Source organism: Teichococcus vastitatis (assembly GCF_003604215.1).
Lineage (GTDB): Bacteria > Pseudomonadota > Alphaproteobacteria > Acetobacterales > Acetobacteraceae > Pseudoroseomonas > Pseudoroseomonas vastitatis.
Genome location: NZ_QXGS01000013.1, coordinates 1 through 57029, shown reverse-complemented (window position 1 = coordinate 57029; position 57029 = coordinate 1). Strand labels below are relative to the sequence as shown.

Annotated in this window: 50 protein-coding genes, 1 tRNA gene and 1 pseudogene (1 of these 52 running past the window's edge); 34 read left to right on the top strand and 18 right to left on the bottom strand. The window is 68.8% G+C overall.

What is annotated here, in order from left to right; translation table 11 throughout:
- The 3 genes from D2K64_RS15330 to D2K64_RS15320 all read left to right on the top strand — a co-directional run.
- A protein-coding gene (locus D2K64_RS15330; protein WP_120009256.1) for a YceD family protein crosses the window boundary here: on the top strand, positions 1-105 show its 3' portion. The gene continues 426 nt to the left of window position 1, outside the view; the window shows 105 of its 531 coding nt (coding positions 427-531); its start codon lies beyond the left edge, outside the window; it ends in the stop codon at positions 103-105.
- Positions 106-678: 573 nt separating this feature from the next.
- Positions 679-1209 carry a YcbK family protein gene (locus tag D2K64_RS15325; RefSeq protein ID WP_238384219.1) on the top strand — a complete coding sequence of 177 codons (531 nt, stop codon included), beginning with the start codon at positions 679-681 and terminating at the stop codon, positions 1207-1209.
- 135 nt (positions 1210-1344) lie between these two features.
- The gene (locus D2K64_RS15320) at positions 1345-1725 is read left to right on the top strand and encodes a MarR family winged helix-turn-helix transcriptional regulator (protein WP_157985872.1); all 381 of its coding nucleotides are present in this window, start codon (positions 1345-1347) and stop codon (positions 1723-1725) included.
- A 34-nt stretch (positions 1726-1759) separates the two neighbouring features.
- Here the strand turns inward: D2K64_RS15320 and D2K64_RS15315 are convergent, their stop codons facing one another.
- Together D2K64_RS15315 and sugE are read right to left on the bottom strand one after the other, a co-directional pair.
- A complete protein-coding gene (locus D2K64_RS15315; RefSeq protein WP_120009253.1) occupies positions 1760-3046 on the bottom strand; it encodes a M20 family metallo-hydrolase in 1287 nt (428 codons plus the stop codon).
- 84 nt (positions 3047-3130) lie between these two features.
- Entirely contained in the window at positions 3131-3445 is a 315-nt protein-coding gene (gene sugE / locus D2K64_RS15310; RefSeq protein ID WP_120009252.1) for a quaternary ammonium compound efflux SMR transporter SugE, read from the bottom strand.
- A gap of 233 nt (positions 3446-3678) precedes the next feature.
- Here sugE and D2K64_RS15305 point away from each other — a divergent pair, with 233 nt between their 5' ends.
- Positions 3679-4731: an alpha/beta fold hydrolase gene (locus D2K64_RS15305; RefSeq protein WP_120009251.1), complete on the top strand. Its 1053-nt coding sequence runs from the start codon at positions 3679-3681 to the stop codon at positions 4729-4731.
- A gap of 60 nt (positions 4732-4791) precedes the next feature.
- Here the strand turns inward: D2K64_RS15305 and D2K64_RS15300 are convergent, their stop codons facing one another.
- The 3 genes from D2K64_RS15300 to D2K64_RS15290 form a co-directional block, all read right to left on the bottom strand.
- Complete coding sequence (locus D2K64_RS15300) at positions 4792-6174, bottom strand: aminotransferase family protein (RefSeq protein WP_120009250.1); 1383 nt, start codon at positions 6172-6174, stop codon at positions 4792-4794.
- A gap of 149 nt (positions 6175-6323) precedes the next feature.
- Positions 6324-8051 (bottom strand): IlvD/Edd family dehydratase, encoded by a 1728-nt coding sequence (locus tag D2K64_RS15295; protein WP_120009249.1) that lies wholly within the window; start codon positions 8049-8051, stop codon positions 6324-6326.
- A gap of 46 nt (positions 8052-8097) precedes the next feature.
- Positions 8098-8769, bottom strand: a complete 672-nt coding sequence (locus D2K64_RS15290; RefSeq protein WP_120009248.1) for a GntR family transcriptional regulator — start codon at positions 8767-8769, stop codon at positions 8098-8100.
- 149 nt (positions 8770-8918) lie between these two features.
- Here D2K64_RS15290 and D2K64_RS15285 point away from each other — a divergent pair, with 149 nt between their 5' ends.
- The 3 genes from D2K64_RS15285 (at position 8919) to uraH (ending at position 11765) form a co-directional block, all read left to right on the top strand.
- A complete protein-coding gene (locus D2K64_RS15285; protein WP_120009247.1) occupies positions 8919-9926 on the top strand; it encodes a Bug family tripartite tricarboxylate transporter substrate binding protein in 1008 nt (335 codons plus the stop codon).
- 70 nt (positions 9927-9996) lie between these two features.
- Positions 9997-11424: an NAD(P)-binding domain-containing protein gene (locus tag D2K64_RS15280; RefSeq protein ID WP_120009246.1), complete on the top strand. Its 1428-nt coding sequence runs from the start codon at positions 9997-9999 to the stop codon at positions 11422-11424.
- Positions 11421-11765: a hydroxyisourate hydrolase gene (uraH, locus tag D2K64_RS15275; RefSeq protein ID WP_120009245.1), complete on the top strand. Its 345-nt coding sequence runs from the start codon at positions 11421-11423 to the stop codon at positions 11763-11765. Before D2K64_RS15280 ends, uraH begins: the two co-directional genes overlap by 4 nt.
- On the opposite strand, the gene D2K64_RS15270 is transcribed toward uraH, so the two are convergent.
- The 4 genes from D2K64_RS15270 to D2K64_RS15255 all read right to left on the bottom strand — a co-directional run bounded on the left by D2K64_RS15270 (position 11750) and on the right by D2K64_RS15255 (position 16679).
- The gene (locus tag D2K64_RS15270; RefSeq protein ID WP_120009244.1) at positions 11750-12493 is read right to left on the bottom strand and encodes an SOS response-associated peptidase; all 744 of its coding nucleotides are present in this window, start codon (positions 12491-12493) and stop codon (positions 11750-11752) included. The two genes, uraH and D2K64_RS15270, sit on opposite strands and share 16 nt — an antisense overlap.
- A gap of 10 nt (positions 12494-12503) precedes the next feature.
- On the bottom strand, positions 12504-14072 hold the full coding sequence (locus D2K64_RS15265) for an ABC transporter substrate-binding protein (RefSeq protein ID WP_120009243.1): 1569 nt from the start codon (positions 14070-14072) through the stop codon (positions 12504-12506).
- A gap of 118 nt (positions 14073-14190) precedes the next feature.
- Positions 14191-15504, bottom strand: a complete 1314-nt coding sequence (locus tag D2K64_RS15260; protein WP_120009242.1) for a CapA family protein — start codon at positions 15502-15504, stop codon at positions 14191-14193.
- A complete protein-coding gene (locus D2K64_RS15255) occupies positions 15501-16679 on the bottom strand; it encodes a M20 aminoacylase family protein (RefSeq protein WP_120009241.1) in 1179 nt (392 codons plus the stop codon). Before D2K64_RS15255 ends, D2K64_RS15260 begins: the two co-directional genes overlap by 4 nt.
- A gap of 123 nt (positions 16680-16802) precedes the next feature.
- Here D2K64_RS15255 and D2K64_RS15250 point away from each other — a divergent pair, with 123 nt between their 5' ends.
- From D2K64_RS15250 to D2K64_RS15210, 9 genes are all read left to right on the top strand, one after another.
- Positions 16803-17501, top strand: a complete 699-nt coding sequence (locus D2K64_RS15250) for an extensin-like domain-containing protein (protein WP_120009240.1) — start codon at positions 16803-16805, stop codon at positions 17499-17501.
- A 160-nt stretch (positions 17502-17661) separates the two neighbouring features.
- Positions 17662-18765: an AbrB family transcriptional regulator gene (locus D2K64_RS15245; protein WP_120009282.1), complete on the top strand. Its 1104-nt coding sequence runs from the start codon at positions 17662-17664 to the stop codon at positions 18763-18765.
- Positions 18766-18865: 100 nt separating this feature from the next.
- Positions 18866-19336 (top strand): 50S ribosomal protein L13, encoded by a 471-nt coding sequence (rplM, locus tag D2K64_RS15240; protein ID WP_120009239.1) that lies wholly within the window; start codon positions 18866-18868, stop codon positions 19334-19336.
- A 5-nt stretch (positions 19337-19341) separates the two neighbouring features.
- A complete protein-coding gene (gene rpsI, locus D2K64_RS15235) occupies positions 19342-19836 on the top strand; it encodes a 30S ribosomal protein S9 (RefSeq protein WP_120009238.1) in 495 nt (164 codons plus the stop codon).
- 146 nt (positions 19837-19982) lie between these two features.
- Positions 19983-20933 (top strand): N-acetyl-gamma-glutamyl-phosphate reductase, encoded by a 951-nt coding sequence (gene argC, locus D2K64_RS15230; protein WP_120009237.1) that lies wholly within the window; start codon positions 19983-19985, stop codon positions 20931-20933.
- Positions 20934-21007: 74 nt separating this feature from the next.
- Positions 21008-21532 carry a gamma carbonic anhydrase family protein gene (locus D2K64_RS15225; protein ID WP_120009236.1) on the top strand — a complete coding sequence of 175 codons (525 nt, stop codon included), beginning with the start codon at positions 21008-21010 and terminating at the stop codon, positions 21530-21532.
- Positions 21466-22053 carry a hypothetical protein gene (locus D2K64_RS15220; protein ID WP_120009235.1) on the top strand — a complete coding sequence of 196 codons (588 nt, stop codon included), beginning with the start codon at positions 21466-21468 and terminating at the stop codon, positions 22051-22053. The genes D2K64_RS15225 and D2K64_RS15220 overlap by 67 nt, the downstream gene beginning before the upstream one ends.
- A 65-nt stretch (positions 22054-22118) precedes the next feature.
- Positions 22119-22715: a hypothetical protein gene (locus tag D2K64_RS15215; RefSeq protein ID WP_157985871.1), complete on the top strand. Its 597-nt coding sequence runs from the start codon at positions 22119-22121 to the stop codon at positions 22713-22715.
- Between the two features lie 83 nt (positions 22716-22798).
- Positions 22799-24400 (top strand): ABC transporter substrate-binding protein, encoded by a 1602-nt coding sequence (locus D2K64_RS15210; protein ID WP_120009233.1) that lies wholly within the window; start codon positions 22799-22801, stop codon positions 24398-24400.
- A 43-nt stretch (positions 24401-24443) separates the two neighbouring features.
- Here D2K64_RS15210 and pdxY read toward each other — a convergent pair whose 3' ends face one another.
- Positions 24444-25304, bottom strand: coding sequence for a pyridoxal kinase PdxY (pdxY, locus tag D2K64_RS15205; RefSeq protein WP_120009232.1), 861 nt, complete (start codon positions 25302-25304; stop codon positions 24444-24446).
- Positions 25305-25790: 486 nt separating this feature from the next.
- Between pdxY and rpmE the strand changes: the two genes are divergently transcribed.
- The 3 genes from rpmE (at position 25791) to D2K64_RS15190 (ending at position 28388) form a co-directional block, all read left to right on the top strand.
- Positions 25791-26021 (top strand): 50S ribosomal protein L31, encoded by a 231-nt coding sequence (gene rpmE / locus D2K64_RS15200; protein ID WP_120009231.1) that lies wholly within the window; start codon positions 25791-25793, stop codon positions 26019-26021.
- A gap of 214 nt (positions 26022-26235) precedes the next feature.
- A complete protein-coding gene (locus tag D2K64_RS15195) occupies positions 26236-26703 on the top strand; it encodes an Hsp20 family protein (protein WP_120009230.1) in 468 nt (155 codons plus the stop codon).
- Between the two features lie 326 nt (positions 26704-27029).
- Positions 27030-28388 (top strand): DEAD/DEAH box helicase, encoded by a 1359-nt coding sequence (locus D2K64_RS15190; protein WP_120009229.1) that lies wholly within the window; start codon positions 27030-27032, stop codon positions 28386-28388.
- 51 nt (positions 28389-28439) lie between these two features.
- Here D2K64_RS15190 and D2K64_RS15185 read toward each other — a convergent pair whose 3' ends face one another.
- Positions 28440-30218 (bottom strand): PHA/PHB synthase family protein, encoded by a 1779-nt coding sequence (locus D2K64_RS15185; RefSeq protein WP_370764954.1) that lies wholly within the window; start codon positions 30216-30218, stop codon positions 28440-28442.
- A 167-nt stretch (positions 30219-30385) separates the two neighbouring features.
- On the opposite strand from D2K64_RS15185, the gene D2K64_RS15180 reads away from it, so the two are divergent.
- From D2K64_RS15180 to D2K64_RS15155, 6 genes are all read left to right on the top strand, one after another.
- Positions 30386-30931, top strand: coding sequence for a hypothetical protein (locus tag D2K64_RS15180; RefSeq protein WP_157985870.1), 546 nt, complete (start codon positions 30386-30388; stop codon positions 30929-30931).
- A gap of 78 nt (positions 30932-31009) precedes the next feature.
- Positions 31010-32242 carry an LL-diaminopimelate aminotransferase gene (locus D2K64_RS15175; RefSeq protein WP_120009226.1) on the top strand — a complete coding sequence of 411 codons (1233 nt, stop codon included), beginning with the start codon at positions 31010-31012 and terminating at the stop codon, positions 32240-32242.
- A complete protein-coding gene (locus D2K64_RS15170) occupies positions 32239-33531 on the top strand; it encodes a homoserine dehydrogenase (protein WP_120009225.1) in 1293 nt (430 codons plus the stop codon). The genes D2K64_RS15175 and D2K64_RS15170 overlap by 4 nt, the downstream gene beginning before the upstream one ends.
- 73 nt (positions 33532-33604) lie before the next feature.
- Positions 33605-34588, top strand: a complete 984-nt coding sequence (gene glpX, locus D2K64_RS15165; RefSeq protein ID WP_120009224.1) for a class II fructose-bisphosphatase — start codon at positions 33605-33607, stop codon at positions 34586-34588.
- Positions 34578-36374, top strand: a complete 1797-nt coding sequence (recJ, locus tag D2K64_RS15160) for a single-stranded-DNA-specific exonuclease RecJ (RefSeq protein WP_120009223.1) — start codon at positions 34578-34580, stop codon at positions 36372-36374. The genes glpX and recJ overlap by 11 nt, the downstream gene beginning before the upstream one ends.
- Positions 36375-36483: 109 nt before the next feature.
- A tRNA-Glu gene (locus tag D2K64_RS15155) sits at positions 36484-36559 on the top strand.
- A 127-nt stretch (positions 36560-36686) separates the two neighbouring features.
- Here D2K64_RS15155 and D2K64_RS15150 read toward each other — a convergent pair.
- Complete coding sequence (locus D2K64_RS15150) at positions 36687-37607, bottom strand: LysR family transcriptional regulator (RefSeq protein ID WP_120009222.1); 921 nt, start codon at positions 37605-37607, stop codon at positions 36687-36689.
- Positions 37608-37726: 119 nt separating this feature from the next.
- Here D2K64_RS15150 and D2K64_RS15145 point away from each other — a divergent pair, with 119 nt between their 5' ends.
- Positions 37727-38800 (top strand): tartrate dehydrogenase, encoded by a 1074-nt coding sequence (locus D2K64_RS15145; RefSeq protein ID WP_120009221.1) that lies wholly within the window; start codon positions 37727-37729, stop codon positions 38798-38800.
- 52 nt (positions 38801-38852) lie between these two features.
- A complete protein-coding gene (locus D2K64_RS15140; protein WP_120009220.1) occupies positions 38853-39824 on the top strand; it encodes a tripartite tricarboxylate transporter substrate-binding protein in 972 nt (323 codons plus the stop codon).
- A 34-nt stretch (positions 39825-39858) separates the two neighbouring features.
- Here D2K64_RS15140 and D2K64_RS15135 read toward each other — a convergent pair whose 3' ends face one another.
- Positions 39859-40041 (bottom strand): hypothetical protein, encoded by a 183-nt coding sequence (locus D2K64_RS15135; protein ID WP_120009219.1) that lies wholly within the window; start codon positions 40039-40041, stop codon positions 39859-39861.
- A 706-nt stretch (positions 40042-40747) separates the two neighbouring features.
- On the opposite strand from D2K64_RS15135, the gene D2K64_RS15130 reads away from it, so the two are divergent.
- The 4 genes from D2K64_RS15130 (at position 40748) to D2K64_RS15115 (ending at position 46437) form a co-directional block, all read left to right on the top strand.
- Positions 40748-42271 (top strand): glycosyl hydrolase, encoded by a 1524-nt coding sequence (locus D2K64_RS15130; RefSeq protein ID WP_157985869.1) that lies wholly within the window; start codon positions 40748-40750, stop codon positions 42269-42271.
- 189 nt (positions 42272-42460) lie between these two features.
- Positions 42461-43132 (top strand): DedA family protein, encoded by a 672-nt coding sequence (locus tag D2K64_RS15125; RefSeq protein WP_120009217.1) that lies wholly within the window; start codon positions 42461-42463, stop codon positions 43130-43132.
- 101 nt (positions 43133-43233) lie between these two features.
- On the top strand, positions 43234-44037 hold the full coding sequence (locus D2K64_RS15120; protein WP_238384217.1) for a DUF2272 domain-containing protein: 804 nt from the start codon (positions 43234-43236) through the stop codon (positions 44035-44037).
- 78 nt (positions 44038-44115) lie between these two features.
- Entirely contained in the window at positions 44116-46437 is a 2322-nt protein-coding gene (locus tag D2K64_RS15115; RefSeq protein ID WP_120009216.1) for a mechanosensitive ion channel domain-containing protein, read from the top strand.
- 40 nt (positions 46438-46477) lie between these two features.
- Here the strand turns inward: D2K64_RS15115 and D2K64_RS15110 are convergent, their stop codons facing one another.
- Entirely contained in the window at positions 46478-47470 is a 993-nt protein-coding gene (locus D2K64_RS15110) for a Bug family tripartite tricarboxylate transporter substrate binding protein (protein ID WP_120009215.1), read from the bottom strand.
- A 383-nt stretch (positions 47471-47853) separates the two neighbouring features.
- Positions 47854-49116 (bottom strand): BaiN/RdsA family NAD(P)/FAD-dependent oxidoreductase, encoded by a 1263-nt coding sequence (locus tag D2K64_RS15105; RefSeq protein WP_120009214.1) that lies wholly within the window; start codon positions 49114-49116, stop codon positions 47854-47856.
- A gap of 119 nt (positions 49117-49235) precedes the next feature.
- Here D2K64_RS15105 and purU point away from each other — a divergent pair.
- A pseudogene (purU, locus tag D2K64_RS15100) lies at positions 49236-50100 on the top strand (formyltetrahydrofolate deformylase).
- A 3-nt stretch (positions 50101-50103) separates the two neighbouring features.
- Here purU and D2K64_RS15095 read toward each other — a convergent pair.
- The 3 genes from D2K64_RS15095 to D2K64_RS15085 all read right to left on the bottom strand — a co-directional run bounded on the left by D2K64_RS15095 (position 50104) and on the right by D2K64_RS15085 (position 55911).
- Positions 50104-51471 carry an NAD(P)/FAD-dependent oxidoreductase gene (locus D2K64_RS15095; RefSeq protein WP_238384216.1) on the bottom strand — a complete coding sequence of 456 codons (1368 nt, stop codon included), beginning with the start codon at positions 51469-51471 and terminating at the stop codon, positions 50104-50106.
- A gap of 99 nt (positions 51472-51570) precedes the next feature.
- Positions 51571-54726 (bottom strand): efflux RND transporter permease subunit, encoded by a 3156-nt coding sequence (locus tag D2K64_RS15090; protein WP_120009213.1) that lies wholly within the window; start codon positions 54724-54726, stop codon positions 51571-51573.
- 3 nt (positions 54727-54729) lie between these two features.
- Positions 54730-55911: an efflux RND transporter periplasmic adaptor subunit gene (locus D2K64_RS15085; RefSeq protein WP_120009212.1), complete on the bottom strand. Its 1182-nt coding sequence runs from the start codon at positions 55909-55911 to the stop codon at positions 54730-54732.
- Between the two features lie 97 nt (positions 55912-56008).
- Between D2K64_RS15085 and D2K64_RS15080 the strand changes: the two genes are divergently transcribed.
- Both D2K64_RS15080 and D2K64_RS15075 read left to right on the top strand, forming a co-directional pair.
- Positions 56009-56635 (top strand): TetR family transcriptional regulator, encoded by a 627-nt coding sequence (locus tag D2K64_RS15080; protein WP_120009211.1) that lies wholly within the window; start codon positions 56009-56011, stop codon positions 56633-56635.
- 11 nt (positions 56636-56646) lie between these two features.
- Positions 56647-56847, top strand: coding sequence for a hypothetical protein (locus D2K64_RS15075; RefSeq protein WP_120009210.1), 201 nt, complete (start codon positions 56647-56649; stop codon positions 56845-56847).
- Positions 56848-57029: the final 182 nt, after the last annotated feature.

Below are 57029 nucleotides of genomic sequence, written 5' to 3'. Positions count from 1 at the left end.
GCCAGCCTGCCGCCGGAATTGACGGAAGCGCCGGACGCAGAGCAGGAGGTGCGCCGGAACCCTTTCGCAGTGCTCAAAGGTGGAAAAGCTTCTGGCCAAGCTTAAACAATAAAAAACAAAAGCTTCGGAGGCTTTTTCAACCGGGTACTTTAACTCTGGTCGAGGGCAATCCGGCGTCCTAGGATGGCTGCGGATGAATGTGATGTGCCGCAGAACGATGCAGAACCGGTTGCTGTCCAAGGCGTCGCCGCTGGGGGCCGGTTCGGCCGGGTTTTCCGGACTGCGGCCACCGCCACGACAGGTCGGTGGGCAGTCTGGTCGCCGGCTCGGCACCGACGCCTGCGATGATGCCCTGCCGGCGATGCCGGGCAGGGAAGTGGAGGCAGCGTCGCCGAGACTTGCGCGGAGCGTGACGGTTCCCCGGAGCCCTTCCAGCCTGGCCGCACAGGATATGGCCAGGGTGCAGAACGGTTCATCAGTGCCATGTCCGCAGAGGCCTGGAGCGAGCACTGTGCGGCACCGCAACGGCCGGGTTGCCCTGATCGCGGGTGCGGCGCTGCTGGCGTGCGCCACGCCGCAACGCACGGCTTTCCGTCAAGTTCTCTTTCCCCCAACAGACCCGATCGAGTGATGTTCCGTCGATCCCACCCCGACACCTGCCCCTGCTGCGATCCTGCCATGACCGTCCGGCGCGAGATCATCACGGCTGGCCTCGGCCTGTTGGCTTGCTCCGCCGTGCCCCGTGCCGCGCGTGCCCAGCCGCCGCTGCCGCCGATGCGCAGCCTGCGGGTGCAGCGCGTCGCCACGGAGGACAGGTTCGACGGCGTGTATTTCCGCGATGGCCGCTACGACCGGGAAGCGCTGCACAAGCTGGACTGGGTGTTCCGCGACCTATCGGCGGCGGAGGTGACGCCCATGGATCCCCGCTTGTTCGACGTTCTGCACGTGGTGGCCGAAGGTCTCGGGAACACCGAATTCTATCAGATCTCCAGCGGCTACCGGACGCCGGAGCACAATGGTGCGCTGCGCACCAGTCGGGTGTCCGAGGTCAGCCTGCATATGTCGGGAATGGCCGCGGATTTCCGCCTGCCCGGGTCCAATGCCTATGGCGTCGCCCGCATGGCGGCGGAGATGCAGGTCGGTGGCGTGGGCCTCTACCGGCGCGACGGTTTCGTGCATCTCGATTGCGGGCCGCCGCGGCGCTGGTAAGCAGCGCGCGTCCAGCATCATCTTGCCCGCGGGATAGTTCGCACGGTATCTGTTCCTATGCGAAGCGAGATGGGCGGAGCGCGCGCCTCCTTCGGCCTGCGCCTGTTGCAACTGGCGCGGCTTTGGCGCCAGGCCGTGGATGCCGAAATCCAGAAGACGATTTTTCCCGACTCCGGCTGGCGCGTCCTGGTCTGGCTGAGCCGCACGGGCGAAAAGCTGCGTCAGAAGGATCTGGCCGCGATCATGGCGATTGAGGGGCCGAGCCTGGTGCGGTTGCTCGACAACCTGGACAAGGCCGGGCTGGTCCGGCGCGAGCTCGATACCGGCGACCGCCGCGCCCGCCGTCTGGTTCTGACTCCAGCTGGCCGCGAGGCGGCGCTGGCGATCGAGGCCCGGCTCACGGCGGTGGAAGCGGAGCTGCTGGCGGGCTTCAGCGACGAGGAGCTGGCGGCCTGCTCCGCGCTGCTGGGGCGGCTGGATCAACGCCTGCAGGCCCGACGCGGCGGTGCGGGCTGACGAGAGCCGCGCCGCGCGGACAAAGCGCCGCAGCCTAGCTCTGCGCCAAGTCGAGGAGCGTGGCCGCCAGTGCCCGCGTGCCCGCCGCCAGCTGCGCGGAGCTGGTGTATTCCGCCGGATGGTGGCTGATGCCGGCCCGGCTCGGCACAAAGATCATCCCGCTGGGGCAAACCGATCCGACGAACTGCGCGTCATGGAAGGCGCCGGATGCCAGGCGCCGCGCACGCAGGCCCAATGAGGCGGCAGCGCGCTCTACGGCCTCGGGCACCCTCGGGTCGAAGGTGGTGGGCAGGGCGTGGAACCGTTCCCGGACCGTGGCGCGGCAGTGGCGCACCGCCGCTTGCACCACGCCGGCGATGGCATCGCCCCGGGCCATGAGGACCGTGGCGTCCGGATGCCGCAGATCCACCGAGAACCGGGCGGTGTCGGCCACCGTGTTGGATGAGTTGGGCAGCACCTCGACCTTGCCGACGGTGAAGCGCAGCACGTCGGCCGGATCATGCGTCAGGGCGTTCAGCGCGGTGATGGCGCGCAGCATGTCCTGCACCGCATCCTGTCGCAGGCGGAGCGGCGCCGTTCCCGCATGATCGGTTTTGCCGCTGATCTCCACGGTGAACCAGCGGCTGCCCTGGATGCCGCTCACCACACCGATGTCGAGGCCCTCGGCCTCCAGCAGCGGCCCCTGCTCAATATGCGCTTCTACATAGGCGTGGGGCGCCCGCCCCGAGGGACCACCCGTCGGACCCAAGGCCCGGCGGGGCAGGTCGGCCTCGGCCGCGAGGTGCTCGTCCAGCGCCTGCCGGAAGGTGGTGCCGGCGGTGTCCGTCACCGCATCCCAGGCGCTGGGCGGCTCGATGCCGGCCCAGGCCATGCTGCCCATGCAGCCGGGGGCGAAGCGGCCGCCTTCCTCATTGGTCCAGGCCACCACCTCGATGGGGCGCCGCGTGGCGATGCCGGCGTCGCGGATCGCCTGCACCGCCTCGAAGGCCGCGAGTACGCCCCAGATGCCGTCGAAGCGGCCGCCATTCGGCTGGCTGTCCATATGGCTGCCGCTGAGCACCGGCGCGGCGGACGGGTCGGTGCCCTCGTGGCGTAGGAACAGGTTGCCAATCTCATCGATGCTGACGGTCAGGCCGACCGTCCCGGCCCAGCGGATCAACAGGCGTCGCGCCTCGCGGTCCAGCGGGCTCAGGCAGGGGCGGTTGACGCCGCGGTCCTCCGGAGACGGGCCGGGGATCGCCCCCAACTCGGCCATCTGCATCAGCCGCGACCAGTGCCGTGCCTCGTCCACGGGAAGGGCGGTCGGGGCGGGATCGGGCATGGCATGGCTTCCTGGCGGTCGGGGCAACAAGCTTCTTCCTGGCAGCCTGCCGCGCCGAAGCAAAGGGTCTTCGTGCGGCCGGCTTCAGGCCGCCAGCTTCAATCCGACGATGCCGCAGACGATCAGCCCGATGCAGGCCAGCCGTGCCGCCGTGGCTGCCTCGCCAAACAACAGGATGCCCAGCACCGCAGTGCCGAGCGTGCCGATGCCGGTCCAGACAGCATAGGCGGTGCCGAGCGGCAGGCTGCGCAGCGCCAAGCCGAGCAGGCCCAGACTGGCGATCATGCTGGCCGCCGTCAGCAGGCTCGGAACGAGGCGCGTGAAGCCGTGGGTGTATTTCAGGCCCACCGCCCAGCCAATCTCCAGCAGGCCGGCCATGAACAGAAAGATCCAGGCCATGGGAAAGGAACTCCGCGAAAGGAGGCGGGTCGTCCCGGCCAGGGTGCCTGTGCGGGGGAAGGTCGTCCTTCCGGCAGGCCGAACATAGATCGCGGCGCCGGGAGAGTGAAGGGTGCGGATGCTTGCCGTGCTTCCGGCGCGGGCAGATCGTTTCTACATCGCAACTAGACTGCAACCGGCACCGGATTTCGGGGGAGGGACCGCAGACCATCACCCGCCGCAGCCTCGCGGCCATGGCCGCCCTGTTGCCGGCCCTGCTCGCACCGGGCCTGCCACCCGCCCGCGCAACCGGCTACCCGGATCCCGGCAGGGCGAATGGATCGCCCGGGATTCCAGACCGGCCAAGTGCTGCCGAAACTGCGCCTTGCCTGCACCAGGGTGGTGAGCCAACCGGGCAGCCGGTTCTGGTGCTGCATGGCACCAACGGTTCGTCCGCCAGCGCGCTGACCGCGCCCTTCGCCAAGCCGCTGTTCGGTTCCGGCGGTTCGCTGGATGCGCGGAAGTGTTTCAACATCATTCCCGACTCGATCGGCGCTGGCCGGCCCGCCAAGCCGTCCGACGGGATGCGCGCCCGGTTCCCGGACTACAATGACGACGACATGGTGCTGGCGCAGTGCCGCTTGGTGACCGAAGGGCTCGGCATCCGTCATCTTCGGCTGGTGCTGGGCAATTCGATGGGTGGCATGCATGCGTCGCTGTGGGGCACCACCTATTCGGAAATGGCGGACGCGCTGGTGCCGATGGCGTCGCAGCTTACGGAGATGGCGAGCCGCAACGGGATGCTGCAGCGGATGATCAGCGTCGCGATGCGCAACGATCCGGATTGGAAGGGCGGCGAGTACACCACGCAGCCGCGCGCCGTGCAGATGGCCGATGCCTTCTTCGGCATCGCCATCAGTGGCGGCACCCTGGCCTTCCAGGCCGAGGCCCAGGCGCCGACGCGCGAGGCCGCCGACAGGCTGCTCGACGCCCGCCTCAAGGCGCCGCTGAACGGCGACGCCAACGATGTGATGTACCGGTGGAACGCGTTGCGCGAATACAATCCGCAGGAGCTGGAGCGCATCCGGGTGCCGGTGCTGGCGATCAACTCGGCCGCTGACGAGCGCAGCCCGCCGGAAACCGGATTGATGGAACAGGCGCTGGCCCGGATGCCGATGGCGCGCCTTCACCTGATCCCGGCCAGCAGCGAACCACGTGGTCATGGCACCACCGGCTTCACTTGGCTGTGGGCCGCCGAAATGGGGCGCTTCCTGACCGAACTGCCGGAACCGGCCGCCATTCGCTGAGGCGGCTGACGGGCGGCGGGACCTCCCGTCCGGCCCGGTCAGCCTTCCGACGGCGGCTAGTCAGCCGCAAACGGCGGTCAGGGCCTCGCCGATGGTGGCGGCGATGCGGTCGATGTCGTCCGGCGTGCTGATCAGCGCCGGGCTCAGCGTCAGAGTGTTGTTGAGCCCCGGCAGCGAACGGTTGGTGGCGCCGATGATGACGCCGAGCTCCATGCACTTCGCCACCACGGCCTGCACCTTGGCCTCGGCGAGCGGCTCTTTGCTGGCGCGGTCGGCCACCAGCTCGGCGCCGTAGAACAGGCCGCAGCCGCGCACGTCGCCGATCACCGCGTGGCGCTCCATCAGGGCCAACAGGTTGCCGCGCAGTCGCTGGCCCATCGCCTCGGTGTTCTGCAGCAGATCTTCCTCCTCGATGATCCGCATGTTCTCCAGCGCTGCGGCCGGACCGGCCAGGCAGCCGCCAAAGGTGGAGATGTCGCGGAAATAGCTCATCGTGTCGGCGGCGTTGTCCTTGAACAGGTTGAACACCGCTTCCGTGGTCACCGTGCAGGAGATCGCCGCGTAGCCGGAGGCGAGGCCCTTAGCCATGGTCACGAAGTCGGGCTGGACGCCATATTGCTGGTAGCCGAACCACTTGCCGGTTCGGCCCAGGCCGCACACCACCTCGTCGATATGCAGCAGGACGTTGTATTTGCGGCAGATTTCCTGCACGCGCGGCCAATAGCTGGCGGGAGGCGTGATGACGCCGCCGCCCGCGGTGATCGGCTCCAGGCAGAGGGCGCCCACCGTGTCCGGCCCTTCGCGCAGGATCACCTGCTCGATCGCATCGGCTGCGGCGATGCCGTAATCATCGGCTCCCGGATACTGGTTGCGATATTCCAGGCAGTGCGGCACCTCGACGAAGCCGTCCGGGAAGGGGCCGTAATCCGCGTTGCGCTGCGGCTGCCCGCAGGCGGCCAGCACGCCGATGGTGGTGCCGTGATAGTCGCGCTCGCGGAACAGGATCTTCCACTTCTTGCCGCCGTGATGGCGCGCGGCGATCTGGCGCACCATCTTGAACACCTTCTCGTTCGCTTCCGAGCCGGAGTTCGAATAATACACCCGGCTCAGCCCCGGCATCTTCTCGATCAGCTTCTTCGCGAACAACGCGCCGGGCGCGCTGCCCTTGGCGCCGGCGAAGTAGTTCAGCTTCACCAGCTGGTCGCGCACCGCATCCGCGATGGACTCGCGGCCATAGCCGACATTGACCGTCCAGACGCCGCCCGAGGTGGCGTCCAGGTATTCCTTGCCGCGCGCGTCCCAGATGCGCATGCCCTTGCCCTCGACCATCAGCTGCGGGTCGACGGTCTCGTAGGCCTTGTGCTGCGACAGGTGGTGCCAGACATGGGCGCGATCGGCCTCGATCAGCGCAGACACGTCATTGGACTTGGCAACGAAGTTCATGATGGGCCTCTCAGCGGAAGCGGTCGAACCGGGCGCGGATGCGTGGCCAGCAGGCGATGCGGGCGGCAAGGGCAGCAGGATGCCCGCCGCCCCGCGCCACGACCAGGGGGTTTTTGACCTCCCGCGTTCAGAGGCCGTGGCCGTGCCGCTCAGGCATCCGGATCGGCGCGCAGGAAGGCCAGGTCGCAACCCTCATCGGCCTGCAGCACCTGCTCGCGGTACAGCCGCGCATAGCCGCGCTTGGCCTTGGCCGAGGTGTCGGGCTGGTCGGCGCGGCGCCGCGCCAGCTCCGCTTCCTCCACCAGCAGCTCGATGGAGCGGTTCTGCACCGACAGCCGGATGCGGTCGCCGTTCCGCACCAGGGCGAGCGGCCCGCCCGAGGCGGCATCCGGCGCCACGTGCAGCACGATGGTGCCGTAGGCGGTGCCGGACATCCGCGCATCCGAGATGCGCACCATGTCCTTCACCCCCGCCCGCGCCAGCTTCCCGGGGATCGGCAGGTAGCCCGCCTCCGGCATGCCGGACGGGGAGAGCGGCCCGGCGTTCTGCAGCACCAGGAAATCCTCCGCGGTCACATCGAGATCCGGGTCGTCAATGCGGGCGGCGAGGTCCTCCAGCGAGGTGAACACCACGGCGCGGCCTTCCTTCTCGAACAGCGCCGGATCGGCGGCGGCTCGCTTCAGGATGGCGCCGCGCGGCGCCAGGGAGCCGAACAGCGCCACCAGCCCGCCCTGCGGCTGCAGCGGCTCCTCCCGCGCGCGCACCACGGCGCGATCGACATAGCCCGGCTCGGCGTCCAGCCGCTCGCCCAGCGTCTGGCCGGTGACGGTCATCACGTCGAGGTGCAGCATCGGCCGCAACTCGCGCAGCACCGCGCCGATGCCGCCGGCGGCGTAGAGGTCCTCCATGTAGAAGGGGCCGGTGGGCTTGAGGTCCACCAGAACCGGTGTCTCGTCCGACAGCACGTTGAGCCGGTTGAGGTCCACCTTGATGCCGGCGCGCCCGGCGATCGCCGTCAGGTGGATGATGGCGTTGGTGGAGCCGCCGATGGCCAGCAGCACGCGCAGCGCGTTCTCCACCGCCTTCTCGGTGACGATCTGCGACGGCCGCAGCTTCTGCGTCGCCAGCATCATCGCCGCCGTGCCCGAAGCCTCGGCCGAGCGGATGCGGTCGGCGTGGACGGCAGGGATGGCGGCGGTGCCGGGCAGCATCATGCCCAGCGCCTCGGCCAGCGAGGCCATGGTGGAGGCGGTGCCCATCACCGCGCAGGTTCCGGCGGTGGTGGCCAGGTTGCCCTCGATCTCGTCGACGGTGTCCTGGTCGATCTCGCCGGCGCGGAACTTGCCCCAGAAGCGGCGGCAATCGGTGCAGGCGCCGAGCCGCTCGCCGCGCCACCGCCCGGTGGACATCGGCCCCGTCACCACCTGGATCGCCGGCACGTCGGCCGAGATGGCGCCCATCAGCTGCGCCGGCACCGTCTTATCGCAGCCGCCCACCAGCACCACGGCGTCCATTGGCTGGCCACGCACCATCTCCTCCGTGTCCATGGCCATCAGGTTGCGGAACACCAGCGCCGTCGGGTTCAGGAACGGCTCGCCGAGCGAGATGGTGGGGAATTCGCGCGGCAGGCCGCCGGCCGCCAGAACGCCGCGCTTCACCGCCTCCACCAGGTCGGGCACGCCGCGATGGCAGTTGTTGAACTCGGAATAGGTTGCGGCGATGCCGATCACCGGCTTCTTCAGCAGGGACGAGGACAGGCCCATGGAGCGCGCCATCGACAGGCGCAGATAGCGCGCGAAATCCTTGTCGCCGTAATTCGTCAGGCCACGGTTCAGGCCGATGGCGTCGTCAGCAGCGTCGTTAGGGGCGTCGGTCACGGGCAGGGTTCCTCCGGATGGGGTCTGTCAGGCAGGATCGGGCGGGTCAGCTCAGCAGCGCGGGGTGCTGGCTGAGATAGGCTTGGCGGGCCGGGTGAAAATGCGCGGCGCAGAGCGTGACCAGGGTGTCGCGCTCGCCGTCCCGCAACGCGTCCAACATGGCGGCGTGCTGGTCCCGCGCCCATTCCATGCTGGCCTGGCTGCGCAGGCTGGCATAGCGGATCACCTGCGCGCGCTGGCCCAGCTCCTCGATGGTTTCGGCCAGGAAGACGTTGCCGCAATGCGCATAGAGCGCGCGATGGAAGGCCAGGTCGGCCCGGAACACCGCGCGGGCGTCGCTGGCTGCCACCGCCTGGGCATGACGCCGCTGCAGCGCATGCAGCGGCGCCAGCGCATCATCGCCGAGCGGCAGCGGGATCAGCGCCGCGGCCTGGGTTTCCAGCATTTCGCGCAATGCGTAGAGCTGCTGCACCTCGGCCGGGCTGTAGGCCTTCACCAGCGCACCACGATTGGGAATGCGCTCGATCAGCCGCAGGCGCTCCAGCTCGACCAGGACCTGTCGGACCGTGTGGCGGGTGGCGCCGAAGCGGGCGGCGATCTCTTCCTCGATCAGCCGCTCGCGGGGGTGCAGGCGGCCGAACACGATGTCTTCCTCCAGTGCCGCCAGGATGACGGGCAGCAGGGTGGTGGGCGGCGTGGCGCGGACGGGCTCGGCCATGGCAGCGATCTCCTGTGCGATGGCAGGCCGTCCCTCCTGCCAGGTTGAGCAGCATAGCTGTCGATGATTTTGTCGACAATCCCGTTGACTCGAATGCAGACCCGTAGCGAGAGTGCCGCCGACGAAGAACCAGAACAGGAAACGCACACATGTTGATCGATCCCACGAAGCTGGGCCGCAGGCCGCTTGCCCTGGCGCTGCTGGGCGCCGCCGCCGCCGCCGCCCGCCCCGTGCGGGCCGCCGAGGCCTTCCCCGATCGCACCATCACCATCACCGTGCCCTTCGCGCCGGCCGGCGCCACCGACCTTGCCGGCCGGTTGCTGGCTGACCGCATGGGGCCGGCCTTGGGGCCGCAGGCGCGGCTGGTGGTGGAAAACAAGCCGGGTGCCGGCAGTGCGCTCGGCGCCGAATATGTTCGCCGCAGCAGGCCCGATGGCTACACGCTGCTGGTCGGGTCCGCCTCCACCCTCGGCGTCGCGCCGGCGGCGCAGCCCAAGATCGCGCCCTATGACCCGGCGGAGGATTTCACGCCGGTGGCGGTGATCGGCACCAGCGCCCTCGGGCTGGTGGTGCCGACGGCCTCCGGCATCACCAGCGTCGAGCAGCTCATCGCCAAGCTGCGGGAAGAGAAGGGTCAGGATGGCTATGCCAGCTCCGGCGTGGGCGGCATCGGGCACCTGGCCGCATCCCTGTTCTCCAAGCTGGCGGAAGCGCCGGCGACGCATATTCCGTATCGCGGCGGCGCCTCGGTGCCGGAAGCGCTGATCAAGCAGGAAGTGCTGTTCACCATCGACCAGATCGCCTCCGTAGTGGGGCAGATCCGCGACGGCATGCTGCGGCTGCTGGCAGTGACCACCACCACCCGCGACCGCAACTTCCCCGACGTGCCGACCCTGCAGGAGGCCGGCGTGCCGGGCTATGAACTGTCCACCTGGACGGTGATGGTGGGGCCGAAGGGCATGCCGGCCGAGGTCACCACGGCGCTGAACCGCGCGGCCAACACCGCGCTGAAGGATGAGGCGGTGCGCAAGCGCCTGCTGGACAGCGGCACCGATCCCCGGGACGACAGCACGCCCGAAAGCACGCGCGCCTTTCTCGCGGCCGAGGCCGCCCGCTTCAAGGCCGCGGTGGAGATCGCCGGCATGCGGATGGACTGACGCAACCCTTGCGACGGCACGGCCGCGCGCGGCATGGTGCGGTGCAATTGTTTGTTCACGGAATTGCGCCATGCCCGACGCCCTTGCCGCGCTGGAGACCGAGGTCCGGCAGCAGCTGGCCTACCTCGACTACCCGGCGCATGCCTGGGTGCCGTCGCATGGCGAGGGCGTGCTGGACGTGGCCATTCTCGGGGCCGGGCAGACCGGCCTCGCCACGGCCTTCGGATTGCAGCGGCAGAAGGTCGAGAACGTCGCCATCTTCGATCGCGCCCCGCAGGGCGGCACCGGCGTCTGGACCACCTTCGCCCGCATGCGCACGCTGCGCACCCCCAAGCACGTCAACGGCCCCGACCTGGGCGTGCCGGCGCTGACGCCGCGCGCCTTCTTCACCGCCCGTGACGGCGACGATGCCTGGAACAGGCTGCACAAGATCGGCCGCGAGGATTGGCAGCGCTACCTCGACTGGTACCAGCGTGTTCTGGCGCTGCCGGTGCGCCACGGTCATGACCTTCAGGCGATCGGCCAGGATGCCGATGGGCTGCTGCTGCTGCGCTTCGCCACGCCGCGGGGGGACACCATGGTGCGGGCCCGCCGGCTGGTGCTGGCCACCGGCATGGACGGCTCCGGTGCCTGGCTGATGCCGGCGCCCTTCGACCGGCTGCCGGCGGAGCGGGTGCTGCACACCGCCCAGGCGATCGACTTCGCGGCGCTGCGTGGCAAGCGGCTGATCGTGGTGGGCGCCGGCGCCTCGGCCTTCGACAACCTGGCTGTGGCGCTGGAGGAGGGGGTGTCCCACGCCACCATGCTGGTGCGCCGCCGCCGCATGCCGCGGGTCAACCCGTTCCGCTGGATGGAGCAGGCGGGCTATCTCGGTCAGTACCACGCCCTGCCGGACCTGCTGAAATGGCGCTTCACCCGCCACATCTTCGAGCTGAACCAGCCGCCGCCGCAGGAAAGCTGGAACCGCGTGGCCGATGATCCACGCTTCAATCTGGTGATGGGCGCGCCGGCTTCCGGCGTGCGCATGGTGGGGGATGAGGTGGAGGTGGAGACCCCGCGCGGCAGCTTCCGCGCCGACGCCGTGGTGCTCGGCACCGGCTTCACCTTCGATTTCGGTTTGCGGCCGGAGCTGGCGCCGTTTGCCCGCCAGATCCGCTTGTGGCGCGACGCCTTCACCCCGCCGCAAGGCGAGGAAAGCGCGCTCTGCGGCGTCTCGCCCTACCTGTCGGACGATTTCAGCTTCCAGGAGAAGCAGCTTGGCGCCGCCCCGGCGCTGCCGCGCATCCATTGCATGACCTACGCGGCGACGCTGTCGATGGGGCTGTCCGGCGCCAGCATCAGCGGCATGAAATATGGTGTACCGCGGCTGGTGGACGGCATCTGCCGCGCCCTGTGGCGCGAGGATGCCGAGGCGCACCTCTCGGCGCTGCGGGCCTTCGACCTCGCGGAACTGACCTCCGACATCCCTGCGGAGCTGCTGCAGGATGCGGCGGAATGAGCAGGCCCTCCGCGCTGACCACCCATGTGCTGGACACCGCCGCCGGCCGGCCGGCCCAAGGCGTGGCGGTGGAGCTTTGGCGCATGGAACCGGCGCCGGAATGCGTGGCCCGCGCCGTCACCAATGGCGACGGCCGGACCGATGCGCCGCTGCTGGCGCCCGACAATTTTCGCCCCGGTCGCTATGAGCTGCGCTTCGCCATTGGCGTATATTTCGGCCTGCCGCAGCCGCGCTTCCTGGAGGTGGTGGCCTTGCCGGTCGGTCTGGCCGAGGGGCAGGGGCACTACCACGTGCCGCTGCTGTGCTCGCCCTGGTCCTTCAGCACTTATCGCGGGTCCTGAAGCGCCGGCGGATGAAGCACCGGCGGATCGTCCAGTTCCGGTGGCGGCGCGGCGAAGGGATCGCGGTTCAGCAGCTCCGCATCATTCTCCGCCACGCGGCCGACGCGGTTGTCCACCGGCCAGCAGCACAGCCATTCGGGCGGGCAGGGGCGCAACAGCTCCAGCAGCGCGGCAGGCTCCGCCGGGTCCTCGCCCAGCCAGGTGGCCCAGGCCTCCCGGGGCAAGATCACCGGCATCCGGTGATGCACCAGCGCCTGCTTGGCATTGGCCTCGGTGGTGATGATGGAGAAGCTGCGCAGCCAAGTGCCATCGGGCGATTGCCAGCCTTCCCACAACCCGGCCAAGGCCATGGGTGCGCCGTCCCGGAGTGCCACGGCATAGGTCTGCTTCGCCTTGCCCTCCGCCCGCCATTCGTAGAAGCCATCCGCCGGCACCAGGCAGCGGCGCCGCGCGAAGGCTTCGCGGAAGGAGGGCTTCTCCGCCACGCCGTCCGCGTGCGCATTCATCAGCTTCGCGCCGCCCGAGGCATCCTTGGCCCAGCGCGGCACCAGCCCCCAGCGCAGCGGCCCGAGGTGGCGTGACCCGGTTTCCGGGTTCCGCCGGACCACCGGCGCATCCTGGGTGGGCGCGACGTTCCAGGATGGTGGTGTATTGGAGAGGGGGCCGGGCACGGCGAAATGCTCGGCGAGCCGCTCGGCTTCGCGATACTGGAAGTAGCGCCCGCACATCGGCCCTGCCTCAGCCCCGCTTCACGCCCCAGAAATAGGCCGCGCCAGCGGGAAAGCCGGACAGGTCGGCGCGCGCCGCCTGCAGCCGCCGGTATTCGCCGAGCGGAATGTAGGGTACTTCCTGCATCGCGACCTCCTGCATGGCCCTGCCGATGCGCTTCTGCTCCTCCAGCCCTTCCGCGCCGAACCATTCCTGGCGCAGTGCCTCCAGCTTTGGGCTGTCCGGCCAGCCGAACCACGCCTTTGAACCGTTGGCGCGCAGGCCGAGATGGCCGGACGGATCGAGCGAATAGCTGAGGCCGGTGCAGAAGGCGCTCCAGCCGCCTTTGGTGATGTCCTCCCGGTTGGCGCGGCGGGTGCTGACGGTGCCCCAGTCGCCTGACTGGCTTTCCACGTTCATGCCACATTCACGCATCACATGCGCCGACACCTCGGCCACGGCGCGAAGGGTCGGGTAATCCTCGGCCTGTAGCATCACGATTTTCTCGTTCGCATAGCCGGCGGCGGCGAGGTCGCGCTTCACCTTGGCATAGTCCCGCTTGCCCTTCAGCGGCGCCAGCCCGGCATCGCTGGCCATCGGGCTGTCGGAGGTGAAGATGCCGGTGCCCGCGTTCCAGCCTTTCGGGTCGGTGCCGTAGGCGGCCTGCATCATCTCCTCCTGGCTGATGGCGCCGAGCAGGGCGCGGCGCACCGCAGGATTGTTGAAGGGTGGGTGCAGGTGGTTGAAGCGCAGGATCACCTGGTACAGATCGTCGCTGTAGGACAGCGTCACGTCGCGCGAGCGCCCGAGCATGGGGGCGATGTCGCTGGAGGTGCTTTCCACCCAGTCCACCTCGCCATTCATCAGCGCGCCGGCGGCGGTGGCCTGATCGGGAATGATGTTCCATTCCACCCGGTCGAAATGCGCAATCTTCGGGCCGGCGGTTCGGCTCGGCGCGCCGTGCGGCGTCGGCACGTAGCCATCGAAGCGGGCATAGACGGCGCGGGCACCGGCCATGCGCTCCCCGGCCAGGAACCGGTAGGGGCCGGAGCCGACCATCTCGGTCACCTGGGTGTTGGGCGAGGTCTTTGCCAGCCGCTCCGGCATGATCACCGGCACGTTGGAGGAGGATTTGCCCAGCGCCATGGCCAGGCGCGGGAACGGCGTCTTCAGCCGGAAGCGAAGGGTCTTGTCGTCAATCGCCTGGATCTCGTGCGAGCGTGCGATCACCTCCTGCCCGAACATGTCCCGCGCGCCCCAGCGCTGGATGCTGGCGACGCAGTCGCGCGCCCGCACAGGCTCGCCATCGTGGAAGCGCAGGCCGTCGCGCAGCGTGATGATCCAGGTGAGGCCGTCATCCTCGATGCGATGGCCCGCGGCCATCTGTGGCTGCGGCTGGTAGTCCTTGTCCCAGCCATACAACGTGTCGAACACCATGAAGCCGTGATTGGCGGTGACCGAGGCGGTGGTGAACACCGGGTCCAGCACCGCGAGGTCAGCCTGCGGCACGAAGCGCAGCACACGTGCCCCTTGCGCGGCGGCAAGGCGCGGTGCGGCCAGGACGGCGCCGCCGGCGCCAAGGAAGGTGCGGCGGGACATGGAGAGCGGAGGAGTGGGCATGACGCATCCTTTGGCGGTGCAGCAGCGCGCGCTTTGGCGTGGTTCCCAGGTGCAGGGAACGGCAAGCGACGCGCAGCGTCAAGCCGGCCGCATCCGCTTAGCCGCTTGGCAGCACCAGCCGGGCGCAGCCATCGGCCATGGCGAAGCGGGTACCGTAGGGCTCCGACAGGATGGCAAAGCGTTCGAGGATGCGCTCCGCTTCCTCGCCCTTCGCCAACCGCGGCCGGCCCCGGCGATGCGCCGCCTCGCCGAGGCCGAGGCTGACCGGCTGGATCTCCATCGCCGTCAGGCGCCCCTCCTCGAAGCGGCAGAACGGCACCACGCTTTCCCAGAACCGGCGGTCCGCGGGAAAGCCCTTGGTGTCATCGGCGGTGCGCACCTTGTAGACGGCACCGGGCGTGAGCGACGGGTCGGCCCGGAAGCGCTCGTAGGAATCGCTCGGGATGCGCGGCACCAGCTCGTTCTGGCCGATGAAATTGCCCAGGCTGTAGAAGATCGGCCGGCCCTTGTAGAGTTCCAGGCCGCGCAGCAAGTGCGGCCCGTGGCCCACCACCAGGTCGGCACCCTCGTCGATCATGCGGCGGGCGAAGATTGGGATGAACTCGGCCGGGCTCTCCTTGTCCGCGCCCTGCTCATGCGCGTGCAGGCTGACCAAGACGAGATCGGCCGACAGCCGCGCCTCGCGCACCCAGCGGGCGATGCCGCTCATGTCCTTCTCGCGCGGAGTCAGCCGCAGCGCGGTGCGCCCGGCGGCGCGGAAATTCATCTTGCCGAAGGGGAACACGCCCTCGGCGGGGGGATGGCCGAAGCCCAGCTTCAGGATCTGCTGCCGCTGCTGCTCCAGCCCGAGTTCCTCGGCGATCTGCCGCAGCGCCGCCAGCTGCGCCGCCGTCACCTCGTGCAGCGTGTCAAAGTGCAGCGGGTTCAGGCCCGGCCGGCCCTGCATGTCGGCGGTCTGCTGCCCCGCCTCGTTCCCCGGCTGGAAGGAAGAGGAGCAGGATAGCAGCGCCACCGTGCCGTTCGGATGGTCGAGATAGGCCGGGCGCCGCGCCGCCTCGAGGTTGCGGCCGATGCCGGCGAAGCATAGCCCGCGCGCCTCCAGCGCCTCGATGCAGTGCATCAGGCCAGAGATGGAATAATCCAGGCAATGGTTGGTGGCGGTGGCGAACAGGTCGAAGCCTGCCTCACGCAGTTCGTCCAGCACCCAGGCGGGGGCGCCGAAATGCGATCCGCCGCATTCCAGCGAGGGATCGCCGCGGAAATCATTGGCCAGCACCTCCAGGTTGGTGAAGGCCAGATCCGCGCCACGGATGCGGTCGAACAATGGCCGCAACTCCGGATCGGCGGCGGATAGCAGTCGGCGCTGCAGGATGCTGTCGCCGGTCAGCGCCAGGGAAAGCGCGCGGCTCATGCCGCGTCCCTCGGCAGCAACTGCTCGGCCAGTGTTGCGAAGAAGGAGGCGCCGACCGGCAGCAGCGCGTCGTTGAAGTTGAACTTCGGATGGTGCAGCCCGGGATCGCTCGCGCTGCGGCCGGCGCCGAGAAACAGGTAGGCACCCGGCCGCGCGTTCAGCATGAAGGCGAAATCCTCACCGCCCATGGTCGGCTGCGGCAGTTCGGACACGCGGCTCTCGCCCGCCACGGCCGCGGCGGCGCGCACCGCGAGGCGGGTGGACTCGGCCTCGTTCAGCGTCGCCGGGTACATGCGGGTGAAGCGCACGGCGGCGCTGGCGCCGAAGGCCGCGGCGATGCCCGTGGCCAGCTCCGTCACCTTCTTCTCCAGCACGTCGCCCACATGCGGCTGGAACCAGCGCGCCGTGCCGCGCAGGCTGACCGTTTCTGGGATCACGTTGAAGGCGTGGCCGCCCTCGATGCGGCCGATGGTGACCACGCCGGCCTCCACCGGTTCCACGTTGCGCGCCACCACCGATTGCAGCGCGGTGACCAGCGTGGCCGCGATCACCACCGGGTCGTTGCCCTGGTGCGGCATGGCACCGTGCGCGCCCTGGCCGGTGATGGTGATCTCGATGTCGGCGACGGCGGCCATCAGCGGGCCCTCGCGCCAGAAGAACTCGCCGGCGGGCAGGGAGGGCCAGTTGTGGATGCCGAAGACGCGGTCCACCGGGAAGCGCTCGAACAGCCCTTCCTTCACCATGACCTCGGCGCCGCCGCCCATTTCCTCAGCCGGCTGGAAGATCACCTGCACCGTGCCGGCGAAGTTGCGCGTCTCGGCCAGGTAGCGCGCGGCACCGAGCAGCATGGTGGTGTGGCCGTCATGCCCGCAGGCATGCATGGTGCCGGGCGTGGCGGATGCGTAGTCCAGGCCGGTTTCCTCGGCAATCGGCAGCGCGTCCATGTCGGCGCGCAGGCCAATGCTGCGGCCAGGAGAGACGCCGCGGATCACGCCCACCACGCCGGTCCCGGCCACGCCCGTCACCACCTCGTCCACCCCGAACTCACGCAGCTTCCTGGCGACGACCTCCGCCGTGCGGTGCTCGTTGAAGGCCAATTCGGGATGGCGGTGGAGATCCTGCCGCCAAGCGGTCATCTCGGCGTGGAAATCGGCGATGCGGTTCAGCACGGGCATGGTGGAAAGGATCCCTGACGGCGAAACAGGCAGCTTCGCGGCGGGGCGCCCGGTCGGCAAGGGGGAGGCCGGGGGGCGTTGGCCCGGCCTTGCCCGCGAGGGCGGCGGGGCCATTTTCCGCTGATGGTCGGTCGTCTCGTTCTGTTGCTGCTGCTGTTGGGACCTTTGGGACTGGCCGGGGCCTATTGGAGCGGCTTCTGGCGCCCGCCGCCGGCCTGGGACCCGGCTGCACCGCTGGATATCCGCGCCGAGCCGAACCTTCTGACCAGCTGGAAGCTGGCCCGCATGGAACTCCAGCCGGAGTCCTGCGCGGAGGCTTTCGCTGCCTCCGGCCGCTCCCTCCGCCGGCTGCCCGATCGTTCCTCCGATCACGGCTGCCCGCTGGAGAACGTGGTGCGGCTGGAGGGGGACGGGGTTACTCTGCAGCCCAGCCGCCCCACCGTGACCTGCCCCATGGCCGCGGCCTGGGCGCTGTTCGAGCGCCACGCCTTGCAGCCCGCCGCCGAACGCCATTTCAACAGCTGGGTGGTCGCGGTGCGGCATCTGGGCAGCTATGCCTGCCGCAATGTTTATGGCCGCGCCGAGGGCCGCCGTTCCGAGCACGCTACCGCCAACGCCCTCGACATCGCCGGCTTCACCCTGGCCGACGGGCGCGAGATCCGCCTGCCACGGGACTGGGATCGCGGCGAGGCCGGCGCCTTTCTGCGGGAACTGCGCGACGGTGCCTGCCATTCCTTCAAGGCGGTGCTGGGGCCGGACTACAACGCCGCCCATGCCGATCACTTTCACCTCGATCGCGGACGCTGGAGCCGTTGCAGCTAGGTCCGGCCGGGCGGGATTGACCGGGGAGCTGCGATCCTGAACAACGGGGATCGTTCATGCTGCATTGCGGCAAAGCCTGCGCCTGGAAGGTCCCCATGCCATTCCCTTGTTCCGACATGCCGGCGCCGCGTTTCTTCCCCGTCGCCGCGGGCTGAGCCGGATGTTCCGCCGGCTGCTCCAGGCCCGCCCGCCCAGTCTGGCGCACTGGCCGCCGGCCGGGCGCTGGGCCGTGCTGCTGCTGCTGTCGGCGCTGCTGATGGCGCTGCTGAACCTGCTGGGCCTTCCGGCGGCGCTGCTGCTGGCTGCCATGGCGGCCGGAATCCTGGTGGCGGTGGCGGAAGGGCGGCTACAGGTGGGTGCCTGGCCCTTCGCCCTGGCCCAGGGGATCATCGGCTGCATGATCGCCCGGTCCCTGCATCCCGAGGTGCTGGTGGAATTGGTTGCGGACTGGCCGGTCTTCCTGGCTGGCGTGCTGTCGGTGCTGGCGGTGAGCAGCCTGCTGGGATGGCTGCTGGCGCGGCGGCAGGTGCTGCCGGGCACCACCGCCATCTGGGGCTCCTCTCCTGGCGCCGCCGCGGCCATGATGCTGATGGCGGAGGCACATGGCGCCGACGTGCGGCTGGTCGCCTTCATGCTGTATCTGCGGGTGGTGCTGGTGGCCGGCATTGCCTCCCTGGTTGCGCGTTTCTGGGCGCAGGTGCCGTCGGGTGGGGTGGCGGCGGCGCCCGTGCCCTGGTTTCCGACCGTGCCATGGGGCGCGCTGGGCCTGACCCTGCTGGTGGGCCTGGGCGGTGCGGCCCTGGCCAAGCGCCTGCGCATTCCGGCCGGGCCGCTGCTGGTGCCGATGTTCGCCGCCGCGCTGCTGCAGGGCTTCGGGCTGATGGTGGTGGAACTGCCGCCCTGGCTGCTCGCCGTCAGCTATGCCGCCATCGGCTGGAGCATCGGGCTGCGCTTCACGCGGCCGATCCTGGCACATGCCGCCCGGGCGTTTCCGCGCCTGCTGGCCTCCACCCTGGCGCTGATCGCCGCCTGTGGGGTGCTCGCCGCGGTACTCAGCCGGCTGCTCGGCGTCGATCCGCTGACCGCCTATCTGGCGACCAGCCCTGGCGGCGCGGATTCGGTGGCCATCATCGCTGCCACCAGCGCGGTGGACCTGCCCTTCATCATGGCGATGCAGATGGCCCGCTTCATGGTGGTGCTGCTGACGGGTCCGGCGATCGCGCGCTTCTTTGCGCGCCGGCTGCCGCCAAATCCAGTGATTTAGCGATGCGGTACCATGATACCACAGTATTTTTTCTTGACCCCGCCGGCCTCTGAGGCGATAAGCCGCGTTCAAATCATTTCGCCAATTTCAGGATAAGACCGTGCTGCAAACGCAGACCCGCTCGCTGAAGCCGGCGGAGGTGAAGAAGGGCTGGGTGTTGATCGATGCGGAGGGCCTCGTGCTCGGCCGTCTCGCCGCCATCGTAGCCACGCGCCTCCGCGGCAAGAACAAGCCGCAATTCACCCCGCATGTCGATTGCGGCGACCATGTCGTCATCATCAACGCCGAAAAGGTGCAGGTGACCGGCAACAAGGCCGAGCAGTCGGTCTTCTACTGGCACACCGGCTATGCCGGCGGCATCAAGGGCCGCACCACGCGTGAGCGCCTCGAGGGCCGCTTTCCGGAGCGCGTCGTCGAAAAGGCTGTGGAGCGCATGATCACGCGCGGCCCGCTCGGCCGCCGCCAGATGAAGAACCTGCACGTCTATGCCGGGTCGGAGCACCCGCATGCCGGCGCGCAGCCCGAGACGCTGGACGTCGCCGCCCTGAACCGCAAGAACAAGGTGGCCTGAAGACCATGAGCGAACAGACGACCGCCACCTCGCTGTCCGAGCTGAAGGACCTGGTCGCCGGCACGCCGGCCGGTGTTGAGGCCGCCACCCCGCGCGAGCCCAAGAAGGACCAATTCGGCCGCGCCTATGCCACCGGCCGCCGCAAGAACGCCATCGCGCGCGTCTGGGTGAAGCCGGGCAAGGGCACTGTCGAGATCAACGGCAAGGCCGCGTCCAAGTACTTCGCCCGCCCGGTGCTGCGCATGCTGATCGCCCAGCCCTTCCTGGTGGCCGACCGTTACCAGCAGTTCGACGTGTACTGCACGGTGACCGGCGGCGGGCTGTCCGGCCAGGCCGGCGCGGTGCGCCACGGCTTGAGCCGCGCCCTGACCAACTTCGAGCCGAGCCTGCGCCCGATCCTGAAGAAGGCCGGCTTCCTGACCCGCGATCCGCGCGTGGTCGAGCGCAAGAAGTACGGCAAGGCCAAGGCCCGACGCTCCTTCCAGTTCAGCAAGCGCTGACGCTGGCGGGCCGGCGTTCGCGCCGGTCCCGGACGGGATTGGACATCAGAAAGGGCGGGTCCGCGAGGACCCGCCCTTTCTCGTTCCGCGTTTCATGCTACCGATCGATCACTGAGTCTCAACCGCGAGCCTCGCAGGAGCGCCAGATGCCCAAGGGCACCATTCCGACGATCTTCATCGATGGCGAGGCTGGGACCACCGGCCTCGGCATCCGCCAGCGGCTGGAAGCCCTGCCGGGCGTTGCCCTGCGCTCCATCGACCCGGACCGCCGCAAGGACCCAGAGGCCAAGCGGGCGCTGATGGCCGAGGTCGATCTGGTGGTGCTCTGCCTGCCCGATGCGGCATCCAAGGAGAGCGCGGCCATGGCGGCTTCGCTGGGCTCCGCGGCGCCGAAGCTGCTGGACGCCTCCACGGCGCACCGGGTGCATTCCGACTGGGTCTACGGCGTGCCGGAACTGGCGCCGGGACAGGCGGAACAAATCGCCGCCGCGCCGCGCGTCGCCAATCCGGGCTGCTACCCGACCGGCGGCATCCTGCTGCTGCGACCCCTGGTGGAGGCCGGGCTGCTGCCGCCCGACTACCCGGTGACGGTGAACGCCGTGTCGGGTTATTCCGGTGGCGGCAAGGCGATGATCGAGACCTTCGAGCAGGGCGAGCATCCGGCATTCGAGCTGTACGGGCTCGGGCTGGAACACAAGCACCTTCCCGAGTTGCAGGCCTACTCGAAGCTGACCCGCCGGCCGGTGTTTGTTCCCTCCGTCGGCAACTACCGCCAGGGCATGCTGGTGTCCGTGCCGCTGCACCTGGATCTGCTGAACAACAGCCCGACGCCGGCCGCGCTGCGGGAAGCGCTGGCGGCCTATTACGCAGGATCGGACTGGGTGTCCGTGCCGCCCGCCACGGCGGATGGCAAGTTGGAGCCAGAGGCGCTCAACGACACCAACAAGCTGGAGCTCCGCGTTTATGGCAACGCGGCGCATGGCCAAGCGGTGCTGGTGGCGCGGCTCGATAATCTGGGCAAGGGGGCCTCGGGCGCCGCGGTGCAGAATATCGGGCTGATGCTGGGCCTCGGCGAAGCGGCCCGCGCTGCCGCGTAAGGAACTGCGGCGGGGTCTGGCCGTTACGCAGCCAAGCAAGGGGCAGGGTGCCCCAGGAGGATGACGCAACTTCCATGAGCAACCTGCTTCCCTTCGAGGGCCGGCTGCCGGCGGTGGATCCAACCGCCTTTGTCGCGCCCACCGCCGCGGTGATCGGCGACGTGGAGATCGGGCCAGACGCCAGCGTCTGGTACCATTGTGTTCTTCGTGGCGACACCAACTTCATCCGTGTGGGTGCGCGCAGCAACGTGCAGGACGGCACCATCGTGCATGTGGCACGCGGCACCCTGCCAGCGATCATTGGCGACGATGTGACGGTGGGCCACGCCTGCATCATCCACGCCTGCACGCTGAGGAACGGCTCCTTCATCGGCATGGGCGCCACGGTGCTGGACGGGGCAGTGGTGGAGGAGGGCGGCATGCTCGGGGCCGGCAGCCTGCTGCCGCCGGGCAAGCGCATCGGTCCGAATGAACTGTGGCTGGGCAGCCCGGCCCGTCTCGTGCGGGTGATGGGGCCAGAGGAACGCGAGCAATGGAAAGCCACCACGGCGCACTATGTCGAACTGAGCAAGCGGCACCGCACCTCCATCGTGGAATAGCGTGGGCGCTTCCACTGCTGGCTCTGCTGGCCGGCTGCGCCGCGCCGCAACCGCCGGTCACGCTGCCGCCGACGGCGACCACGCAGGCGCCATCCGATCCCATCGAGGCGGCACTGCGTGGCGCTTCGGCCTTCTTCTCCGCCTCGCCGCAGGGCGATCCGGCGGCGGCGGCGCTGGCCGTCGCGCAGCTGGAGTTCCTGGCCGTGGAAATCCCGGCCGGGCGCAGCCGGCGCGAGATGGGCACGCTGACCGCGCCGGCGCTGCAGGCCGCTCGCCACGATGTGCGCGCCGCGTTGCAGATCCCGGATGCAGTGCCGCCGCAGCTGGTGATCGATGCCATGGTGACGCTGGCGCAGGGCGGCACGCCGCCCCGGGTGGACGCGGCCAGGTTGCGATCCCGGCTGGCGACGCTGCCGCGAATGCCGCAAGCCAATGCCGCCACGTTGATGGCGCTGCGGGACTGGGAGTTCGGCCCACCCCAGGAATTGCTGGAAACAGCGATGCTGGGGCGCGGCCGCTGAGGTGCTTTTGGTCCCCAGCGTCGGTTGCGGCATTCTTCGCCGCAACTGCCGGAGGCCCACCGCTCATGCATCGATTCGCTTCAACCGCCCTGGCAATGCTGCTGGGCACCACCTTGCTGGCTGGCTGCGCCGAGCTGCGCACGCCGCCTTCCCGCATGACCGTGCCGCTGGCAATCGTGCCATCCAGCGATGATCCGGTGCGCGGCGCCGCACAGCTTGCCGCGGTGGATTTCGCCGATCAGGGGGCCACGCTCAGCGGCCGCCCCGCCGCGACCGCACGGGCCGCCGCGCGCCTCGAATACGTGACGCAAAGCCTGACCCAGGATACGCGCTACGCCGCCGTGCCGACGGGCATGGTGCTGGCGCTGGGGGCCGCGGTCCGCGAGGTGCGCCAGGCGCTCGGCATTGCCGAAAGCGCCGTGCCGGAGCAGCTGGTGGGGATCCTCACCGCGGCCGCGGGGGCCATCGAGGCCGGGCGCGACCCGGTGCTGCCCGCCGCGGTGTTCCCCGCCGGGCCCCAGCGCACCCTGCAGCGGCTGGCTCAGCCCGGCCCGCTGCCGGATGCGGCGCTGGCCACGGGGCGCCTGGTGGAGGTGATCGGCAGCCTTGATTCCGGTGCCGGCTGGGGGCGGCAGTCGGCCACCACGCCGACGCCGCGCTGACCAGCGGCGTATCGCCCGCGCCACCTTCTGCCGGTCCGCCGGATGTGCAGAATGCGCGGCTTCACTGATTGACGGAGGGCACCATGCAACGACGCAGCTTTCTCGCCGCCACCGCGGGCCTGGGTGCCGGGAGTCTCATCGCCGGGCCGGCCCGCCCGGCCCTCGCCCAGGGCAGCGCCGCACAGGTGCTGCGCTTCATTCCGCAGGCCGATGTCAGCATCCTCGACCCGCTGAACACCACCGCCTACCCTACGCGCAACCACGCGCATCTGTGCTGGGACACGCTGTACGGCCTGGATGCCGATTCCAGACCGCATCCCCAGCTGGCGGAAGGCCATGTGGTGGAGGATGACGGCCGGCGCTGGACCTTCACCCTGCGCGACGGCCCCACCTTCCATGACGGGGAGAAGGTGCGCGCTGCTGATGCGGTGGCCTCCATCCGGCGCTGGATGCTGCGCGACACCCATGGGCAGACACTCGCCGCCCGGCTGGACGAGATCCGGGCCCTGGACGACCGCCGTTTCGAGATGCGGCTGAAGCGCCCCTTTGGCCCGATGCTGGACGCGCTGGCCAAGGCCTCGTCCTATCCGTGCTTCGTGTTTCCGGAACGCTTCGCGCAGCAGGACCCCGGCCGTGCCCTCACCGAGGTGGTGGGTTCCGGGCCCTATCGCTTCGTGGCGGAAGAGCGGGTTTCCGGCAGCCAGTTGGTTTACCGCCGCTATGACAGGTACAGCCCGGCGCCGAGCGGCCCGGTCAGCCTGACTGCCGGCCCCAAGCTGGCGCATTTCGAGCGGGTCGAGTGGAAGGTGATCCCTGACCCGGCCACCGCGGCCGGTGCGTTGCAGGCGGGGGAGGTGGATTGGTGGGAACAGGTGGCGCCCGACCTGCGGCCCTTGCTGAAAGGTGCGCGCAACATCACGGTGGAGCGGATCGATGCCGGCGGCACGCTGGCCATGCTGCGCCCCAACCACCTGCACCCGCCCTTCGATAATCCGGCGATCCGCCGCGCCCTGTGGCCGGCGCTGCGGCAGATCGATTTCATGACCGCCATCATGGGCGACAACCGTGACCTGTGGCGCGAGGATGTCGGCTGCTTCCCCGAAGGAAGTCCGCTGGCGTCCGATTCCGGGCTGCAGGCGCTCACCAGCCCGCGCGACCTGGACGCGGCGAAGCGCGCCCTGAAGGAAGCCGGGTACAAGGGCGAAACGGTGGTGATGCTGCACCCCACTGACGTGGTGAACAACAACAACCTCACCGCGGTCGCCACCGACCTGCTGCAGCGCGTCGGCTTCAACGTGGAAAGCGCCACCTCCGACTGGGGCACGCTGCTCAGCCGGCGCAGCAACAAGAACCCGCCGGCACAGGGCGGCTGGAACATGCTGGTGGCCCTGTTCGGCGGCATGGACCTCGCCAACCCCGGCGGCCATCCGCTGTTGCGCGGCAATGGCCAGGGGGCCTGGTTCGGTTGGCCCACGGCACCGAAGCTGGAAACGCTGCGGGACCAATGGTTCGACGCCGCCGACCTCGCGGCGCAGCAGGCGATCGGCCGGGAAATCCAGGAGCAGTTCTTCGTCGACGTCCCGTACTACCCGCTGGGGCAGTATCTGATCGACAGCGCCTGGCGCAGCAACCTGACCGGCTTCCGCCAGGGCATGGCGCTGCCGCTCAACGTCAAGCGCGGCTGAGGGGCGGGCGGGGGAAGGCGGTCTGCCTTTCCCCGGATGCCGCTCAGCAGCGCTCCGCCACGAATACCCGGCTCGGCGTCACGAACTCCTCCTGGGCCGCCACCGTCAGGATCTCCCGGGAGGCCGCCTCGGAAGTTCGCCGCAGCAGCCCGTAGGTGGAGGACGCGGCCGCCGCCAAGGCGGCCGCGGCCGAGCCGCTGCGCAACTGGTGGAACAGGAATAGCGCGGCGATGGCATCGCCCGCGCCGTTCACCGAGATGGGCAGCATGGGCGTTCGGATACGGTAGGTGCCGTCATCCCCTGTGGCCAGCATCTCGATCTGGTCGTCCGGGGTTTCCGCGACCTTTAGCGACGTCACCAGCACGCAACGTGGACCTCCCGGCGCCATGGTGGCGCGCAGCCGGTCCACCGCCGCGCGGGCCTCGGCCAGGGTGGCCACCGGTTGGCCGGTCATCCATTCCAACTCGAACTGGTTTGGTGTGATGATGTCGGCGGCCGGCACGGCGCGGTCGCGCATGAAGTCCGGGATGCCGGGACGGACGAAGACGCCGCGCCCCACATCGCCGATTACCGGGTCGCAGCAATAGAGTGCCCGCGGGTTCGCCGCCTTGACCCGTGCGGCGGCGTCCAGGATCGCCTCGCCGATGGCGGCGTCGCCCATGTAGCCCGACAGCACCGCGTCGCAGCGGGGCAGGGCGCCGCGATCGGCAATGCCTTCCACGAGGTCGCGCACCAGTTCGGCTCCGAACACCTGGCCACGCCAGGAGCCGTAGCCGGTGTGGTTGGAGAACTGAACCGTGTTCACCGCCCAGACCTCGGCGCCCAGGCGCTGCAGCGGGAACACCGCGGAGGCATTGCCGACATGGCCGTATGCGACCCAGGACTGGATGGAGAGGATGTTCATGGCAAGGCCTCGCCGCTTCGGGGCGGCGGAGACTAAGTCCGAAAAGCGGTCCCGGCTACAGCATAGCTGCGGCGGCAGAATGATGGGTCCACTACGGAAATGAAGCGATTGCCAGTCAGGCGGGATCTCGGATGCAGCGTTTGAGGCACCGCCCGCGATTCCTGGTGAAGGACGGATGCGTCCGGAGGACGATCTTTGGCGCGGCTGATGCAGTTCCCGGTGCTGGTGGCCGCGACGCTGCGGCCGTCCTTCTCCCTCCATCTGGTGGTGGAGGCCAGCACCCTGCTGTTTCTCCGTTCAGCGGCGCTCCCTGCCGGGTTGAGAAGCATGAGCCCGCCACGTCTTCGCCGGCGATTCCCGCCCCGCACACGAGCTGAGCAGCTCCCTGACGCCGCCAAATGGTTGCGCGGGGGAGTGCCGCCCTGTAGAAGCGGCGCTTCCGCGCGGCCGGTCGGCATCGGCTGCTCCATCGAGAAAGCGACTGCCATGAAGCCCGACATCCATCCGGACTACCACGACATCACCATCATCATGACCGATGGGACCACCTACAAGACCAAGTCCTGCATGGGCAAGGAAGGTGACACCCTTCGGCTGGACATCGACCCGAAGTCGCATCCGGCCTGGACCGGCCAGCAGCGCATCATCGACACGGGTGGGCAGATCGCCAAGTTCAACAAGAAGTTCGCCGGCATCGGCGCCCGCAAGAAGGCCTGATCCAGGCTCCTCGCCGGCCCTGATCGGAGCGGATTTTTTGCAGCGCCGCCCCTTGAACCAGGGGGCGGCGTTTTCTATTTCAAGCCTGTCAGCGATGCCCGGATGATCGGGGTCGCTGACGCGAAACGGCTGCAAGCGGGTCGCCCGATCGGGGGCCCAGGAATGCCGGATCGCCACGCAACAGGACCTTGCTTGATCGAGAAGGTGCTTGACGATGAACGCTTTTGACACTGCCCCGTTGTTCCGCTCCGCGATCGGCTTCGACCGTCTCGCCCGGCTGATGGACACGGCGCGCGCTGCCGCCGATGGGCCGGCCTATCCCCCGTACAACATCGAGAAGACCGGCGATGACAGCTACGTGCTGACCATGGCGGTCGCCGGCTTCGGGCCGGAGGATCTCGACATCACTAGCCAGGACAACGTCCTTCTGGTGAGCGGCAAGGCCAAGGCCGAGAACGACCAGGACCGTCGCTACCTGCATCGCGGCATTGCCGGCCGTGCCTTCGAGCGCCGCTTCGTGCTGGCCGACCACATCCAGGTGGAAGGTGCGGATCTGGCCAATGGCCTGCTGCACGTCGCCCTGAAGCGTGAGGTGCCCGAGGCGCTGAAGCCCCGCCGCATCGCCATCTCCGCCGCCCGCCCGGCGCAGCCGGTGCTGGAAGGCGAGAAGCAGGCGGCATAACCCGCCGCCCGGCAAAATCGCTGAGACTATGAGGAGGAGCGGCCGGGATGGCGAACATCCCGGCCGCTTTTTGCCGGATGGGCTTCTTCGCACTTGCATCACCGCGCCGCCGCGCGCATATGAACGACGCCGGAGCCACTAGGCGATCCGGCCGCGTCCTGACCGCGTGAATGACCGACCTGCCCCTCGAAGGGCGTCGGCTCTGGCCAGGGCCCCGGGCACAATCGTCCGGATCCTTTTTCCCGGTACGACCCAGACACGCGGGGCGTCCTGACCCGCAACCGGTGCGGCCGTCATGGCGCGCGCCGTTCTTTCTGGATGTGCTGATGACCGACGTGACCACTCCCGACTTTACCCAGTTGGGCCTCGCCGAGCCGCTGCTGCGCGCCCTGGCTGAGGAAGGCTACACCACCCCCACCCCGATCCAGGCTCAAGCGATCCCGCTGGTGATGGAAGGCCGGGACCTGCTTGGCATCGCCCAGACCGGCACCGGCAAGACCGCCGCCTTCGCGCTACCTCTGCTGCATCACCTGGCCGCCCGCAAGGCGCAGGCGCCGCGCGGTGGCTGCCGTGCGCTGATCCTGTCCCCGACGCGCGAACTGGCTTCGCAGATCGCGGAAAATGTGCGTGCCTATGGCCGCCATATCGGCCTGACCTCCACCGTGATCTTCGGCGGCGTCGGCGCGCGGCCCCAAGTGCAGGCGCTGGCCCGCGGCGTGGACGTCCTGGTGGCAACTCCGGGCCGCCTGCTCGACCACGTGCAGACCGGGGCCGCCCGCCTCCAGGGCGTCGAGATCCTGGTGCTGGACGAGGCCGACCAGATGCTGGACCGCGGCTTCTGGCCGGCGATCCGCAAGCTCACCGGCATGATGTCGGCCAAGCGGCAGACCCTGTTCTTCTCGGCGACCATGCCGGTCGAGATTGCCAAGATCGCCAACGAGCTGCTGAAGAACCCGGCCAAGGTGTCGGTGGCGCCCGTCGCCTCCACGGCGGAGCGGGTCGAGCAGCGGCTGATCCACATCGATGCCTCGCAGAAGCGCGTGCTGCTGTCCGAGATGCTGCGTGCGCCGGGCATCGGCCGCGTCCTGGTGTTCGCCCGCACCAAGCATGGCGCCGACCGCGTCGCCAAGCACCTGGTGCTGGATGGCATCAATGCGCACGCGATCCACGGCGACCGGTCCCAGGGTCAGCGCGAGCGGGCGCTGGCCGACTTCCGCAATGGCCGCGCGCCGATCCTGGTGGCCACCGACATCGCGTCCCGTGGCATCGACGTGGACGGCGTGACGCATGTGTTCCAGTTCGACCTGCCGGACACGCCAGAGGCCTATGTTCACCGCATCGGCCGCACCGCGCGTGCCGGTGCCAGCGGCGAGGCGATCGCCTTCTGCGCCCCGGACGAGATGCCGAAGCTGAAGGCGGTCGAGAAGCTGATTGCCATGCGCATTCCCGCCGAGGACCGCCGCAGCGACGCCGCTAAGGCCGAGGCCGCGGCAGGCATCCCGAAGGCCAAGCCGCAGCCGCCGCGGGGCCGGGGCCGGCCGCAGGGCCCGGGTGGCGCGCCGCGTCAGGCGCAGGGCCGGCCGCAGGGGCCGGGCCGTGGCCCGATGCCGCCGCGTGGCGGACGGGGCGGCGAGCGCAAGGATGGCGGCTGGCGCAACGCCGATTTCCGAGATGGCGGCCGCTGATCCGTGCGAATCCCGGGGCCGACTGCCCCGGGGCCGGCTTGCCGGCGGCGTTCAGTCCGTCGCCATCACCTTGACGTAGCTGCCCGGCGCTTCTTCCAGCGCCGGTAGCGCCCCATTGCCGGGCTGACGCGCCGGTACCTGCGCCTTGTCCTGTGCCACCACCCAGCGCTGCCAGTCCGGCCACCAGGACCCGGCAAACTCGGTGGCGCCCTCGAACCATTCACCGGGCGCGGGGGGCAGGCTGTCTCCCGCCCAATGGCTGTACTTGCCGGAGCTCGGCGGGTTGGTGACCCCGGCGATGTGCCCGGAGGCGGCCAGCACGAAGCGCACAGGACCGGACAGGATCTGCGTGCCGCGATAGGTGCTCTGCCAGGGTGCGATGTGATCCTCGCGCGTGGACAGGAAATAGGCCGGCACCTTGATCTTCGTCAGGTCCAGCGGCACCCCGGCCAGGGTGATGCCGCCGGGCTTCACCAGGTCGTTCTGCTGGTACATGCGGCGCAGGTAGAAGCTGTGCATCGCTGCCGGCATGCGCGTGCTGTCGTCGTTCCAAAACAACAGGTCGAATGGAAAAGGCTCCTGGCCCATCAGGTAGTTCTGCACCACGAAGGACCAGATCAGGTCGTTGGCGCGCAGCATGTTGAAGGTGGTCGCCATCTCCCGGCCTTCGAGGTAGCCGCGCTTCTGCATCTTCGCTTCCAGCGACTGCAACTGCTCCTCGTCGATGAACACCGACAACTCACCCGCCTCGGCGAAGTCGAGCATGGTGGTGAAGAAGGTTGCCGACTTGATCCGGGTGTCCTTCCTGGCGGCCATGTGCGCCAGCGTGCAGCTCAGCAGCGTGCCGCCCAGGCAATATCCGATGGCGTTGACCGCCTTCTCTCCCGTCGCCTGCGCGATCGCGTCGAGCGCCGCGTAGGGACCTTCCAGCATGTAGTTCTCGAAGGATTTCGCGGCCAGCTGCTCGTCCGGGTTGACCCAGGAGATCACGAACACCGTGTGGCCCTGCTGCACGGCCCAACGGATGAAGCTGTTCTTGGGCCGCAGGTCGAGGATGTAGAATTTGTTGATCCAGGGCGGGATGATCAGCAGCGGCCGCTTCAGCACCTTCTCGGTGGCCGGCGTGTACTGGATCAGCTGCATCAGCGGGTTCTGGAACACCACCTTGCCCGGTGTCACCGCGATGGTCTCGCCGATGCGGAACTGCGTCTCGTCCGTCATGCGGATGCGCAGCCTACCCTTGCCGCGTTCCAGATCCGTCAGCAGGTTCTGCAGGCCGCGCAGCAGGTTCTCGCCACCCGTTTCAGCGGTTTTGCGCAGCACCTCGGGATTGGTCATCAGGAAGTTGGATGGGCTCAGCGCATCCACGAATTGCCGCGTGTAGAAATCGACCTTCTGCGCTGCCTTCGGGTCCAGGTTATCCGCCGCATGGGCCACATTGGTGAAGTAGCGGGCAGACAGCAGGTAAGACTGGCGGATGAAGTCGAACACCTCGTTCTCGCGCCAGGCCTCGTCCTTGAAACGACGATCCTTGCTGTCCTCGGCGATCACCGGCTCCACCGCATCGCCGCTCCAGATCCGGCGGGCGGTGTTCTGCCATAGCGTCAGGTAGTCCTGCCAGAAGCCGAACTGCGCCTGCACCAGCCGCGCGGGGTTGGACATCAGGCGGGCTGTCATCTCCATGAAGGCGTGGCCGATCTGCATCGGATCGGCGCCGGAGGCCGCCACCGGCCCATCCTGGGCCTGGCGCTTCAGAAAGTCGGCAACGATGCGCTGGCTACGCTCGGCGACGTCCGCCATGGTCCGCGACATCAGGGCAGGGTCAGGCATGCGGAAGGCGCCAGGATCCGGCGAATCGTTGTTCTTGTCCATGCGTTCCCCCACGCCGTGCCCGGCGCTTGCGTTTTCCGGCACGCACCGGCAGCCGCATCACGGCCTTCCGCCGGCACCGGCTTTCAGGCTAATGCCCTGGGCCGATGGCGAGGATGGGGCGGACCATGACGCAGCGCACCGGATGGAGCCGGAAACAAGGTAGTGCCCGGTCAGGCCGGCATCAACCGCGGGGCTGGATGTGCGCCGCCTGCCTCGCGGGCGTCCTGGCCCTGCCGGGCTGCGTCGGCTCGCCAGCCGAGGGGCCGGGGGAGTTCTTTAGCAACGCGTTCGGCGAGCCGCTGCAGGGCCGTCCGCTGCCGCCCGGCTCGGCACAATCCTATCCCAATCTGGCCTCGGTGCCGCCGCCGCCGCCGCGCGGCAGCGCCTCGGCGCGGGAAACGCTCAGCCGCACGCTGGCCGATGCCCGCAGCCAGTCGCGCGAGCCGATGCAGCCCGGCCAGTCCGTGCCGCCCCGGCCTGAGGGCGCGGAAGGCAGCGGCCTGATCCCGGCCCGCCCGCCGGCACCGCCGCGTCTGGCGGCCGCGCCGTCCGTGGGCGCTTCGTCACCCGCCACGGCGCCCGATGCTCCCGGCCTGCCGGAGGATCCAGGCCGCGACGCCCCCGCCCCGCCGCCAGCCGAATTCCTGGCGCCGCCACCCCCGCGGCTATAACACCGCCCGCCACGACGTTTCCGCCGGCCGGCGATCTGCACTATTCTGGCCGCAACCAGTGCCACGGACTCCACCAGAATGACCGAGGAATTCCACCGCATCCGCCGCCTGCCGCCCTACGTCTTCGCCGAAGTCAACCAGGCCAAGGCCAAGGCCCGCGCGGCCGCCGAGGACATCGTGGACCTGGGCATGGGCAACCCGGACAGCCCGACGCCGCCGCACATCGTCGCCAAGCTGATCGAGGCGGTGCAGAACCCGGATACGCATGGCTATTCGGCGTCCAAGGGCATTCCCGGCCTGCGCCGCGCCCTGGCCGGTTATTACGCCCGGCGCTTCGACGTGCAGCTCGATCCGGACAATGAGGTGGTGGCGACGCTCGGCTCCAAAGAAGGGCTGGCCAACCTCGCGGCGGCGATCTCCTCGCCGGGTGACACCATTCTGGTGCCGAACCCGTCATACCCGATCCACCAGTTCGGCTTCATCATCGCCGGCGCCTCGGTGCGCTCCGTGCCGCACACGCCGGATGAGAACATGCTGCAGGCGCTGGACCGTGCCGTGCGGCATTCCGTGCCGAAGCCCACGGCGCTGATCATCAACTACCCGTCCAACCCGACGGGTCTGATGGCAGATCTGGATTTTTACCGTGAGGTTGTCGACTTCGCGAAGAAGCACGAGATCTACATCCTGTCCGACCTCGCTTATGCGGAGCTCTACTACGGCAGCCGCGTGCCGCCCTCGATTCTGCAGGTGCCGGGCGCCAAGGACGTGGCGGTTGAGTTCACCTCCATGTCCAAAACCTACAACATGGCAGGCTGGCGCATGGGCTTCGCCGCGGGCAATCCGAAGCTGATCGCGGCGCTGACGCGGGTGAAATCCTATCTCGATTACGGCGCCTTCACGCCGATCCAGGTTGCCTCCGTGGCCGCGCTGAACGGGCCGCAGGACTGCATCGAGGAGATGCGCCGCCTGTACCGGGACCGCCGCGACGTGCTGGTGCGCGGCCTGAAGCAGTCGGGCTGGGACGTGCCGGTGCCGGAGGCTGGGATGTTCGTCTGGGCCGAGATCCCCGAGCGGTTCCGCCATCTCGGCAGCGTCGAGTTTTCCAAGCTGCTGCTGGCGCGCGCCAAGGTGGCGGTGGCGCCGGGCCTCGGCTTCGGCGAGCACGGCGATAGCCATGTCCGCATCGCCATGGTGGAGAACACCCACCGGATTCGCCAGGCGCTGCGCGGCATCCGCGCCTTCCTGCAGACCGACAATGGCGGCCCGGCCGAGCTGACCGCCAGGGCCCACGCTGAACTGGTAAAAGAATGACCGCTCCGCTTTCCGTCGCCATCGCCGGCCTGGGCACCGTGGGTGCCGGGGTTCTGACCGTTCTGCTTCAGAACGCCGAACTGATCGCCGCCCGCGCCGGCCGCCCCATCGTGGTCACCGCCGTCGCCGCCCGCAACCGCAGCCGCGACCGCGGCGTGCCCCTCGACGGGCTGCGCTGGTACGACGATCCGGTGGCCATGGCCGGCGATGCCAAGGCCGACGTGGTGGTGGAGCTGATCGGCGGTTCCGACGGCCCGGCCCGCGCCCTGGTGGAAGCGGCGCTGGAAGGCGGCAAGCCGGTGGTCACCGCCAACAAGGCGCTGCTGGCGCTGCGCGGCGCCGATCTTGCCCGGCGCGCCGAGGCGGCCGGCGTGGTGCTGGCTTACGAGGCGGCGGTGGCCGGCGGCATCCCGGCCATCAAGGCGCTGCGCGAGGGACTGGCGGCGAACCGCATCTCCCGCGTCACCGGCATCCTGAACGGCACCTGCAACTACATCCTGACCTGCATGCGGGAACAGAAGCGCGAGTTCGGCGACGTCCTGGCCGAAGCGCAGAAGCTCGGCTACGCCGAGGCCGACCCGTCCTTCGACATCGACGGCGTGGATGCGGCGCACAAGCTAGCCATCCTGGCGGCGCTGGCCTTCGGCCGCCCGGTCGAGTTCGGTGCGGTGCATGTGGAAGGCATCCGCAACATCACCGCCACCGACATCGCGCTGGCCGAGGAGCTCGGTTACCGCATCAAGCTGCTGGGCATCGCCGAGGCGGGGGAGGCGGGTGTCGCGGCGCGCGTGCATCCCTGCATGGTGCCGGTGTCGCACCCGATCGCCGTGGTGGACGGCGTGTACAACGCGGTGGTGGCGGAAGGCGATTTCGTCGGCCGCGTGGTGCTGGAAGGGCGCGGCGCCGGCGCGGGGCCGACCGCCAGCGCCGTGGTGGCGGACCTGATCGACATCGCCCGCGGCCGCCAGACGCCGGTCTGGGGCGCCGGCAGTGCGGCGCTGTCATCGGAGCCGTCACGGCCGATGGACAGCCATCAGGGCGCCTATTACCTGAGGCTGATGGTGCTGGACCGCCCGGGTGTCATCGCCGATGTCACCGGTATCCTGCGGGACCACGGCGTCAGCCTGGAATCCATGATCCAGCGCGGCCGCTCGGCGGTGGGCGCGGTTCCGGTGGTGCTCACCACGCATGATTGCGGCGAGGCCGCGATGCGCGACGCGCTGCGCCGCATCGCGGCGCTGGATGCCGTGCTGGAGCCGCCAGCGCTGATCCGCATCGAAACTCTTTAAACTGGCGCGAACGGCGCCGTCCGCCCATAGCACGCCGGCGGGGAACCCACCTCGCCCACCACAGGAGGCCACCATGCGCCGCGACACCACTCCCGTAGACCGCAACCTCGCCCTGGAACTGGTGCGCGTGACGGAGGCTGCGGCGCTGGCCGCCAGCCGCTGGATCGGCCGCGGCGACAAGAACGCCGCCGATGGTGCCGCGGTGGACGCGATGCGCAAGGCCTTCGACACCATCGACATCGAAGGCACCGTGGTGATCGGCGAGGGCGAGATGGACGAGGCGCCGATGCTCTACATCGGCGAGAAGATTGGCAGCGGTGGTCCCAAGGTCGATATCGCCGTGGACCCGCTGGAAGGCACCAACATCTGCGCCACCGGCGGCCCGAACTCGATCGCCACCCTGGCGGTGGCGGAGCATGGCGGCTTTCTGCACGCGCCCGACATCTACATGGACAAGATCGCCGTGGGCCCGGGCCTGCCACTTGGCGTGGTCGACCTCGACGCCAGCCCGGCCGAGAACCTGCGCGAGCTGGCCAAGGCCAAGAAGGCCGAGATCAACGACCTCGTGGTCTGCATCCTGGGCCGTGACCGACACAAGGAGATCATCCGCGCCTGTCGCGAGGCCGGCGCCCGCATCATGCTGATCCCAGATGGCGACGTGGCCGGGCTGATCGCGGTCGCGCAGCCGGAAACCGGCGTTGACCTGTATCTTGGCTCGGGCGGCGCACCGGAAGGTGTGCTCGCCGCCGCCGCGCTGCGCTGCATCGGCGGCCAGATGCAGGGCCGGCTGTTGTACGAGGACGACACGCAGATTGCCCGGGCCAAGGAAATGGGCATCACCGATCCGAACAAGAAGTTCGCCGTCGAGGATATGGCCAAGGGCGAGGTGATGTTCGCCGCCACCGGCGTCACTGGCGGTCCGCTGCTGAAGGGCGTGCGCCGCGGCCCGACCTCGGCCTACACCCATTCCATCATCATGCGCAGCAAGACGGGGACGGTCCGCTACGTCGAGGCCCACCACAACATCAGCCTGAAGCCGAGCGCCTTTGTCGGCTGAGCTCCTGAGCGAGCCTGCGGGGGCGGCGCCGGTTCTCGGCGTCGCCCGGTCCGTGTCGGGGCGGCGGTGGACGTGGCGCCAGGCGGATGCACGCATCGGGCTGGCCATCGCCCAGCGCCTCGGCCTGCCGGAACTGATCGGGCAGCTGCTGGCGGCGCGCGGGGTGGCGCCGGAACAGGCGGAGCTGTTCCTGGAGCCGACCCTGCGCGCGCTGCTGCCGGATCCCTCCGTCCTGGTGGATATGGACGCTGCGGCAGCGCGGCTGGCGCACGCGGTCCGCGTCGGCGAATCGGTGGCCGTGTTCGGCGACTATGACGTGGATGGCGCCTGCGCCGGCGCGCTGATGACGCGATTCCTGCGCGAGCTGGGCTGCACCGTGCGACCCTACGTGCCGGACCGGCTGAAGGAAGGCTACGGCCCCAATCCCGCTGCCATCGCCGCGCTGTGCGCGGACGGCGCCACGCTGATCGTGTGCGTCGACTGCGGCATCGCCGCGCACGCCGCGCTGGAAGCCGCCGAAGGCAGCGCCGACGTGGTGGTGCTGGACCACCACAAGGCGGAAGGTCCGGTGCCGCGCGTCGCGGCGGCGGTGAACCCGAACCGGCTCGATTGCGGCTCCGGCCTGCGGCATCTCTGCGCCGCCGCAGTCAGCTTCATGGCCGCCATCGCCACGCTGCGCGAGCTGCGCCGCTCCGGCTTTTTCGCCGATCGGCCCGAGCCGAAGCTGCTGGACCTGCTCGACCTCGTGGCGCTGGCCACGGTGTGTGACGTGATGCCGCTCACCGGGCTGAACCGCGCCTTTGTCACGCAGGGGCTGAAGGTGATGGCCCGTGGCGGCCGGGCCGGCATCGCCGCGCTGCTGGAGGTGGCGCAGGCGCGGGACCTGCCATCGACCTATACGCTCGGCTTTCTGCTCGGCCCCCGCATCAACGCGTCGGGCCGCATTGGCGAGCCGGATCTCGGCCTGCGGCTGCTCACCTGCGACGACCCGATCGAGGCACGCGCCATGGCCGAGCGGCTCGATGCGGTGAACCGCCGCCGCCAGGAGGTCGAGAGCGGTGTGTTGGCCGAAGCCTTTGCCCAGGCCGAGGCCCAGGCGGAGGCCGGACACCCTGTTCTGCTGGTATGCGGCGAGGGCTGGCATCCCGGCGTGGTCGGCATCGTTGCCGGGCGGGTGAAGGAGCGCTTCAACCGGCCCACCTGCGTGGCCGGCGTGGGGGAGGGGCTGGCCAAGGGCTCTGGCCGCTCGGTGCCCGGCGTGGATCTTGGCGCCGCCATCATCGCGGGCCGGCAATCCGGGCTGCTGGCAACCGGCGGCGGCCACGCCATGGCGGCCGGATTCTCCTTCCTCTCCGAACGGCGGGAGGAGGTGCATGCCTTTCTGAACGAGCGCCTGGCGCATGCCGCGAAGCTTCCGGCCAGTGCCGAGTTGCTGCTGGACGGCACGCTGCTGGTGCCGGGTGCCACGTCAGACCTGGCGACTGAGATCGGCCGCATCGGACCGTTCGGCGCCGGCAATGAGGAGCCGGTGTTTGCCCTGCCGCGCGTCCGCATCGGTCGGGCCGATCGGGTGGGCAAGGAAGGCAACACGATCCGCGCCTTTGTTGAGGGTGAGACGGGCGGCCGCCTGAAGGCCGTCTGCTTTCGGGCCAAGGAAGGGCCCTTGGCCGAATTGTTGCTGGGCAGTCGCGGCGCACCCTTGCATCTGGCCGGGGTGCTGCGGGCCGAGCAGTGGAACGGCCAGGTTTCGGCAGCGCTGCACATCCAGGATGCCGGGCCGGCCTGAGCAGGGCTTCTTCCCGGAATGTGCAGCGCAGGGCTGGACGCCCTGCGGCGGCTGGGCTAAGTAGCCGCCCGCGCGCAGCGGAAAGATCCGCACCGCAGCATTGGCATAGGTCCCCATCGTCTAGAGGCCTAGGACACCAGCCTTTCACGTTGGTAACACGGGTTCGAATCCCGTTGGGGACGCCAATCTTCGTTCGCGCAGGCGACTGTCTGATCGGCCAGGGCCCACGGACAGGACTTCATAATGAACAATCCATGTGCCGCTTCGGACCTGTGCCGGTGGCTTCGCCATACCCGGCTGCCGGCATCCGGATCAGTCGGTGCAGGTGCGCTCCGGCGCACGGCTGGCCAGGAATTCCTGTAGAAGGCCGAGAAAGACATCTCGGGCGAGGCTGGGGCTTCCGGAACGCCAGGCGGCGACCAGCGACCATTCGGGAAGCGCAGTTCCAAGTGGCAGGTCCAGGCCGCGAAACGACACCCCCGGGACCCGCATTCGGGCCGCCCATTCCGGAAGCACCGCCATGCCGATCCCGGCTGCGACCAGATTGATGATGGTCTGCTTCTCCTCGGCTTCCTGAGCCACACGCGGTGTTTCCCCGAGCAGATCATAGAGCCGGAGCACCACCGCGCGGCTGTGTGGCCGGGCGGCACGTGGCGGCAGGATCACCGGCAGGCCGGCGAGATCGTTCAACTGCAGGCGCTGGCGCTTGGCCAGCGGATGCCGCTGCGGCAGAACCACCACCGGCCTTTCCTGCATCAGCCACTGGCATTCGAGGCCGTCGGCCTGATGGGGCGGACGCACAAAGCCGAGGTCGAGCCGTCCGGATCGCAGCCAGGGCAGGATCTGCGCCGACTTGGCTTCCACCAGCCGCGTGACGATTTCCGGATGGGTGGCATGAAGCCGCGCCAGGGGCTCGGGCAACAGGCCGGCGGCGGCGCTGTCGATGGCGCCGATGCGCAGCGGCGCGCCGTCGGCCGACAGGGCGCGGATCAGGCAGGCAGCACCCGCGGCGCGGTCCAGGATGGCCCGCGCCTCAGGCAGCAAGGCCGCGCCGGCCGGCGCCAGGGTGACCTGCCGCGTGGTGCGATGAAACAACGGTGTGCCGAGTTCCTCTTCCAGCAGGCGAACCTGCCGCCCCAGCGCGCTCGGCAGCATGTTCAAGGTGCGCGCCGCCCGGCCGAAGTTCGAAGCATCCGCCACCGCCAGGAAGCAGCGCAACTGTTTCAGTTCCATATGCGCGAGCTTGTGCCCGGTCCGGGATCATAGCAATCATTTGCATAATCTTTCGGATGCAGCGGTGTCCCGCTTCTGCGGCTAGGCTCGTCGCAATCATCCGGAGGAACAGCCAGACCATGCGCGAATACAGCATCGCCGCCATCCCGGCCGATGGCATCGGCCCCGAGGTCATCGCTGCGGGTCTTCAGGCGCTGGAAGCGCTGCAGCGCCGCACCGGCAGCTTCAGGCTGCATGTGGAGCAGTTTCCCTGGGGTTCCGATTTCTACAAGCGCACCGGTGCGATGATGCCGGCCGACGCGCTGGATACATTGAAGAAGTTCGATGCGATCTATTTCGGAGCGGTGGGCGCGCCGGATGTGCCTGATCACGTGACGCTCTGGGGCCTGCGCCTGCCGATCTGCCAGGGCTTCGACCAATACGCCAATGTGCGCCCCACCAAGATCCTGCCCGGCGTCACGCCGCCCTTACGCGATTGCGGTCCCGGGGACCTCGACTGGATGATCGTGCGGGAGAATTCAGAGGGCGAGTATTCCGGCCATGGTGGCCGCGCGCATCGGGGCCTGCCGGAGGAGGTAGCGACGGAAGTGGCCATCTTTACCCGCGTCGGCGTCACCCGCATCATGCGCTACGCCTTCCGGCTGGCGCAGGCGCGGCCGCGCAAGCTGCTCACCGTGGTTACCAAGTCCAATGCCCAGCGTTTCGGCATGGTGATGTGGGACGAGATCGCCGAGGAGGTCTCGCGCGAGTTCCCCGATGTCGCCTGGGACAAGATGCTGGTGGACGCCATGACCATGCGCATGGTGCTGAAGCCGCAGAGCCTGGACACCATCGTCGCCACCAACCTCCACGCCGACATCCTCTCGGATCTGGCGGCGGCGCTGGCCGGCAGCCTGGGTGTGGCGCCCACCGGCAATGTGGATCCGGAGCGGCGCTTCCCTTCGATGTTCGAGCCGATCCATGGCTCCGCCTTCGACATCGCCGGCAAGGGTATCGCCAACCCCATTGCCACCTTCTGGACCGGCGCGCAGATGCTGGAGCACCTGGGCGAGCCCGAGGCGGCGGCGCGCCTGATGGCGGCGGTCGAGCGGGTCACCGCATCCGGCGTTCTGACGCCGGACCTCGGCGGCAATGCCACCACCCGGCAGGTGACCGACGCGGTGTGCGATGCGATCCACAGCGCCAATGCTTGAATGCAGAGCCGATGGCGGATCAACCGCCGCGGTTATCACAGGAGGAAAGTTCATGATGCATCGTCGCACCCTGTTGGCCGCCGGAGCTCTGCTCCTGACGGTTCCCGTTCCGGCGCCGGCGCAGGAGATCAACCGCGCGGTCACCATCACCGTGCCCTTCGCCGCCGGCGGACCTACCGACGTGATCAGCCGGCTGGTGGCGGAAGGCATGGGCCGGAACCTCGGCGTGCCCGTGGTGGTGGAGAATGTGACCGGCGCGGGCGGCACCATCGCCGCGGCCCGCGTCGCGCAGGCGCGGCCCGACGGCACCACGCTGCTGATGCACCATATCGGCCACGCCACCACCGCGACGCTGTACCGCAAGCTGTCCTATGACGTAGAGCGCAGCTTCGCCCCGCTCGGCCTAGTGTCGGATGCGGCAATGACCCTGGTGGCGCGGCCGGACTTCCCGGCCCAGGACCTCGCCGGCATGATGGCGGAGATCCGTCGCCAGGGCGACAAGCTGACCCTCGCGCATTCCGGATTGGGCGGCGCCAATCAGCTCTGCGGCATGCTGCTGCAGCGTTCAGCGAGGCAGGCGTTGACCACCGTAGTGTTTCGCGGCAGCGCACCGGCCATTACCGACATGATGGCCGGACGTATCGATGTGTTCTGCGACCAAGCCACCAACACCGCACCCTTTATCCGCGACGGGCGCATCAAGGCCTATGCGGTGACCTTGCCCCAGCGGGTTCCCGGGCTTGACCTGCCGACCACCGCCGAGGCGGGCCAGGCGGACATCGCCATGAGCACGTGGCACGGGCTGTATGCCCCGGCCGGAACACCGGAGCCGGTGCAGGAGCGGCTGTCTGCCGCGTTGCGCGCGGCGTTGCGGGAGGAACGGCTGCTGGCCCGTTTCAACGAGCTGGTCACGGCGGCGGCCAGTGAAGATCGGGCGACCCCGGCCTTCCACCGCCGCTTCCTGAGCGAGGAGGTGGCGCGCTGGCGGCCGATCATCCAGGAAGCCGGGGTGTACGCCGACTGAGTTCCGGAGGGCCGGCGCGGCGTTGCCGCCTGGCTCATCCCCGCGCGGGAAGCTCGGCGGCATTGAGCGGCGGTGTGCCCGAGGCTGCGGAGGGCCGCGGCGCCAGTGACTGCAGCCATGCCGCCATGAACTCGGCGAATTGCGAGGGCCGGCCAGCCGGGACCTGGCCATTCGGACCGACCGGCCCGGAGCCGGAGTTGATGCTGTCGCGCAACACGAGGGATCTCCTCTAAGCCGATGGTATTCTACATATTCATGCGCGCATGACGAGGGTTTGTTACCCACAACCGTACGTTGAAACAACTCGTGAATGCCAGGCCTGCGGGTTACCAGGGGGAGCGGGGACACCTCGTGGCTGCGAGGAGGGACTTTGGTTCCGCCATCGCAAAGCCATGGCTCGGAGGAGGGCCGTTGCGGCGACGCCGCCCGGCATCACTGTCGCAGAGGGCGAATAATTGACGTCGGCCTCGCCTATTCGGAGAAGACCCGGAGGCGCAGAGATTTGTCCTCTGGTTGAATTACAAGCTCGTCACATCACCTTATTTATCAAAAAGGTCTGCGCCAGATCGTTTGCTACGCGGACTGGTTGCGCCCGAGACTGAGAAAACGACGTATTCTCATTCTTAGGACGTTCAAGACTCTGCTGCTCCAGTCGGCGAACTTCGCAAATGCGCGAGTTCTCCACACGTTTTCGTCATATTGCCTTGCACCAATCACTCGACACGGATTTGCGATACAGCTAGGGCTGATGCGTTCCGAGCGCCTGGCGGGCGGCCAATTCGCCAGCAAACCTCGCGCAACTCGTGCAGGGATTTCCCAACTTTGCTGTGTCCTACAGCAGAGAGTGGAAACGCCTGTACCCGACGCACAGGAAGCAGAAAATGGCTCTTCTCGGAGTCTATGTAGAAAACAGCGTGCAGCGCTTGAACCAGTTCGAGAACTGGATCGGCCGCGATGTGGATGGGGTTCACGGCTATGTCGGGGGTAGCAGCTGGGGCGATTTCGTTTCCAGCTCCTCCTGGGCTGCGAGCAGGTTGTGGGGTCCGACCGGAACCGACGTGTTCTGGTCCGTGCCGCTGATCACCAATGGCGCCAGCCTCAGCGCAGCGGCGAATGGCGATTACAACCAGTATTATCGTCAGGTCGCGCAGAACCTGATCAATGCCGACAGGGAAGGTGACACGATCTACGTGCGCACCGGTTGGGAATTCAACGGCACCTGGATGCCCTGGTCCGCGGGAGGCAAAGAGGGCGCCTTCGTCAACGCATTCCGCGAATTCGTCGACAGCTTCCGCTCCGTCTCCGATCGCTTCAAATTCGAGTGGAACGTTAACGAATCCTACGGCGGCATGGATCCGTCTAAGGCCTACCCTGGCGACAACTACGTCGACATCATTGGCATGGATTTCTATTACAATCCGCAATGGCAGGGCTATGGCGAGAGTGGCCGTGAGGCGTTCGAGCACGTCCGCGACCAGAAGTTCGGCCTGCAGTGGCTGGAGAACTTCGCCAAGGCGCATGGCAAGCCCACCGCCTATTCGGAGTGGGGCACGCAGGGCAACGATGCCGCCAATTTCGTGAAGGCCGCCAAGGAATGGTTCGACAGCCATAACGTCGTCTACCAATCCTACTGGGATTCCAATACGTCTTACCCGGGCCGCCTGTCGGATGGCAGTGACGGCTCCACCGGGTCCGCCTACAAGGCGGCGTTCGCGGGCGGTTCCTCCAAGCCGGTGGAGTGGGACAGCGGCTCGGACAACGACACCGACAGCGGCAGCGATTCTGGTAGCGATGCCGGCAATGAGACGCCGGTGGTGACGGTGCCCGACAGCGGTTCCGTGAGCGGCGGTGCGACCAAGGTTTCCGGTGGCTGGACCAACCAGAAATGGGGCAGCAGCGGCACCGACACCTGGTACGGCAGCGACGCCAACGACTTCTACCAGTCGAACGGCGGCGGCGACAGAATGCATGGCGGCAAGGGCGACGACACGTACTCCGTGTTCAGCACCAATGACCGCGCGATCGAAAAGGCCGGCGAGGGAACCGACACGGTTACCACCTGGATCGGCAGCTACACCCTCGGCGAGAACGTCGAGAACCTGAAGTTCTACGGCACCGGCTGGTCGAACGGCACGGGCAACGGCTTGGCCAACATCATCACCGGCAATGGTGGCAAGAACATCCTCGACGGCAAGGGCGGCGCCGACCTCCTGATCGGCGGCGGTAACTCCGACACCTTTGTCATCGGCAAGGGCGAAGGCGGCGACACCATCGCCGACTTCCACCGCTGGGAAGGCGACAAGGTGAACTTCAAGGGCTTTGGCGGTGGCGCCACCCTGACGCATGACGGGGATGACTGGTCGATCCGCGCCGCGGATGGCAGCGTCACGCATGTGAAGATCGCCGACGTCACCTCGCTCTCCTCCGGCGATTACATCTGGAGCTGAGGCGCGATGCCGCGGCGCGGCACTTGCCGCGCCGCGGCGGAACGGCGCGTCCAGCCCGCCTTTTCCGCAAGGGAAAGACGGGCTTTTTTTGCCGATTTTTTTATACGGAGACGCGCAATTGGTGTTTCCATCCGGCCCTGAATTCCCGCATCGTCCGCCGGGCGGCGCTGGCCGCGAGGGGGGGGTTGCGTGGCCGAGTTCTGGGCGGATTGGGGTGGTTTGGCTTATCTGGCGGCTGCCGCCTGGGCCTTTTTCGAGGGCGAAACATTCGTGATCCTGGCGGCCGCGGCCGGTCAGGCTACAGGGCTGATCAACCCCTGGCTGTTGATCCTGTCGGTGTGGCTGGGCTCTTTTCTGGGTGACCAGCTGTGGTTCACCCTGGGCCGTCGCTATGGCGTGCGGGCGGTGAAGCGGATTCCGGCCGCCGAGAAGCGCCTGGGAACGGCCATGCGCTTCCTGGAGCGTTACGGCACCCTGTTCGTGCTCAGCTTCCGCTTCGTCTACGGCGTGCGCAACGTGGCGTCCGCGGCCTGCGGCATCGCCGGCATGCCGCATCCCCGCTTCGCCGTGCTGAACTTCATCGCCGCCGGCATCTGGGCGTCCGCTTTCGTGTCCGCTGGCTGGTTCATCGTCGCCTGGTTGGGCGAGGAAGCGACGAAATACGCCCTGGGCGGCGTCGGCGCGGCCGTGCTGCTCTACTTCCTGTGGCGCTGGATCCGCGGGCGCCGCCGGGGCGCGAGGCTTCCGATTCCATCGGCGGAACACCGCCCGCCCGTCGCACGGACCCCCGACCTGCCTTCGCCGCCCGCAGGACGCCCTGTGGCCGAGCGCAAGCCATCCTTCCACCGGATGACGGTGTGATCATTCCTGCGCAAGCGGAACAACGGGTGACCTTCGACCGCCTGTGACGTTGCTTCTCGCGTTATAGGCGAGGACCGGTGATGGCGCGACGATGCGGCTGGATGGCATGGCTGGTCCTGCTCATGGTCGGGGCCTGCGCGACCCCGTCACCCCCTGAGCCGGCGCAGATCTCCGCCATGTCGCCCTGGCGCGGCCGCCCGGTGGCTGCCGCCCTGGCGGAATGGCGCGATTGGGGCGCAATCGTGCTGGATGGATGGCCCGAAAGCTTGCCGGCCGAGCCCGATCCCCAGCTGTACAGCAAGGTGCTGCAATACTGGGACGCGGTGCCGGAGGGTCCTGCTGTGATCCGGCGCCACCAGCAGACCCATGATGCGCTGATGCAGGGCTTGCTGGAGGTGGCGGCAGCCGGCGAGGTCCCGTTGTCGCCTCCGCTGCCGGCCCTGTCGCTCTGGGCCTATCCTGCCTGGTCAGCCGCCTTCATCAGCCATGTGATGGCCCAGGCCGGCGTGCCCGGCTTCGTGTTCCCCCCGGCCGCGGCGCATGCGGCCTATGTCGATCTGCTGTTGATCCGGGCCGCCGAGGATCCCCCGCGCGCCGCGTTCCGGCCGCAGGACCCGGCAAGCTTCGCCCCGCAACCCGGCGATCTGCTCTGCGCCGACCGATCCATCCTGCCGCTGCTGCACTGGCAGGAGCGTCTCGCGGAGACGGGGCAGTTCCGTCCCATGCATTGCGACCTCGTGGTGGGGAATGGCGGAGGCCTGGTGCAGGCGGTGGGCGGCAATGTGATCGATGTGGTGGCGCTGCGCCGCTTCCCGGCGGATGCTGACGGCCGGGTGCTGCCTGCGCCCCTTGGCAAGTCCCCGTTTTTGGTGGTGTTCGAGAACCGGCTGGATCTCGCCCCCTAGCGCAGGCCGGCACTGCCGGGGATATAGGACCGCTCAGGCGAATGCCCTGCGAACCATCATTCCACCGAAGGAGGCTTCGTGGCCGCACCCAAGCACCTGATCCTGTTGTTCCTGGCTGGGCTGATGTGGGGTTCGGCGCCGCCAGCGGTGCTGGCGCAGTTGCCCGGGGCAACGTCACAGGCCACGCCGGCGCCGGCGCAACCCGACCCGGTGGCGGCGCTGGACGGCATTCTCGGCACCTTGCGCAGCGATGCCGAACGGGCCGCTTTCGTCCGGCAACTCGAGCAATTGCGCAACAGCCTGGCACAGCAGCGCGGCGGCACGGGAGCGGCTGCCAGCCCGGGTGGCGCCGCTTCCGGTGCCGGCAGCCCGGGTGCCGACAATCCGGGCGTCGCCGATCCGGCCGCCACCGATGACGTGCCACCGCAGGAAGGACTGCTGGGCGCGGTCGCCGCTGGACTGACCGATATCGGGCAGACGGTGCGCCAGCAGGTCGAGGGCGGCACGGTGCAGGGCCGCTTCGTCGCGGCGGCGCGTCAGATCAGCGGCCGTCTCGGTGCAGCCTGGTCCAGTGGTGCCATGCTGGACTTCATCCTGTGGGCCGGGGCTGGTTGGGTGCTGGCCGCGGCGGCGTTGTACGGCCTGTCGCGCCTGCGCTGGCTGCGGCCGCGTCCCGACGCGCAGCGCTTCCACCTCGATCACCGGAGCAACCTGTTCCGCAGCGCGGGGCTGGAATTGCTGCGCCGCCTGATCCCGCTGGGCGTAGCTGCCGCCGTGATCTTTGCATGGCCCGCGGTGCTGCCGCGCGGTTGGCAGGAAGCGCGGCTGTTCCTCGCGGTCGCCACCCCCCTGCTGGTCGGTGCCCTGGTGTGGCGCACCGGCTTTCCCCTGTTGTTTCTGCTTGGGCCGCTGCGCGGCTGGCAGATCACCCGCTATGCCAGGCGTCGCGTGCTCCCCTGGCTCGCCGCCCTGGCAACGCTGGCATTGTTCAGCTCCTCGCTGCGGGATCCGGATCTGCGCTGGATCATCGGGCCGGACGTGGCGCTGCTTCTGGCGTTCACCCTGGACATCGTGCTGGGCGTCGTGGCGCTGCTGTTCATCATCCGACGCCGCAGGGCCGTCCAGCGGCTGCTGGTGGAAAGCCGTGCGGAAGGCGATCAGCGCAAGGGCGTTCTGCACTCCGTGGCGACGCAGATCGCCGCCAATTGGCACCTGCTCGGCATCGCGCTGGTGGCGGGGCATCTGATCACCCGCTTCTTCGGGCTGGGGCAGGGCTCCTTCTTCGGCCGGGCCATGCTGACGCTGGGAGCCATCGCGCTGATCATGGCGGTGACCTTCACCATCTCGGGCGGGATCGCCCGGCTGGTGGCGCATCTCGATTCCGGCCGTGGCGGCCTAGTGCGGCGGTTGCAGTGGCGGCTGCTCGGCGTGCTGCGCCTCCTGCTGCGCGTTGCCGGGGTGATCGCGATGGTGGTGGTCGGGCTGCAGATCTGGAACATTGACGTGCTGGCCTGGGCCAGCCGCGGCATCGGACTGGCGATCGTGCGGCCGCTCGGCGCCATCGCCGTCGCGGTGCTGGTGGGCTGGGTGCTGTGGGTTCTGGTGGATTCGGCGGTGGAACACGCGCTGGCCACTCCGCCCAGCGGCGCGGCGCGCGACCATTCGACCCGGGCGCGCACCCTGCTGCCGATGCTGCGCAACTTCGCTTTCGTTGTGCTGTGTGCCCTCACGGTAATCGCCATCATGAGCAACCTCGGCATCAACGTCGCGCCGCTGCTGGCGGGTGCCGGCGTGATCGGCCTCGCCATTTCCTTCGGCTCGCAGCAATTGGTGCAGGACGTGATCACCGGCCTGTTCATGCTGATCGAGGACACCATCGGGATCGGCGACACCATCGACACCGGAGACCGCGCAGGCGTGGTGGAAAGCGTCACCATCCGCACCGTCCGGGTGCGTGATGGCGAGGGCGCCCTGCACACCATTCCCTTCAGCCAGATCAAGGCCCTGAAGAATCGTTCGCGCGGTTTCGGCGTGTACACGGTGAAGGTGGTGGTGGGCTACGACGCCGATCTTGACCGCGCCATGACCATCATGAACGAGGTGGGCGAGGAGTTGCAGCGCGACCCGGAATTCGCGGGCAACATGATGGGCGGGCTGTCGATCTGGGGCGTCGACCAGTTCACCCCCGAAGGCATCACCATCATGGGCGGGCTGCGCACCCGGGCGCTGCAGCAATGGGGCGTCGGCCGAGCCTTCAACCTGCGCCTGAAGCAGCGTTTCGACGCCGAGGGCATCGCCCTGACTCCGCCGCGTCCCACGATGATGGTGCCTGCGCGCGGCGCCTGGCCGGAACCCGAGGCAGGCCCGGAGAGCGGCACCGAGGCTCGCCATCCTGCCTGAAGCGAAGTCGCGGCCGGGAGAGGGCTCCCCCGGCCGTGGCTTACTCGGGCTTGATGTTGCGCTTCCGGATCAGCGCGCCCCAGCGGGCGCGTTCCTGCTCGGCATAAGGGCCGAACTCTTCCGGCGTACCGCCGACGGGATCGATCGCCAGAGGCTCCAGCTTGTCCCGCACTTCCGCCGACAGCATGATCGTGCGCGCCGCATCCGCCAATTGCCGCAGGACGGGTTCCGGCGTGCCGGCGGGTGCGAAGAAGCCGAAATCCGTGGAAGCGCGATAGCCCGGAAGGCTGGCTCCCTCGGCGACGGTGGGCACCTCGGGCGCCTGTCGGCTGCGCGCGGCGCCGGTGAAGGCGAGCGCCCGCAGCTCGCCCGAGCGCAGGTATGGCACCGCCGTCACGGAGTCGACGAAGGAGAGGGCCACGTCCCGGCTCATGATCGCCTGCACGCCCTGCGCGCCGCTGCGGTAAGGGACGTGCAGCATCTGCGCCTCCGCCATATCCAGCATCAGCTCGACCCCCAGGTGGTTGGCGACGCCGGAGCCGGCCGACGCATAGCTGATGGTGCCGGGCTTCTGCCGCGCCGCGTCCAACAGGTCCGTCAACGTCCGGTACGGCGCATCGGGAGCGACGCAGATGAACATGGCGTTGCTCGCCAACATGCCAATTGGCGCGAAGGCGCGGTCATTGTCGTAGGGCAGCCGCTCGAACATGAATGGCGCCATGGCGAAGGTGCCGTTCGGCACCACGCCCAGCGTGTAGCCATCGGCCTTGGCGCGGGCCAGAAAGGTCATGCCCACCGTGCCGCTGGCACCGGCACGGTTGTCCACCACGAATTGCTGCCCCAGTCGCGCGCCCAGCTGCTGCGCCAGGAGCCGCGCCACGAAGTCGGTGGAGCCGCCGGGAGCGAAGGGTACCATCACCGATACGGCGCGCGTCGGATACCCGCCGGACGAGGCACCCTGGCCCTCGGCCAAGCGGGGCAGGGTGCCGGTGGCCAGGGCGGCCAGGATGGCATGGCGTCTGGCGATGGACATGGATCCTCCTTGAGCCACCTTCGCGGTGGCTCTGCATCATCATTATCCGGACGAGCCGGTTCGTTCCTTTGGAGAGTCTTGCGGATGGAGAATGGAATTGTCCATGCCGGATGAGGCGCTCGTCGTAATGAAGGCTTTCGACGGTCGACCTCAGGCCGCCTGTGCAGACCCATGCGGCGGCCGGTTGTCCTGCGGAGTTCCAGCGGGGAGCGCCCATTGCCGAAGGCGCCTCCCGTTCTCTCGCACTTCCGCGCCCCAGGCGCGGTCCTGCCGCTCTTGTGGCGCAGCGCGACGTATTATCCGCGCCAAGTGCTCCTGGTTCTCTCAGAAGCTGGATCCTCCGTGACGACCAGTTGGTTCTGGTGGCGGGGAACAGGTCGCCTTTACCCAGGCTGCTGCGCCGGTTGTTGCCGCAGCCAAGCGGCGGCGGCCAGCCCGGCGGCCCGTCCGGTGGCGAAGCAGGCCTGCAGCAGATAGCCGCCGGTCGGGGCTTCCCAATCCAGCATCTCGCCGCAGGCGAACAGGCCCGGATGATTCCGGAACATGAAATCCGGGCCGAGCTGGTCCAGCTCCAACCCTCCGGCCGTGGAGATCGCTCGGTCCAGCCCTTGCGGCGCCGACAGCCGCAGGGGCATCGTCTTCACCAGGGATGGCAGCTCGGCCTGGGTGGCACCGCCATGCAATGCTTCCTGCACCAGCCCGATCGCCACCGGTGGAAGCCCGAGCGCCTTGCGCAGGAAGCCGGACAAGGATTGTCCGCGCCGCGGCTGGTCCAGCCGCCGGGTGATCTCCTGGTCGGAAAGATCCGGCCGCAGATCGAGCCGGAGCACGGCCTCACCGTCGCGGTCGATCGCGTCGCGCAAAGGGGCGGAAAGGGCGTAGACGGCGCCGCCTTCCAGCCCGTCCCGCGTCACCATGGCTTCGCCGGGCACGATGCGGCCACCGAACTCCAGGGCTATCCGCTTCAACGGCGTTCCGGCGTGCCGGTCGCGGAACAGCGGCGACCAAGCGATCCGGAAGCCGCAATTCGCCGGCCGGAATGGTGACAGCCTCGCCCCCGGCAGCAGCGCCGCCCAGCCGCCATCGGCGCCCAGCCGCGGCCAGGATGCGCCGCCCAGCGCCAGCACCACCGTGCCGGGCCGTTCCAACACCTGCCCGGCCGGGCTGGCGAAGCGCAGCGCGCCATCGTCGCCGAAGCCCTGCCAATCATGCCGCGGCCGGATCTCCACCCCGGAGGCCGCGAGCCGCGCCAGCCAAGCCCGCAACAAGGGCGAGGCCTTCATGGCGCGTGGAAACACCCGGCCCGAGCTGCCGGTGAACACCGGCTGGCCCAGCGCCTCGCACCAAGCGATCATGGCCTCTGGCGGGAAGGCCCGGATCGCCGGCGCCAGCACCGGCTCGGCCACGCCATAGCGGCCGAGAAAGGCTGGCAGCGGCTCGGAATGGGTCAGGTTCAGCCCACCGCGCCCGGCCATCAGGAACTTGCGTGCCACGCTGGGCATGCGGTCGAACACCACCGCGCGGCAGCCTTGGGCTGCCAGCGCCTCGGCCGCCATCAGCCCGGCTGGACCGGCTCCCAGGATGGCGGCCCACGAGGACGATCGGGTGGCCGGAGGCGGCGCGGCGGGAACGGAGGAATCGGACATGCCGCCCCTTACACCGGCGGACGTGCCGCCGCAGCCGCCGGCGGGAAAATAGCCATTGGCAAGGTCCAGCCACTCAGCCTAACCCGCTTCCTGAGCTTTTCCCCTCCAGGTTGCACCGCATGAACCCGCCCTCGCCCTTCTTTGTTCTGACGCTGACCTGCGCCAACCGGCCGGGCATCGTGTCCGCCGTCGCCACCGCGCTGTTCGAGGCAGGTGGCAACATCCAGGAAGCCCAGCAATCGGACGACACCACCACGGGCCGCTTCCTGATGCGCGTGGTGTTCGACGTGCCTGCCGGAACAACGGAGGAAACCCTGCGGGAGCGTCTCGGCGCGGTGGCGGAGCGATTCGGCATGGCCTGGTCGCTGCGACCGCGCGTCGAAACGCAGGGTGATGCTGCTGGTCTCCAGATTCGATCATTGCCTGGCCGACCTGCTGTATCGCTGGCGCATCGGCGAGTTGCCGATGGAACTGACGGCCATCGTATCCAACCATCCGCGCGACACTTATGCGCATCTCGATTTCACCGGCGTGCCGTTCCACCACCTGCCGGTGACACGCGCCACGAAGATGGAGCAGGAGGCTGAGATCTGGCGGCTGTTCCAAAGCACCGGTTCCGAGCTGATGGTGCTCGCGCGCTACATGCAGGTGCTGTCGGACGGGCTGGCGGCCAAGCTGCCGGGACGGTGCATCAACATCCACCATTCCTTTCTACCCGGCTTCAAGGGTGCCAGGCCGTACCACCAGGCGCATGCGCGCGGCGTCAAGCTGATCGGCGCCACCGCGCATTTCGTCACCGCCGACCTGGATGAGGGCCCGATCATCGAGCAGGACGTGGAGCGCATCAGCCATGCCGACACGCCGGATGATCTGGTGCGCAAGGGCCGCGACATCGAGCGCCGCGTGCTGGCCCGTGCCATCCGCTTCTTCCTGGAGGATCGCGTAATCCTCAACGGCAGCAAGACCGTGGTGTTCGCAGGCTGAGCCTCACTCCAGGCGCACCCGTGGCGCGGAAGCGCGGTGCAGCGCATCCGCCGCCCAGATCAGCAGCGAGCGCCAGAAGCCGTGCAGGCCAAGCTGGTGGCGGCGGTACAGCGACGCATAGCTGAGCTGAGCCAGGCGTCCCTGGATGAAGGTGCCGCCACCCAGCAAGCCGCGCCGGCCCAGGCTGCCGAAGGCGTTGTAGTGCCCGATGGCCACCAGCGCACCGCGATGCTGGTAGCGAAAGCCGGGCACGGGCTGTCCATCTAGGAAGCCGGACAGGGCGCGCGCCAGGTGAACCGCCTGCTGCTGCGCCACCTGCGCCGTGGCGCCGAGCGGCCGCTCAGCGCCTTCCGGGATCAGCCAGCCGCAATCGCCGATCACGAAGATCCAGTCGTCGCCCTTCGCCTGCAGGGTGGACCGCGTCACCACCTGGCCGGTCCGGGCGAACTCCAGCCCCTCGATCGTCCGCAGAACGGCGGGAGCGGCCACACCGGCCGCCCAGACCTTCAGCCGCGCCCTGATGTGGCGGCCATCCTTCAGCTGCAGCCCGGCCTCGTCCACCGCCGTCACCTGCGCGCCGGTCAGGACCTGCACGCCCTGGCGCTCCAGCTCGCGGCGGGAGGCCTCGGCGACGCGTTCCGGCAGCGCCCCCAGGATGCGCGGCGCCGTCTCGATCAGCGTCAGCCGCAGCCGGTCCCGCAGACCGGGGAAGCCATAGCCGGCGGCGAGATCGAGGGCGGTGCCGATCTCGGCACTCAGCTCGACCCCCGTGGCACCGGCGCCCACCACGGCGACATCCAGCGTCTCCCCGTCCTGATCCGACAAGCAACGGATGGTGTCCATCCTCAGCGCCTCGTTGAAGGCCTCGGCCTGGCGGCGGCTGTCGATGAAATGGCAGTGCTCGCGCACGCCGGGAATGCCGAAATCATTGGCCTGGCTGCCGATCGCTAGCACCAGGACGTCATAGGATACGCGGCGCGGACCGAGCACCTCGGCGCCGGTGGCATCGAGCAGGGGCGCCAGCAGCACCTCGCGCGCGGTGCGGTCAACGCCCACCATCTCGCCGGGCAGGTAGCGGAAGCCGTGCCGCTTGGCCTGCACCACGAAGCCGAGCTGCTGCTGCCCGACATCCAGCGTGCCGGCCGCCACCTCGTGTAGCAGCGGCTTCCACAGATGCGCGGCGTCGCGGTCGATCAGCAGCACCTCGGCCCGGCGGTGCACCGCGTGGCGGTTACCCAGTCGGGTGGCCAACTGCACGCCGCCCGCGCCGCCGCCGACAATCACGATGCGGGCCAGCTCATCCTTGTGCCGGGATGGTTGCTGCGCTTCCGCCTCCGGTGAGCGGGTGGGCAGGGATACGGCATCACTCACGATCAGCCTCCGAACGCAACAAGCGCCGCCCGGAGGATCCGGGCGACGCTGGCTGAATGATCGGGGGCGGCGCGGGTTCCATTCCGGCGCCGCTTGATGTTAGTGCACCGTTTCCTTCTCGGCCTTGCCGCGGCGGCCCGCGCCGAAGCGACGATGCGTCGCCTCGCGCATGCGCTGGAACACCACGTACAGCATCGGGATCAGGAAGATGCCGATCGTGGAGGCGGCGATCATGCCGGCGAAGACAGGCGTCGACACCGCCCGCCGCGCCAGCATCGAAGCGCCCGACGCCCAGACCAGCGGCACCAGGCCGAGGATAAAGGCGATGGAGGTCATCATCACCGCACGAAACCGCATCTTGGAGCCCTGGATCGCCGCCTCGGTGATCGACAGCCCCGCCTCGCGCCGTTCCTTGGCGAATTCCACGATCAGGATGCCGTTCTTCGCCGCCAATGCGATCAACACCACGATGCCGATCTGGGCGTAAAGGTCGAGCGGCATCCCGGCCAGCCAGATCGCCAGCACGCCACCCAGGACGCCTACCGTCACCGACAGCAGCACCGGGATCGGGATCACCCAGCTCTCGTACAGCGCCACCAGGAACAGGAAGGCGAACAGCACGGCCAGGGCCAGGATCGGCCCAGTCTGCCCCGCCGCCTGCCGTTCCTGGTAGGAGGTGCCGGTCCATTCAAAGGTGTAGCCGGCTGGCAGGTTGTTGCGGCTGATCTCCTCCATGGCCAGCAGCGCGTCACCCGAGGAGACGCCTGGTGCCGGGCCGCCCTGTACGGTGATGGCGCGATAGTTGTTGTAGCGGGTGATGAACTGCGGTCCCGTTACGGTGCGGGAGGACGCGAAAGAGCGCAGTGGCACCATGACCCCGCGGCTGTTGCGCACCTGAATGTTCCACAGCGCCGAAGGGTCGCGGCGGTCGGCGGCCTCGCCCTGCACCAACACCTGCCAAGTGCGGCCATACAGATTGAAGTTGTTGACGAAGGCTGATCCGAGCGTCGATTGCAGCGCCGCGAACACGTTGGACATGGACAGGCCAAGCGCCTGCGCCTTGTCGCGGTCGATATCGAGGAACAGCGACGGCGCGCGGGCGGAGAAGGTGGAGAACACCTGCGCCAGACGCGGGTCCTGGTTGGCCGCGGCCACCAGCCCCTGCATGACGCTGCCGATCTCCGCCGGCGATGCGCCTTCCAGGCTTTCCAGCTGGTATTCGAAGCCGCCGCCGGTGGACAGGCCGATGATCGGCGGCAGGTTGATCGGAATGATCTGCGCGCTGCGGATCTGCTGGCTTTCGCCGAAGATCCGCCCGATCAGCGCCTGGACGTTGTCTTCCGGCCTGGTGCGTTCGGCGAATTCCTTCAACTGCACGAACATGGTGGCGGCGGAGGAGGAAGCGCCGCTGTCGAGCAACGAGAAGCCGATAATGGAAACGGCGTCGCGCACCTGCGGCATCTGCTTCAGCCGGTTCTCCATGTCGGCCACCACCGCGCTGGTGCGTGACAGGGCGGCGCCGTCGGGCAGCTGGAAGGCGATGATGAAGGCGCCCTGGTCCTCGGAAGGCAGGAAACCGGCAGGCGTGCGCGATCCGATCCAGCCGGCGGCGCCGCCGAACACGGCCACCAGCAACACCGCCACCACGCCCAGGCGCAGCAGCCGGGTGACCACGGCGGCGTAGCCGTCGCGCACATTGTCGATGCGGCGCCCGACCCAGGCCATGATCCCCTTCTTCGGCCCGGTGTGGCGCAGAAACACGGCGCACAGGGCAGGGGACAGGGTTAGCGCGTTGATCGCCGAGATCAGCATGGCGACCGAGATGGTCACCGCGAACTGGCGGAACAGCACGCCGGACAGGCCTGGGATGAACCCGATCGGGACGAACACCGAGAGCAGCACCAGGGTGATGGCGATGATCGGCGCGGTGATCTGCGCCATCGCCTTCTTGGTGGCCTGCGCCGGGGTCAACTCCGGCTCCTCCTCCATGACCCGTTCGACGTTCTCCACCACCACGATGGCGTCGTCGACCACGATGCCGATCGCCAGCACCATGGCGAGCAGCGACACGGTGTTGGCCGAGTAGCCCATCAGCAACAGCACCGCGAAGGTGGTGATCAGGCTGACCGGCACGGCGACGATGGGGATGAAGGTGGCGCGGATGTTGCCGAGGAACAGGAACACCACCACCGCCACCAGCACAAAGGCTTCGAGGAGGGTCTTGATCACCTCCCGGATCGTGTCGGACACGAAGATGGTGGTGTCGAACACCGGGCGGATGGTGATGCCGGGCGGCGCGCGCTCGCCCACGCGCTGGATGGTGGCCGCGACCGCGGCGGCGGCGTTCACCGCATTGGCGCCCGGTGCCAGGTAGACGCCGATGCCGACGCCGTCCTGGCCGTTCAGCCGGGTCATGCTGTCCTGGTTCTGCGCTCCCATCTCGACCCGCGCCACGTCGCGGACGCGCAGCACCGAGCCGTCCGGATTGGCGCGCAGCACGATGCCGCCGAACTGCTCCGGCGTGGACAGGCGCCCCTGGGTCTGGACGTTGAGCTGCACCTGTTGGTCGGCCGGGATCGGTGGCGCGCCGAGCCGGCCGACCGGGGCCTGCACGTTTTGCGCGCGGATCGCGTTGATCACATCGGAGGGCGCCAGCCCCAGGCTGACCAGACGCTGCGTGTCAAACCAGACGCGCATCGCGTAGTTCTGCCGCGAGAACAGCGTGGCCGAGCCGACGCCCTGGGTACGCGACAGCTCGTCGATCAGGTTCAGCGTGGCGTAGTTGGTCAGGAACAGCGGATCGTAGCCGCTGTTGCCGGTGTCGTAGACGAAGAGAACCTGCAGGATCGAGGAGGACTGCTTGCGGACCTGGATGCCCTGTGCCTGCACCTCGGGCGGCATCAGCGCCATCGCCGCCTGGACGCGGTTGTTGACGTTGACGGTGTTGATGTTGGCGTCCGAGCCCAGCAGGAACGACACGTTCAGCGTATAGCTGCCGTCGCTGCCGCTGTTGGAACGCATGTAGATGGAGTTCTCGACGCCCACCACCTGCGCTTCCAGCGGCTGCGCGACGGCGGCCTCCACCACGTCGGCCGAGGCGCCGGGGTAGTTCGCCTGAACCTGCACCTGCGGCGGCACGATGTCGGGGAACTGCGAGACTGGGATGCGCGTCAGCGACAGCGCGCCGGCAATCGTCATCACGATGGCGATCACGATCGCCAGGCGGGGCCGGTCAACGAAGATGGCCGAAAACATCGGTCAGCCCCCCTGGGCCGGACGGCCCGGGCCACCCGGGCCCTGGCCGGCCGCGCCGCCCTGCACCGGCGCCGGGGACACCGGGCTGCCGGGGCGAACGCGCTGCAGCCCGTCCACGATCACCTGGTCGCCCTCGCGCAGCCCCTCCTGCACCACCGCCAGCTCGGGCGTGGACTGGCTGCCCATGCGGATGCTCCGCCGTTCCGCCTTGTTGTCCGCGCCGACCACGTAGACGAAGTCGCCGCGCTGGTCAGTGATCACTGCGCCGCGGGGCACGGTCAGCAGCTGCGCCGGCTCGATCGCCTCCACCACCACGCTGACCAGCTGCCCGGCGCTCAGGCCGCGCAGGCTGCCATCCTGCACCGGGTTGGGCATGCGGGCGCGCAGGGTGATGCTGTCAGTGTCCTGGCCGACATCGATGTCCACGAAGTCGAGCTTGCCGGACTGATCGTACAGCGTGCCATCCGGCAGCCGCACCTTCACCGCCACCGCGTTGATCCCGCCGCGCCCGGCATAACGCGAGCGCACCTCCAGCAGGGTGCGCACTGGCACGGTGAACAACACGTACATCGGGTCCTGGCTGACGATCGACACCAGCGTGCCGGAGGACGGCGACACCACATTGCCTTCCGTCACCAGCGCGCGGCCGATGCGGCCGTCGATCGGGGCACGGATCTCCGTGTAGTCCAGGTTGATCTGGGCCTGCCGCTGCTGGGCCTGGGCGGACAGCAGCTGCGCCTGGGCGCTGCGCTGCGCCGCCAGTGCGGTGTCGACGTTGGACCGCTGGCCCGCCACCGTGTTGAGCAGCGCCTGGGCACGGTTCAGGGTGACGCTGGCGTTCTGCAGCTGGGCATCGGCCTCGGCCACGGCGGCACGGGCCTGCGCCAGCTGCGCCTCGAACGGGCCACGCTCCAGCCGGATCAGCAGGTCGCCCTGCTTCACCTCCGAACCTTCGGTGAACTCGCGCTTTTCCAGGAATGCGGTGACGCGGGAGACGATCTCGACGCGGTTGATCGCCTCGATCCGGCCGATGAACTCGTTGCTTTCGGTGACGGCGCGACGTGCCACCGGGGCGACGCCTACCGCCGGCGGGGCGCCACCACCCGGAGGCTGGGCTGCCATGGCCGGCAGCGCCAGCAGGGCGAGCCCGATCGCGGGAAGCCCGCGGCGGAACAGGAGCGTCATGGATCCTCCAAGGAATTGCCGGCCGCGGACCGAACGGCTTGTAAAGATACCTTCACGTATGTATATAAAGTAACACTAATCAACAGCAAGATGGCAAATGGCGCGTCGTACCAAACAGGAAGCTGACGAGACGCGCGAGGCGTTGCTGGATGCCGCCGAGCAGGTCTTCCTGGAGCGCGGCGTGGCCCGGGCGTCGCTGGATGAGGTGGCGCGGGCGGCGGGATGCACGCGAGGCGCGGTCCACTGGCATTTCGGTGACAAGCTGGGCCTGTTCCTGGCGTTGGATGAAAGGCTGGTGCTGGTGCAGGACGAGATGATGCGGCGCCTGTGCCTCTGCCAGCAGATGCCGCCGTTGGAAGGCATGGCCAAGGCGATTACGGCAGCCATGGCTGATCTGGAAAACAATCCAAGCCAGCGCCGGTTGCTGACCATCATGCTGCATCGCTGCGAATACGTTGCGGAAATGGAGCCGGCTCTGGCGCGGCGCCGCGAGGCCGACCGCAAGGTCCGCGACGGATTGCGCGACGTGTTCCGCATGGCCGCCGAACGCGGCGAACTCGCGGCGCCCTGGACCCCTGACAAGGCCGCGCTTTTCCTGCACATGATGCTGGCTGGCTTTATCCTGGAGTGGCTGCGCGGCGATGCCGGCTTCAGCCTGACGGAGGAAGCCAGCGAAGCGGTGCGGGGGTACTTGGCCTGCACCGCCTCCGCCGTTGATTCCTGAGGAGAGCCTGGATGACGCACCTTCTTCTGCGGCTTGCCCTGCCGGCCTCGCTGCTTCTGGCCGGCTGTTCTGGCCGTGCCATGCCCGATCTCAGCGGTGCCCATGGCACCACCGCGCAGGCGGTTCGTGGGGAGGCGCCTGGCGCACCACCGCTGCGCCCGGAGAGCGGCAACATCTGGAGCGAGGGGCTGACGCCCTCCGCCCGCCCGTGACGACCTCTTGTTCAGGACCGCCCCGATGATCCGTTCGACGTCCGGCTCCACTCTTCGTGGGGCGTTGTTGCTGGTGGTGATGGGTGGCGGTGTGCTGTGGGGTGAGGTGGCGCGGGGCCAGACGCTGCAGGAGTCACTGTCGCAGGCCTATGCCAACAACCCGGCGCTGCTGGCGGCGCGGG

Coding starts and splice junctions, on each gene's coding strand:
- D2K64_RS15190 (WP_120009229.1), top strand. CDS start 27,030: ATGACCGACGTGACCACTCCCGACTTTACCCAGTTGGGCCTCGCCGAG.
- D2K64_RS15280 (WP_120009246.1), top strand. CDS start 9,997: ATGCCCGACGCCCTTGCCGCGCTGGAGACCGAGGTCCGGCAGCAGCTG.
- D2K64_RS15120 (WP_238384217.1), top strand. CDS start 43,234: ATGGCATGGCTGGTCCTGCTCATGGTCGGGGCCTGCGCGACCCCGTCA.
- D2K64_RS15285 (WP_120009247.1), top strand. CDS start 8,919: ATGTTGATCGATCCCACGAAGCTGGGCCGCAGGCCGCTTGCCCTGGCG.
- argC (WP_120009237.1), top strand. CDS start 19,983: ATGCCCAAGGGCACCATTCCGACGATCTTCATCGATGGCGAGGCTGGG.
- D2K64_RS15245 (WP_120009282.1), top strand. CDS start 17,662: ATGTTCCGCCGGCTGCTCCAGGCCCGCCCGCCCAGTCTGGCGCACTGG.
- D2K64_RS15090 (WP_120009213.1), bottom strand. CDS start 54,726: ATGTTTTCGGCCATCTTCGTTGACCGGCCCCGCCTGGCGATCGTGATC.
- glpX (WP_120009224.1), top strand. CDS start 33,605: ATGCGCCGCGACACCACTCCCGTAGACCGCAACCTCGCCCTGGAACTG.
- D2K64_RS15180 (WP_157985870.1), top strand. CDS start 30,386: ATGACGCAGCGCACCGGATGGAGCCGGAAACAAGGTAGTGCCCGGTCA.
- D2K64_RS15150 (WP_120009222.1), bottom strand. CDS start 37,607: ATGGAACTGAAACAGTTGCGCTGCTTCCTGGCGGTGGCGGATGCTTCG.
- D2K64_RS15315 (WP_120009253.1), bottom strand. CDS start 3,046: ATGCCCGATCCCGCCCCGACCGCCCTTCCCGTGGACGAGGCACGGCAC.
- D2K64_RS15080 (WP_120009211.1), top strand. CDS start 56,009: ATGGCGCGTCGTACCAAACAGGAAGCTGACGAGACGCGCGAGGCGTTG.
- D2K64_RS15260 (WP_120009242.1), bottom strand. CDS start 15,504: ATGAGCCGCGCGCTTTCCCTGGCGCTGACCGGCGACAGCATCCTGCAG.
- D2K64_RS15105 (WP_120009214.1), bottom strand. CDS start 49,116: ATGTCCGATTCCTCCGTTCCCGCCGCGCCGCCTCCGGCCACCCGATCG.
- D2K64_RS15305 (WP_120009251.1), top strand. CDS start 3,679: ATGGCCGCCCTGTTGCCGGCCCTGCTCGCACCGGGCCTGCCACCCGCC.
- rpmE (WP_120009231.1), top strand. CDS start 25,791: ATGAAGCCCGACATCCATCCGGACTACCACGACATCACCATCATCATG.
- D2K64_RS15140 (WP_120009220.1), top strand. CDS start 38,853: ATGATGCATCGTCGCACCCTGTTGGCCGCCGGAGCTCTGCTCCTGACG.
- D2K64_RS15175 (WP_120009226.1), top strand. CDS start 31,010: ATGACCGAGGAATTCCACCGCATCCGCCGCCTGCCGCCCTACGTCTTC.
- pdxY (WP_120009232.1), bottom strand. CDS start 25,304: ATGAACATCCTCTCCATCCAGTCCTGGGTCGCATACGGCCATGTCGGC.
- D2K64_RS15265 (WP_120009243.1), bottom strand. CDS start 14,072: ATGTCCCGCCGCACCTTCCTTGGCGCCGGCGGCGCCGTCCTGGCCGCA.
- D2K64_RS15110 (WP_120009215.1), bottom strand. CDS start 47,470: ATGTCCATCGCCAGACGCCATGCCATCCTGGCCGCCCTGGCCACCGGC.
- D2K64_RS15195 (WP_120009230.1), top strand. CDS start 26,236: ATGAACGCTTTTGACACTGCCCCGTTGTTCCGCTCCGCGATCGGCTTC.
- uraH (WP_120009245.1), top strand. CDS start 11,421: ATGAGCAGGCCCTCCGCGCTGACCACCCATGTGCTGGACACCGCCGCC.
- sugE (WP_120009252.1), bottom strand. CDS start 3,445: ATGGCCTGGATCTTTCTGTTCATGGCCGGCCTGCTGGAGATTGGCTGG.
- D2K64_RS15270 (WP_120009244.1), bottom strand. CDS start 12,493: ATGTGCGGGCGCTACTTCCAGTATCGCGAAGCCGAGCGGCTCGCCGAG.
- D2K64_RS15145 (WP_120009221.1), top strand. CDS start 37,727: ATGCGCGAATACAGCATCGCCGCCATCCCGGCCGATGGCATCGGCCCC.
- D2K64_RS15250 (WP_120009240.1), top strand. CDS start 16,803: ATGGTCGGTCGTCTCGTTCTGTTGCTGCTGCTGTTGGGACCTTTGGGA.
- D2K64_RS15210 (WP_120009233.1), top strand. CDS start 22,799: ATGCAACGACGCAGCTTTCTCGCCGCCACCGCGGGCCTGGGTGCCGGG.
- D2K64_RS15185 (WP_370764954.1), bottom strand. CDS start 30,218: ATGCCTGACCCTGCCCTGATGTCGCGGACCATGGCGGACGTCGCCGAG.
- rpsI (WP_120009238.1), top strand. CDS start 19,342: ATGAGCGAACAGACGACCGCCACCTCGCTGTCCGAGCTGAAGGACCTG.
- D2K64_RS15215 (WP_157985871.1), top strand. CDS start 22,119: ATGCATCGATTCGCTTCAACCGCCCTGGCAATGCTGCTGGGCACCACC.
- D2K64_RS15325 (WP_238384219.1), top strand. CDS start 679: ATGACCGTCCGGCGCGAGATCATCACGGCTGGCCTCGGCCTGTTGGCT.
- D2K64_RS15225 (WP_120009236.1), top strand. CDS start 21,008: ATGAGCAACCTGCTTCCCTTCGAGGGCCGGCTGCCGGCGGTGGATCCA.
- D2K64_RS15170 (WP_120009225.1), top strand. CDS start 32,239: ATGACCGCTCCGCTTTCCGTCGCCATCGCCGGCCTGGGCACCGTGGGT.
- D2K64_RS15255 (WP_120009241.1), bottom strand. CDS start 16,679: ATGCCCGTGCTGAACCGCATCGCCGATTTCCACGCCGAGATGACCGCT.
- D2K64_RS15075 (WP_120009210.1), top strand. CDS start 56,647: ATGACGCACCTTCTTCTGCGGCTTGCCCTGCCGGCCTCGCTGCTTCTG.
- D2K64_RS15300 (WP_120009250.1), bottom strand. CDS start 6,174: ATGAACTTCGTTGCCAAGTCCAATGACGTGTCTGCGCTGATCGAGGCC.
- D2K64_RS15220 (WP_120009235.1), top strand. CDS start 21,466: ATGGAAAGCCACCACGGCGCACTATGTCGAACTGAGCAAGCGGCACCG.
- D2K64_RS15085 (WP_120009212.1), bottom strand. CDS start 55,911: ATGACGCTCCTGTTCCGCCGCGGGCTTCCCGCGATCGGGCTCGCCCTG.
- D2K64_RS15290 (WP_120009248.1), bottom strand. CDS start 8,769: ATGGCCGAGCCCGTCCGCGCCACGCCGCCCACCACCCTGCTGCCCGTC.